This window comes from Andreprevotia sp. IGB-42, assembly GCF_009848685.1.
Lineage (GTDB): Bacteria > Pseudomonadota > Gammaproteobacteria > Burkholderiales > Chitinibacteraceae > Andreprevotia.
Genome location: NZ_WXTX01000016.1, coordinates 1 through 57,671, shown reverse-complemented (window position 1 = coordinate 57,671; position 57,671 = coordinate 1). Strand labels below are relative to the sequence as shown.

Sequence of the window (57,671 nt, the reverse complement as noted above, 5' to 3'; positions counted from 1 at the left end):
AGCATGTTCATGGCCACTAGAGAGCTTCTCTTCCTTTTGCGCTCAGCGCACCTCCCCGTTTCCTTACTGTCGGACGGCTGCGACCTTGCCTGTCGCCTTCCCGGCAGCACAATCAAACATATAAGCATCTACTAATAGGAGTTTTTCCATGCAGCGCAGCACCAAGATCGTCTCGACGCTCGGCCCATCTTCCAACGATGCCGCAACGCTGGAGCGGCTGATTTCCGCCGGCGTCAACATGGTTCGGCTGAACTTCTCGCACGGCACCGCGCAGGATCATCTGGATCGCGCCGGCCTCGTGCGCGAGATTGCCCGCAAGCACAACCGTGCGCTGGCGGTGCTGGTTGACCTGCAAGGCCCGAAAATCCGCGTTGGCAAGTTCGAGGAAGGCAAGATCGAACTGGTCAATGGCGAAGCATTCATTCTGGACGCCAGCTGTCCGATGGGTAACCAGGAGCGCGTGGGTCTGGATTACAAGGAACTGCCGAACGACGTGGAGCAGGGCACCGTGCTGTTGCTGGACGACGGTCGTATCGTGCTGGAAGTGACCGATGTGGTCGGCAGCGAAATCCACACCAAGGTGAAAGTGGGCGGCATCCTGTCCAACAACAAGGGCATCAACCGCCAGGGTGGCGGCCTGACCGCACCGGCGCTGACCGCCAAGGACATGGACGACATCAAGGTGGCAGCGCAACTGCAGGCTGACTACGTGGCGGTTTCGTTTCCCAAGTCGGGCGCCGACATGTACATGGCCAAGACCCTGCTGCGCGCGGCGGGCAGCAAGGCGCTGCTGATCGCCAAGATCGAACGCACCGAGGCCATCACCAACCTGGAAGAAATCCTTGATGCATCCGACGGCATCATGGTTGCCCGTGGCGACCTGGCTGTTGAAGTGGGCGAGGCCGCAGTGCCGGGCCTGCAAAAGAAAATGATCAAGCTGGCGCGCCAGAAGAGCAAGCTGACCATCACTGCCACGCAGATGATGGAATCGATGATCACCAGCCCGGTGCCGACCCGTGCCGAAGTATCGGACGTGGCCAACGCGGTGCTGGACGGTACCGATGCAGTGATGTTGTCGGCAGAAACTGCTTCGGGCAAATACCCGGTGGAAACCGTGGAAGCGATGGCGCGTATCTGCCTGGAAGCGGAAAAATCGCAAGATAACAAGATCAGCGACGAAGTACTGCGCCAGGGCAGCTTCACCCGCATCGACCAGAGCATTTCGATGGCGGCGCTGTTTGCATCCAGCCACCTGAACGTGAAAGCCATTGCCGCGATGACCCAGTCGGGCTCCTCGGCACTGTGGATGAGTCGCTTCATTTCCGGCGTGCCCATTTACGCGTTGACCCCGGAAGAGGCCACCTACAACCGTCTGGCGCTGTTCCGCGATGTCTACCCGGTGATGATTTCGCACGAAAATACCAACCGTGAAGATCTGCTCGTGCGTGCCGAAGTTGAAATGGTTCGCCGCGGCATCGTCCAGCATGGCGATCTGGTGGTGTTCACCTTTGGCGACGTGGTTGGCCTGGGCGGCGGCACCAACAGTATGAAGATCGTGAAAGTGGGTGATCGCAAGCCGCGCTAAGCTGTACGGTAGCAATGCAATGAAAAACGGCGCCACTGGCGCCGTTTTTTTGCTGGCTGTTCAATCACGCATCATCCGGTGCATGCCGATCCGCCGACTATTTCTTGTGCTCGATGATGCGCCCGCCGCACTGCACGAAGCACTGGTCGTATTGCGAATCGCAGCGATAGGTATTGGCCGAGTAATAGCAGCTGCCCTTGTTCTTCAGGCAGGTGGCCTTGTCGGCATCGGTCTTGGCCAGCAGCAGGCATTGTGTCTGCTTGCTGGTTTCGCGGATTTCGCAGCGGTCCTGCTCCTGGCGGGCTTTCTGCTCCTCGGTGCCGTAGCACTGCTCACGCACTCCCGTGCATACGGCCACGCAGGTCTTGCCCTGATCGGTGGCTGGCGGCAGGTATTCATACGATACACAGGCGCCCAGCAGGCTGGTCAACAGCAGGGCAAGCAGCAAACGCATACAACGCTCCATCATCAGAACCGGAAACGGCCAAACATCTGTTCAAGAAAGTCCGCCATGGATTTGAGCTCATGCACGGTGCCGGTGGCACGCTGCATCGCGTGATCCGATGCCTGCATCTTGCTGGTAATGCTCTCGGCACTTTGCGCCATGGCGGTGGTGGCATTCTGCTGCTCGCGCGTGGCGTGGGCAATTTCGCCCATCTTGGCGATCACCGCGTCCATGTTCTCGCGGATATGCGCAATCTTGCTGGCAGCGGTATCGGAGAGTGCCACGCCGCTTTGTACCGCGTCATGCGTTTTCTGCATGTTGGCAACGGCGGCGTCGGTTTCGGTGCGTACGCCGTCGATCATGCCGGTGATTTCCTGGGTGGCGCGGCCGGTGCGCTCGGCCAGCTTGCGCACCTCGTCCGCTACCACGGCAAAGCCGCGGCCCTGTTCACCGGCGCGCGCCGCTTCGATGGCTGCATTGAGCGCCAGCAAGTTGGTCTGATCGGCAATTTCCTTGATCACGCGGATGATGCCGCTGATTTCCTGCGAGCGCTGGTTCAGGCGGCCGAGCAGCGTAGAGAGCTCTTCCACCTCGTTGGCCGATTTGCCCACTTCGCTCGCCACATCGCGCACCGTGGATGCCGATTCGCCGGACAACTGTGCGGTAGCGCCCACCAGATCATTGGCATCGTGCGCGTTCTCGGCGATATGGCTGATGCTGACGGTGATTTCCTCGATGGTGGCCGCGTTGGATGCCGACAGATCGGATAGCTGCTGAGAATCGCGTGACAGCTCGGACAATACCCCGTTGATATCCGCCACGCCGTGCGTCAGCCGGCCGGTTTCCTGGCGGATTTCACGGAACATGTCGCGCAGTTGCGCTACGAAGCGGTTGAATGCCTCTGCGGTCTGCGCGATCTCGTCCTTGCCCGCTACATCGATGTGGCGTGTCAGATCACCGCCGCCCTGAGCGATTTCCTGCATGGCGTTCTTCACACGGGTGAGCCCGCTCAGCAACTGGTTCACGAGGGCACCGGCCAAGGGCACCACAATCAGCAATACCACCACCAATGCGCCAGCACACAACCAGATCAGCGTGGTCAGCGATGACAGCACCGCGCTCTTGTCAATGACGAGGCCAAGATAGAACGGCGTGCCTTCAATGCTTTGCAGGTAGAAATATTTCATGTCGCCATCGATGCGGATTTCCTGCAGCGCTTGCGAGCTGGCCATGGCACCGAGCTTGCCGGCTGCGAGATCTGGCGAAAGATCCGTGGTCGGCTTCATTGCCATATCCGGTTTGGCATGTGCCAGTACCGCACCTTCCTTGTTGGCGAGAAAGGCATAGCCATTCCCGGTCAGCTTGATGTTGAGGATGTCTTTTACCACCTGGGTCAGCTGGATATCCGTGCCAAGCACCCCCTTGAGCTGGCCATCAGCGAGCACCGGCGCCGCAAAAGACATGATCAGCTGTTTGGAAGATGCATCCACATACGGTGGCGTGAGGATGGGCTCGCCCGCACTGACAGCCTGCTGGTACCAGGGGCGCGAGGTGGGGTCGAAATCGGCCGGCAGGTCAACCGGATGGCTCGGGATCATCTGCTTGTCGACGGTGCCGAAGTAGGCCAGATCGAACTTGGCACTTTTTTCCACCTGCAACAGTGCGGCCTGCGGTTCGCTGGCCATAGCCAGTGCCTTGGCACCACCGGCCACAACCTCCTGCTTATCGAATATCCAGTTACGCAGCGCCACGTTGTAGCCGGTGGCCACGCCGCGGATTTCGCTGGTCAGCCCGTCCACTACCTGGCTGCGCATGCGGGTGTAAGCGGCAATGGTCAGGATGGAGGTGACTGCTGCCGTCAGCAGCACGATGAAAAAGATCAGTTTGGTACGCAGCGATTGCATGCGGGGCTCCGGAGCGGTGTTCTTTTATGGTTGTGCTTACAAAATAGAAGGCGAACACGCATTCTGCCTAGGCTGGATTGCCCCGCTTGACAGGTTTCATGACGAATGGGTGAGAATTTACACGCGGTTGACGCTGAGTACGCCGGTGACATCAGCCAGGCGCAGCTTGATGCGTGCCAGGTCATCCGCGCTGCGGATTTCCACGGTGAAGCGCATCTTGGCCAGCGTATCGCGCGATAGCGTATTCACGCCGGTGACGTTGATTTTCTCGCGCGACATCACGTCGGACAGATCGCGCAGCAGGCTGGGGCGGTCGTGCGCCTCGATCACCAGGTCGGTGGCGAACACGCTGCCCGCATGCTTGCCCCAATCCGCGCTGATCAAGCGCTCCGGCGATGCGCCGGCAAGGCGCTTGAGCGTGGCGCAGTCAGCGCGGTGGATGGAAATACCGCGCCCCTTGGTGACGAAACCCACCACCGCATCCGGCGGCACCGGCTTGCAGCATTTGGCCAGCAAGGTCATCAGCTTGTCGACGCCCTCGATCAGGATGCCTTCGCCCTGGCCGCTGGCGCGCGCGCGGCGGATCACATCTTCCGGGCTGACGGCAAATTCGGCAGCCGGTTTGGCATCCGCGGTCAATGCATCGGCCAGCTCGCGCAAGCTCACATCGCCGTGACCCAGGCCCGCATACAGTTCTTCGATGGTCTTGTAGTCGAGCCGGTGCGACACCGCCTCCTGGTTCACCTGGGTGGCGCCGTTGCGCGCGGCTTCCTTGTCGTACAGCGCGCGGCCGTTCTCGATGGCGACATCCAGGTTTTGCTGGCGTATCCACGCCCGCAGCTTCTGCTGCGCGCGGTTGCTCTTCACATAGCCCTGGTGCAGCCAGTCCAGGCTGGGGCCCCCTTCCTTGGCGGCAAGAATCTCCACGCGCTGGCCGTTTTCCAGCGCGGTGGACAGCGGCACGATCTGTCCGTTCACCTTGGCACCGCGGCAGCGGTGGCCCAGATCGGTATGCAGGTGGTAGGCAAAATCCACCGGGGTCGAACCCTTGGGCAGCGCAATCACGCGGCCGGCCGGGGTCAGTGCGTAGATGGTGTCGTCGAACAGTTCGGCCTTGAATGCATCCGCCAGCTGGGTTTCGGATGCCACATCGCTTTTCCAGTCCAGCAACTGGCGCAGCCAGGCAATCTTCTCTTCGTACTTGGCGTTGCCCTTGCCGCCTTCCTTGTAGCGCCAGTGCGCAGCCACGCCCAGCTCGGCATGTTCGTGCATCTCGAAGGTGCGGATCTGCACCTCGACTGCCTTGTCTTCCGGGCCGATCACCGCGGTGTGCAGGCTGCGGTAGTTGTTGCCCTTGGGGTGGGCAATGTAATCATCGAATTCGCCCGGTATCGGCTGCCACAGGTTGTGCACGATGCCCAGCACCGTGTAGCAGTCCTTCAGCTCCGGCACCAGCACGCGTACCGCGCGGATGTCATACAGCTCGGAAAAATCGAGCTTCTTTTTCTGCATCTTCCGCCAGATGCTGTAGATGTGCTTGGGCCGCCCCATCAGGTTGGCGCCCTCGATGCCGGCGGCTTCCACCTCGCGGCGCAGCGTGAACAGCACATCGTCGATGAAATGCTCGCGGTCGATACGGCGTTCGTCCAGCAGCCTGGCGATTTTCTTGTAGGTATCCGGGTGCAGGTGGCGGAAGCCCAGGTCTTCCAGCTCCCACTTGATCTGCCATACGCCCAGCCGGTTGGCCAGTGGCGCAAACAGATCCAGCGTTTCCCGGGCGATGGCGGTGCGGATGTCTTCCGGCGCGGCGGCCAGCACATGCATGGTTTGTGTGCGCCATGCCAGCTTGATCAATACCGCGCGGATGTCTTCCACCATGGCCAGCAGCATCTTGCGGATGGCTTCCACCTGCGCGGCCGCATCCTGCGTCTTGGCGGCCGGTGCCGCATGTGCGCCCAGGTTGGCCAGCACGCGTATCTTGCGTACCCGGTCCACGCCATCCACCAGCTTGGCCACTTCCTTGCCAAAGCGGGTTTCTACCTCGCTGGCGGCATCGGGCACAAAATCGGATACCGCAAACAGCAGGCTGGCGATGACGGTATCGGCATCCATGTTGAGATCGGCAACGATGGAAGCGGCAGCCACCGCGTGCTTGAACAACGGATCGCAAATATCCGCCTGCGTGCTGTCGCCGTAGATTTCAGCCGCCCAATCGAGCGCGCTGCGCAGGCGGTCGATCTGTTCCGGCGGGTAACGCTCGGCCAGTTGCGCAAGCCAGTGCTCGGGGTTTGCTGCTTCGGCGATCGATAATGCAAGCGGGCGTGTAACGGCGACCATAGTCAACTCTGGGAGATTGAAGGAATTTTGCCGTAATCTGTCTGTCTCTAGAAGCCGGGAAGACGCTTATATTTCCGGGCCTTTTCACTCCGGCTGCCTTCATGTCCAAACGTTTTCTACGTCGTTATCTGCCAGATCATGCTTCTTTGCAGAAGAACCGCTTCCTGGCGCGTTTTTCGCACTGGTTTTCCCACCCCAATCTGTGGCACCTCAACCGCCGCTCGGTGGCGGGTGGGGTGGCTGTCGGCATGATAGGCGGCATGATTCCCGGCCCGCTGCAGGTGATTACCGCCAGTTGCCTGTCCCTGGCGTGCCGCGTAAATCTGCCGGTGGCGGTGGTGGCCACGTTTTATACCAACCCACTCACCATAGGCCCTATTTATTGGGTGGCGTTCAAGCTGGGCAGTTTTGTCACCGGCCATACCGGTGCGGATGGTGTGGGGGCCATGCCGTCGTGGTCTGGCGCCACGCCCATGCAATGGGTCAGCCAGATGTGCCACTGGATGCTGTCGCTGGGCGTGCCGCTGCTCATCGGCCTGCCGCTGCTGGCGGGCATTCTGGCGGTGGTGGGCTATACACTGGTCAAGCTGGCTTGGCGGCTGCATGTGCTATGGCTGCTGCGGGTGCGGCGCCTGCGCCGGGCTACCCCGCACTGAGGCACCGCCGGTACCGTTCACAAGCTTGTCACCGATGATCTGAATACTGGCCACGGTTATGTAATCTGGTTGCCCCATGTCTGTTCACCGGTCTGCTTTGCGCCTTTCCGCCTGCCTTTCGGCGCTGCTGCTGTCGTCCGCTTTGCTGCAGGCGGCACATGCAGCGCCCCCCATTGCATCGCTGCGATTGATCGGCACGCGCACCATTGCCAATGACCTGTATGTGGATGGCACGCTGGTGGGCGGGTTGTCCGGCATCGATTACGACCGGGCCACCGATCGCTGGTTGCTGATCAGCGATGACCGCTCCGACCAGGCACCCGCGCGTTTCTACACCGCGCAACTGCGCTATGACCGTAGCGGGTTTACGCAAGTGGAGGTCCGCAAGGCCACCACGTTGTTGCAGGCAGATGATCAGCCCTATCCAGACCGCAACACCGGCGGCGTGGTGCCAGATCCGGAATCCTTGCGCATCGATCCGCAAACGCACGATATCTGGTGGACCAGCGAGGGCGATAGAACCCTGGCGCTGGATCCGTTCATTGCGCGCAGCGATCAGCAGGGCAAGCTGATCGAAACCTTGCCATTGCCCGCCATGCTCGGCACGCGCCGTGGCGCCGGGCAGGGCGCACGCAACAACCTGGCGCTGGAAGGGCTGAGTTTTTCCACCGATGCACAATCGTTGTGGGCGGCCATGGAAGGGCCGCTCTACGAGGATGGTGCGCCGCCTACACCGCAAACCGGCGCAATGGCGCGCTTCACCCGCATTGACCGCGCGGGCAAGGTGCTGGCGCAGTATGCCTATCCGCTAGACCCGATTCCGGCTGCGCCGGCACCCGGCAAGGCAGCAGACAATGGCGTATCCGAGGTGCTGGCATCCGGCAACGATACGGTGCTGGTGATCGAGCGTGCCGGCGTGCAGCTGGCTGATAACCGCTACGTCAACCATATCCGCCTGTACGAGGCGGATGCGGCATCAGCCAGCGATATCAGCGCGGTGACGGCCTTGCCCGGTGCGCGCTATCAGGCGATGCGCAAACGCTTGGTGCTGGATCTGAACACGCTGGGCCTGCCCCGGCTGGACAATATCGAGGGGCTGTCGTGGGGGCGCACGCTCGGCAACGGCAATCGCAGCCTGGTGATGGTGTCCGACAACAATTTCAATCCCGGGCAGATTACCCAGCTACTGGTGTTCGAAGTGCTGCCGCAGTGATATGGCAAATCACACCGGCTAACTGCGGCAGCCACCGCGCTGCGGTACGGTGGCTTTATGCATGCCAAATCAAGCGGCGATCTGGGCGCCTGTCTTTTTCACGGTTTACCAGGCTTTTTTGTTACTAATCAATGCCTTGTAGCTGATTTTTCAGCGTTGCCGTTTCACGGACATTGCTGTTTTTCTGCAATTCCCGGCCTGTTCAGCCCACCCTGCGCATGTGCGGGCCATACAATGGACCGCATCAATTGACCCACCCGAACTTGAGGTCAACATGGCGGGAGTGTGGAGACAATGCTGGCAAGGACTGTTGCTCATGCTGGCGGGTGCTGCGTGTGCAATCGCGCAGGCAGCAAAGGGACCGGCAGCGCCGCTGGTTATAGGTTATTACCCGTTCTGGACCATTTATCAGAACCAGAACTCGCTGGCAGAGATTCCGTTCGATCAGCTGACCCATCTCACCTATGCATATGCGCAACTGGATGCAGATGGCAACGTGCTGCCCGGCGATTACGTCGCTGATCTCAGCTTTGCCTACAACGGCCCGCAAGGGGCCGGGTCGGTGCGGGGCACCTTTGCCAAGCTGCGCGAGATCAAGGCGGCGCATCCGCAGCTGAAAACGCTGATTTCGATTGGTGGCTGGAGCTGGTCTGCCCACTATCCGGCGGTTGCTGCCGATCCGACGTTGCGCCAGCACTTTGTGCAGAGCGCGCTGGCTTTCATCGACCGGTTCGGCTTCGACGGGGTAGAGATCGATTGGCAATACCCGGTGATCGGTGGCGGCGATGTGGTGCCGCGTGCCGATGACCAGGTCAACAAGATCAAGCTGCTGCAGGCGCTGCGCGGCGCGCTGGATGCGCACGGGCAGCGTAGCGGCCGTCATTACCTGCTTTCCACCACGCTGGGCGTCAGCGGTACGCAGCTTGCACCACCGCTGACGCGTGATGAGGTGGCCGCCGTCGATTTCGCCATGGTCGACGCCTATGATTTCCAGGGCAACAACGCTCACCGCACCGCGCATAGCGCGCCCTTGTACGGGCGCAACGCGCAGGACGCCAGGAGCGTAGCGCAGGCACTGCAATTGTTGCAGCAGCGCGGCGTCCCCACCGGCAAGCTGGTGCTGGTGCTCGATCTGGAGGCCACCAGCTGGACCGGCGTACCCGCCACTGGCAATGGCCTGTATCAATCGGCCACCGGCATGCCGTTCGGCAGCTGGGACGATACCGATACCGGCCCCACCGGCACCTTTACCGCCAGCGAAGTGCTGTACATGAAAGCAGATCCGGCGTTCAACGAGTACTGGGATGCCCGCGCGCATGCCAGCTACCTGTATAGCGCCGGCCGCCGCCAGTTCGTCACCTTCGAGAGCCCGCGCGCCGCGCAGGACAAACTGGTTCATGCCGATCAGGCGGGCCTTGCCGGCATCGCACTGTGGCAACTGGGCAGCGATGCGCCCGGCGCACACAGTCTGCTGCGGCAGGTGTATCGCCACTACCATCCGTGGCGTGGCCGGCTGGATCTTGCCATGGCGTACTGGCGTGGCCGCCCGGTATGGGTGGATCCGTTGCTGGGCGTGCTAGCGACCTTGCTCACGCTGGGCGTGCTGTTGCTGTTGCGCTGGCACTACCTGCGCTACCGCGCGCGCCAGCGCGAGGCGCTGACGGTGCTGGATATACGCAGCCAGCTGTGGGCATTACTGCCGCTGTTGCACCAGCTGCAGCAGGAGTTTGCCACCGATCAAGCACAGGCACCGCAGCGGCCCGGCTACGCGGTATTGCCTGCCTTGCCGGGCATCGATGCACTGCGGGAGCAGGCGCGGCTAGTGGAAAGGCAACTGGCCCCGCTGGCACTGGCTGGCCGCGTGCCGATCGATGCGGATTGGGTGCTCGCCGATGAAGCCGCCGTATCCGCAACTACGCAGCAACCGCTGCCGCCCACATCATCGCTGGCGGAGCGCCTTGAGGCGCTCAACCGGCTGACGCAGGTACTGGGTGAGCAACGCAGCGTGGAAAAAATGCTGGAAACCGTGATGGGTTTTCTTGCCGCAGAAGCGCGGGTACGCAGCGTGGTGGTGTTGCAGGATGGCGAGACACAACAGCAGGCGGGTGATTGGCCACCCGGCGCGGATGCTCAGGCTGACTGGGCCGGCCGCGTCGCGGGAGGGGATGCGCTGCAGTTCAGCGTGGATCGATCGCTGGCATGGGCCAATGTGGACGATAGCGCGGATCAGCAACTGGCCATTGCCTTCCATGCGCCTGCCAGCGCAGAGGATGAAGCGCTGCTGCGGCACCTGCTGGCGCAGATTGCGCTGATACGCCAGCATCTGAACGAGCTGACCCGGCAGCCACACGTGCTGGCCGAGCTGTACGAGATTGCGTCGCGGCGCGAGCGCCTGCTGTTCATCCGCGCCGACAAGGGGTACAGCGGCATCTATTGCCAGGACGGTGCCATGCCGCTGTATGTAACGCTGCGCCTGCGCACCATCCGCCTGTACTTCCCCGGAGAAATGTTACTGCAGGTGCACCGCTCCTACCTGGTGAACCCCAGGCGCGTCAGCCGGGCCGAGCACAAGGGCAGGGGCCAATACGAGTTGCGCATTGGCAAGGAGGCGATCCCCGTGCGGCGCCAGTACATCGCGCGGCTGCGCGCGCTCTATCCGGCGTGGTTCGACGATTGAAGCTGGCAACCCGGCCGTATGGCGAGGCTACGCTGCGGCCGCTATTCATAGCACTGACTCGCAGCAGAATCCGCAACGGGAGCGGCGGCTGCGCTCAATACGTGCTGAGCTGCGCCAGCTCATCCTGCAAGCGGTGCAGCAGGTTCAGGCGTTCATTGGGGATCTTGCCGGCTTTCACCGCGCTGGTCATGGCGCAATCGGGCTCTTGCCGGTGGCGGCAATTGGCAAAGCGGCACTCGCCGATCAGTACCCGGAACTCCGGCATCAGGTAGGGCAGGTCTTCCGCTTTCACGTGCGCCAGGCCAAATGACTGCAGGCCCGGGGAGTCGATCAGTTCGGAGCGCTCGTCCAGCTTGTACAGCGTGGCATTGGTCGTGGTGTGCTTGCCGGAATCGAGCGCGACCGAGATTTCCTTCACACGCGCGTTGGCTTCCGGGATCAATGCATTGGTCAGCGTGGATTTGCCCATGCCCGATTGCCCCACCAGCACGCTGGTTTCGCCCTCCAGCGCGGTGCGCAGCGGCGTCACATCCTGCAATGCGGACACTTCGATCAGCGGGTAGCCCAGCGACAGGAAGTATTGCAGCCGCGCCCGCGCCTTGTCCGCACCCGGCAGCTCCGATTTGTTCAGGCAGATCACCGGCTTGATGTCGCCGGCTTCCGCCGCAATGATGGCGCGGCTGATCAGCTCGTCGGAAAAGCTCGGCTCGGTGGCCACCACGATCACCAGTTGCGTGATGTTGGCGGCGATCAGCTTCTGGCGCCACTGGTCGGAGCGGTACAGCAGCGTCTTGCGCGGCTCCACTGCCTCGATCACCGCCTGCTCGTGATTGATCACGGTGATTTTTACCCGGTCACCGCAGGCGTAGTCGGTTTTCTTGCCACGGGCACTGGCGGTGCGCCGCTCACCATTGGCGAGTTCCAAAATATAAGCTCTGCCGTAGCTGGCGACGATGCGGGCGATTTCAGTCAAGGGGTTTCCGTGTTCAGAGTGCGTCCAGGCGTGCGGCGCAGATGAAATCATTGCGGGACAGGCCGCCGGCCGAGTGGGTACTCCACACGACCTTGCAGCGGCTGTAGGTGACTTCCAGATCAGGGTGGTGATCCTGCCGGTTGGCGATATAGGCCACGGCATTCACGAAGGCGATGGTGTGGTAAAAGTCCTTGAAGCGGAAGGTTTTTTCCAGTTTTCCGCCCAGCACCAGCCATTCGTTCAGTTCGCTCGCCAGCATTTCGGCGGCAATTTCGTCCAGTTTGCCGGCATCGGCCTGGCAGGTTTCGGTGGCGAGTGACATGGCTGGGCTCCGTGGTGGGTTCACTGCTCGTTCTAGGCCAGCCGCTGCAATGCGGCAATGCGTAATGCTGCCGGCGGGTGGCTGTCGTAGAACATGCTGTGCAGCGGGTCCGGCGTGAGCGTGGCGGCATTGTCGCGGTACAGCTTCACCAGTGCCTGGATCAGATCACGCGCGGATGCTTGCTCGGCCGCATAGGCATCGGCTTCGTATTCGTGCTTGCGCGACATGATCGAGCCCAGCGGGCCGAAGATGAACGTGAATACCGGCATCACCAGGAAGAACAGCGTGAGCGCGTTGGCAGTACTTGTGGTCTGCACGCCCAGGCCCTGGTAAAACCAGCTCTCGCTCATCAACAGGCCCAGCACCCACAACAGGCCCAGCATCAGCACGAAGGTCCACACCAGCCGCTTGACGATGTGGCGGCGCTTGAAATGGCCCAGCTCGTGCGCGAGTACTGCTTCGATCTCATCGCCATCAAGCTGCTTGAGCAAGGTATCGAAAAACACGATGCGCTTGGTTTTGCCAAGACCGGTGAAGTAGGCATTGCCGTGGCTGGAGCGCTTGCTGCCGTCCATCATGAAGATGCCGCTGGCCGTGAAGCCGCAACGGGTCAGCAGGTTTTCGATACGGCTGCGCAGCCCATCGTCCGGCAGCGGTTCGAACTTGTTGAACAAGGGGGCGATCCAGGTCGGGAAGATCCACATCAGCAGCAGAGAGAAACCCACCCAGGTGCCCCACACGTACAGCCACCAGTTGTCTCCCATGCGGTTCATCAGCCACAGCACCGCGCTCAGCAGCGGCAGGCCGATCACCACGGCAAGGCCGGCGGTCTTGACGAGATCGCCCAGCCATAGTGCAGGTGTACTCTGGTTGAAGCCATACGCGGCTTCGATGCGGAAGGTGGAAATCCACGACAAGGGCAACGAGATGACCGTGTTGATCAGGCCCAGCAGCGCAATCATCGTTACCCCGGCCAGGATGGGCGATGCGGGAAACCAGCTGTTGGTCAGCGTAGTCAGCCATTCGATGCCGCCCCCCAGCGTGAATGCCAGCAGCACGATGGCCTCGAACAGCGTGCTGATCATGCCGAAGCGGGTTTTGGTGACCGTATAGCTGGCGGCGCGCTGGTGCGATTCCAGCGTGATGCGCCCGGCAAACTCGGCCGGCACCGCCGCGCTGTTGCGGCGCACGTGATTGATCTGGCGCATGGCCAGCCACAGTTGCAACAGCACGCTGACGATCAGCGCAAACACGAACAGGATGGAAAACGTATGGGCGGTCATGGCGGGTACAGTTGAAATCCAGTCGGTAATTATCGCACAGCCAGCGGCCAAGCCGGGCAGGCATCCCCGAATGGTAGAATGACGCATTCGGCATCACACACAGGAGCGCGCAATGGCGCAAGACCAGAACAACCTGATCTGGCTGGACATGGAAATGACCGGCCTGGATCCTCTCAACGACAAGATCATCGAGCTTGCCATCGTCATTACCGACAGCAACCTCGTGACCGTGGCGGAAAGCCCGGTGTGGGTGGTACACCAGAGCGACGCCGTGCTCGATGGCATGGACGACTGGAACAAGGGCACGCATGGCCGTTCCGGCCTGATCGACAAGGTGAAGGCATCCACGCTGTCCGAAGAACAGGTGCAGGCAGAGGCGCTGGCCTTCATCGCGCAATACAGCCCGCGCCAGGGTAGCCCCATGTGTGGCAATTCCATTGGTCAGGATCGCCGCTTCATGGCGCGCTGGATGCCGGTGCTGGAAGACTGGTTCCATTACCGCAACCTGGATGTCTCCACACTCAAGGAGTTGTGCAAGCGCTGGCAGCCGGCCATCTACAAGCTGTTCAAGAAGAAAGGCAGCCACACTGCGCTGGCGGATGTGTATGAATCCATCGACGAACTCAAGTTCTATCGCGAGCACTTCCTGAAAGTGCCGGCGAACGAGCTGCCCAGCGATTGATGCCCATCTTTGTGCAGGATTCCACTCCCTTGGATAAAACCGCCCCCATCAACCCGCAGCACAGCCTTGCGCTGGCCACGCGCCTGGGCCAACTGCTGCTGGACCTCGGCCAGACGGTTACCACGGCCGAATCCTGCACCGGCGGGCTGATTGCCGGAGCGATTACCGATATTGCCGGCAGCAGCAAGTGGTTCGAGCGCGGCTATATCACCTATGCCAACGATGCCAAGATTGCCATGCTGGATGTGCCGCCGGCAGTCATCGATGCGCTCGGTGCGGTCAGCGAGCCCGTGGTGGCGATGATGGTGCAGGGCGCCATGGCACAGGCCGGCGCGCAATGGGGTGTGGCGGTATCCGGCGTGGCCGGCCCGGGCGGCGGTTCGGCGGAGAAACCGGTGGGCACCGTGTGGCTGGCCTGGGGTACGCCGTCCGGCATAGAAACCGAATGCAAGCTGTTTGCCGGCGACCGCGTCGCGGTACGCGCGCAAACGGTGCGCCACGCGCTGCACCGCTTGATACAACTGATAGAGGAAGAGGGATGACCACTGTTGTTGTCGTCAAGAAGGGCGGCGAAATCACCATTGCCGCAGACAGCCAGTCGACGTTTGGCGATACCCGGCTGGCCGCACCCTTCGATGCCAAATGGAACAAGATATTCAAGGCGCATGGTGGCTATTTCTCGATCTGCGGCAGCGCTGCGCATGATCTGGTGCTGCAGGCCGCGCTGAAGAAAGCCAAGACGCCCGATTTCACCAGCCGCATGGCGATTTTCGAGAGCTTCCGCAAACTGCACCCCAAGCTCAAGGAAGATTACTTCCTCAAGCCCGATGAAGAAGACGAAGACGCCTACGAGTCGAGCCAGATGACGGTGTTGCTGGCCAACCCGCATGGCATTTTCGGCATCTACAGCCTGCGCGAGGTCTATGAGTTCGAGCGCTTCTGGGCCATCGGCAGTGGGCGTGATTATGCAATCGGCGCGATGCAGGCGGTGTACGGGCAGGATGATCTTTCATCCGCCGATATCGCAAGGATCGGCGTCGAAACCGGCTGCACGTTCGACGTGAGTTCCAGCCTGCCGATGACCAGCTACACGCTGAAGGTGGAATGACATGCTGCTGAGTGATCTGGATAACTGGCTGTTGCAGCAGGCGGCATTCCCCACGGCGGTCAATCACGCGCTGACCCTGCTGCTGCAACAGGATCTGGCCGGCCTGCCCACCGGGCGTTATCCGCTCGATGGCGACAAGCTGTTTTTCATGATCCAGGAGATGCACACCCGCCCGCAGCAGGATAACCGCCCCGAGGCACACCGCGAACACGCGGATATCCAGCTGCTGCTAAGCGGTGAAGAGCGCTATGGCGTTGCACTGGCAGGCGCGGACCGGCAGGTGGTGGAAGACCTGCGCGATACGCACGACATCGCGTTTTATGCCCAGCCGGCGCGCGAAGTGTTCATCGACCTGCAGCCGGGCATGTTCGTGTTTTTCCTGCCGGGCGAGCTGCACCGCCCATGCTGTGCCATTGCGGCGCCGCAGCCCGTACGCAAGGCGGTAGTGAAAATCCACCGCAGCCTGCTGGGCTTGTAACTGCCGCAGTCGACACCAATTACTGCTGTCATCCAAACCGCGTAAAACCTGCCTGGCGGGTGGCGGTGCCCTCGATCTGGCGGCCGGGCAATGGCCGATGAAGGAAAAACCATGCAAGACACGCTTGAGCGTTTCATTTTTGACGATGCCCCGGTCCGGGGCGAAATCGTGCAGCTCGATGCGACCTACAAGGAGGTACTGGCCCGGCACGACTACCCGCCAGTACTGCAAAAACGCATCGGCGAGCTGATGACCGCGGCAACGCTGCTGTCGGCCACGCTCAAGTTCGACGGCACGCTGATCATGCAACTGCATGGCGATGGCGCGGTCAAGCTGCTGGTGGTCGAGGTCACCAGCAAGATGACCATGCGCGCCATGGCACGCTGGGATGGCGATGTGCCCGAAGCGTCGCTGGGCGAGCTGCTGGGCAAGGGCAAGTTCATCATCACGCTGGACCCGACCGAGGGCGAGCCCTATCAGGGCATCGTCGGCTTTGAACCGGGCCAGAGCGTGGCCGAGATCATCGAGCACTACATGGCCAGCTCGGAGCAATTGGAAACCCGCCTGTGGCTGGCGTGCAATGCCGATACCAGCGCGGGTTTGCTGGTGCAGAAGCTGCCGGCCGGCCAGGGTGACCCGGATGCATGGGAGCGGGTGCAGAAACTCTCCGAAACCATTACCGACGAAGAGCTGCTGGGCCTGCCGCCGCAGGACATGCTGTACCGGTTGTTCCACCAGGAGCAGGTGCGCGTGTTCGAGCCCGCCAAGCCGTCATTTGCCTGCACCTGCTCGCGTGAGCGCGTGGGCGGCATGCTGGAAATGGTGGGCAAGGATGAGGTCGATGGCGTGATTGCCGAAAAGGGCCATGTCGATGTGACCTGCGAATTCTGCGGCAAGAAATACGAGTTCGATGCCGTCGATGTGGTGCAACTGTTTGGCGGCCACGGCACCGGCAAGGCACCGGGCGTGATCCACTGATTTACTGACCGCTATCCAAGCAAACCCGTATCGCGCCGCAAGCTGCGGCGTGGCACCATCCGTATCGGCTATGCTTTCTGCAATGGCGATGAAGCGGGGTGGGCGGGGATGAAGGTATTGAATGGATGGCGTCAGCTTGTTTGCACCGCGCTGCTGGCTGGCTGCAGCCAGGCCAGTTGGGCCAGCGAATTCCACGATCCCGATGATGGCGCATTCGACGTCAGCGATTTCCTGCTCAATCACAAGGGCGCATTGCCGGTTCCCACGGTGATTACCGAGCCTGCGGTGGGCTATGGCGGCGGGCTGATGCTGATGTATTTCGATCAGTCGATTGCCGAATCCGCTGCGGAGAGCATCAAGGAAAGTGGCCGCCCGCAACCACCCAACATCACCGGATTGGGCGGCATGATGACCGAGAACGGCACTTGGGGTGCTGGCGCCGTGCACTTCCATACCTGGGATGGCGACCGTTACCGCTACCTGGGGGCGGTGGGCAAGGGCAGCTTCAACCTCGATTTTTACGACCGCAAGAACCAGCCGCATTCCTATACGCTCGATGGCACCGCGCTGGTACAGCAACTGCTGGCCCGCATCGGAGACAGCCACTGGTACGCCGGTGCCCGCTACGTGTACTTCAGCGGTACCAGCCAGTTCAAGGGCAAGTATGCCGAGGCTGCGGGGCTGGAACCGCAGGACCGGCGCATCGGCAAGGGCGGTCTGGTGGTCGATTACGAATCACGCGACAATTTCTTCTTCCCCAAGAGCGGCAGCTATGCCGAGCTGCAGGCGCAGGCTGCGCGTGGCTGGCTGGGCAGCACGCAGGATTTTGAAACCTACGATGCCAAGGGCTATCACTGGATGCCGCTGAGCAAGGCGTGGGTGCTGGGCGCGCGGGTGCAAGGCCAGGCGGCACGGGGCGATGTGCCGTTCTATGCATTGCCCTATGTGGACCTGCGCGGGGTATCGCGTGGCCGGTATCAGGATGAAACCACGCTGGTGGGCGAGCTGGAGGCACGCTGGGATATTTCATCGCGCTGGTCGTTGCTGGCCTTCGGCGGGGCGGGCAAGGCCTGGGGCAAATGGAATGATTATGGCGAGGCCGCCAATGTGTACAGCTATGGTGCCGGTTTCCGTTACCTGATCGCGCGCAAGCTGGGCCTTGCCGTGGGCATGGATATCGCGCGCGGGCCGGATGAAGGTGCGTTCTACTTCCAGGTGGGCAGCGCCTGGCGCTGATCAGTCGTCCGGGTTGCCATGCAGGTTGGCCTGGCGCAGCGCATAGTGGCGCAGGTACTGGCTGACGCCTTCGCGCGCCTCCGGGTGTGCACGCAGGTGGGCAGTGCGGTGGGCGGTGTCGGAAATCAGCGCATCGTCGATCAGCCGGTGGCCCACGGCGGCAATCAGCTTCTTGGTGGAAGTGACTGCGTGCTGGCCATTGCGCTGCAGCCGCTTGCACCAGCGCTCCACGATCAGGTCCAGTTCGTCGGCGGCGGTGGCCACTTCATGCACCAGGCCCAAGCGCTGCGCGGCTTCTGCGCTGATCTCCTCCGCGGTCAGGAAGTAGCGCCGCGCGGCGCTGGCGCCTATCTTGGCAAGAACGAAGGGGCCGATTACCGCGGGCACCAGGCCCAGTTCGACTTCGGGCAGCCTGAAACAGCTGGTGGAGAGCGCCACCACCATATCGCAGCAGGCAACGAGGCCAACGCCGGTGCCCAGCGTAGCGCCGTTGACGCGGGCGATGGTGGGAACGGGAAAACGATCGAGCAATTGCAATAGCCGCGCCAGCCGCAGCGCTTCTTCGAAGTTCTGGTGCTGATCACCATCGAGCGTGCGTTGCATCCACTGGTGATCCGCACCGGCAGAAAACGCGGTGCCACTGGCCGTCAGCACCAGCACCCGCAGCGTGGGGTTCTGCGCCAGTGCGGCCAGCGTGGCGGTCAGCTCGGCCATCATCACTTCATCAATGGCATTGGCGCGCCCGGGGCGCTCCAGCGTTACAGTGGCAATACCGGTGGGGTCGATATCGATGCGCAGGGTATCGCTCATGGCGGGCTCAGTCAGGGTGGTGGCGGCCGACTCACCTTATGTAGTCCATTAGTGGCGTAGTTGCCAGTATAAGGAGTGTGTTACAGTCCGCGCCGGTTGAAGGAGCCGCATTGCCCGGCTCCAGATTGCACCCAAGAGTACCCGTGAAACGCATTTTCTGCCTCTTCCTGTTTGCCGTTGCCTCTGCTGGCGTGTTGGCGCAGCCAGTCAAACTGGCCGGCCCCGATGGCGCATCGCTCTCTGGTGAATACCTGCGCCCGCCCAAGGGCAGCAGCAATGCGCCCGCCATGCTGCTGCTGCATGGCTGCGGTGGCCTGCGGACCAAATCCGGCGCCATCAGCGCGCGCCCGGCACGCATGGGCGCGCTGCTGCAGGAACTGGGCTACGGCGTGCTGATGCTGGACAGCTTTACCGGCCGTGGCGTGCGCGAGATCTGCACGGTGCCCATTCCCCAGCGCAAGATCGATACCACGCTGCGCGCCGACGATGCCCAGTTTGCCATCAGTTGGCTGCGTGCCCGGCGCGAGATCGATGGCAACCGGGTGGGCGTGCTGGGCTGGTCCAACGGAGCCAGCACCGTGTTGCGCCTGATCGGCCGTACTACCCCCAATATCAAGGTGGCAGTGGCTTTCTACCCGAGCTGCAAGCGCGCGCTGGCCAATGATCAATACGATCCGGAAATCCCCACGCTGGTGCTGATCGGCGAAGCCGATGACTGGACTGCCGCAGACGATTGCAAGCAGCTAGATGAACGCCTGCCAGGCGATACCTTCCACGTCGTTACCTACCCCGGCGTGTATCACGATTTCGATACCCCCAATACCAGTCTGAAAGTGCGCAAGGATGTGCCCGATGGCGTGAAGCCGGGCGCCGGCGTGACCAGCGCACCTGATCCCAAGGCGACCGAAGACGCCTATCGACGCACTTTCAAGTGGTTGTCGCTATGGCTGGACCCGACGCGCAATCCGTCGATCTGGCGCGATGGCTATTCGCAGCAGGGCCGCAAACCGGCCCCTTGAGCGCGACGAATCCGGCCCACATAGGGATAGCATGCATGCCGTCCGTTGGCGCCTTGTCTTAAACTTCCAGCTTGTTTTCACCCAGCCCTGAACCGAGGAGCCTGCCATGTCCAGTTTGTCCGTTTTCGATTCCCGCCTTGCCGATGTGGCTGGTGTCAGCGTTGTACCGTCAACCCAACTGGTGGGCGGCGAGGGTGAAGGTCTGCAGGTACTGGTGGTTGAAAACCCACTCGGCCGCGCCGCGCTGACTTTGCAAGGTGCCCATGTATTGTCGTTCACCCCTGCAGGTGGTCGTGATCTGCTGTGGGTGTCGCCACTGGCCACCTATGTGCCTGGCAAGGCTGTGCGCGGCGGTATTCCGCTGTGCATGCCGTGGTTCGGTGCCCATCCGGAAGGCTTTCCCTCGCACGGCTTTGCCCGCACCGCGCTGTGGACGCTGGACAGTGCAGCGGCGCTGGCCGATGGCCGCACCAGTGTGACCCTGGTACTGACCGACAGCGAAGCCACGCTGAAGGTATGGCCGCACCCGTTCCGGTTTGTGTTTACCGTGATTGTGGGCAAGGCACTGGATGTCGAACTGGTGGCTGAACACAAGGGCAATGTGTCCGTGAAGTTTGCCGCTGCGCTGCACAGCTATTTCAGTGTGCCCGATGTGGCGCAGATCGAAGTGGGCGGGCTTGATGGCTGCACCCGCATCAACACCGTTGGCGGTGCCAACGAGCGCACCGTGCAGCACGGCCCGGTGAAGATCGTGGATACGCACGATTCGGTATACCTCGATGTACCGGCCGAGCAGACCATCAGCAGCAGTGCCGGCGTCACCCGTGTATACAGCGCGGATACCAGAACCGCGGTGGTATGGAACCCCGGCGACCATTCCAGGGATATCGGTGATGTGCGTGAGCACTTCTCGGGCTTTGTGTGTGTCGAGCGCGGCGATGTGTTCGATAATGCGCGCGAGCTGGCTCCGGGCCAGCAGTACCGTGCCACCATGACCATCTCTGGCTGATTGCGGCCGATGTTTGCCCGTTTGGTTTGACTGCCATGCCCGGTTCGCCGGGCATGTTTGTTTGCGGCGCGCTAGAATCGCGCCTTCCCTCTGCCATTACCGTATAAGCGAGCCGCGATGAAATACCGCGACCTGCGCGACTTCTGCGCGCAACTCGAAACCCAGGGCGAGCTGAAAAGGGTGCTCACGCCCGTATCGCCAGTGCTGGAAATGACCGAAATCTGTGACCGCACCTTGCGCGCGCAAGGGCCGGCCATCTGGTTCGAGAACGTGCCCGGCTACACGATGCCGGTACTGGGCAACCTGTTCGGCACACCGCGCCGCGTGGCACTGGGTATGGGGGCGCAGGAAGTGAGCGCACTGCGCGAGATCGGCAAGACACTGGCCTACCTGAAAGAACCGGAACCGCCCAAGGGCCTGCGTGATGCCTGGGACAAACTGCCGCTGCTCAGGCAGGTGTTGTCGATGGCGCCAAAGGAGGTCCGCAAGGGGGCAGTGCAGCAGAACGTGATCGAAGGGCAGGATGTCGATCTGGCCACCATACCGGTGCAGCATTGCTGGCCGGGCGACGTGGCACCGCTGATCACCTGGGGGCTGGTAGTTACACGCGGCCCCAACAAGAAGCGCCAGAACCTGGGCATCTATCGCCAGCAAGTGATCGGCAAGAACCGGGTGATCATGCGCTGGCTGGCACACCGTGGCGGCGCGCTGGATTTCCGCGAACATGCAAAACAGCACCCGGGCACGCCATTTCCCCTTGCCGTGGTGCTGGGGTGTGACCCTGCCACCATCCTGGGCGCGGTCACCCCCGTGCCCGATACGCTATCCGAATACCAGTTTGCCGGGCTGTTGCGCGGCAGCAAGACTGAGCTCACGCAATGCGTGGGCAGCGATCTGCAGGTGCCCGCCACTGCGGAAATCGTGCTGGAAGGCGCAATCAAGCCGTGCGAGCCGGGCTTTGCCGGTGTATCGGAACACGGCGTGCCGGTGAAGGAAATCAACGGCTACCTGCACGCGCTGGAAGGCCCGTATGGCGACCATACCGGCTACTACAACGAGCAGGACTGGTTTCCTGTATTCGAGATCGACCGCATCACGCACCGTGATGATCCGGTGTACCACAGCACCTACACCGGGAAGCCGCCGGACGAGCCGGCCATGCTGGGCGTGGCACTGAACGAGGTGTTCGTGCCCATCCTGCAGAAGCAGTTTCCGGAAATCGTCGATTTCTACCTGCCGGCCGAGGGCTGCAGCTACCGCATGGCCATCGTGTCGATCAAGAAGCAGTACCCGGGGCATGCCAAGCGGGTGCTGTTCGGCGTGTGGTCGTTCCTACGGCAGTTCATGTACACCAAGTACATCGTGGTAGTGGACGACGATGTGGATACGCGCAGCTGGCAGGAAGTGATCTGGGCGATCACCACGCGCATGGACCCGGTGCGCGATACCGTGCTGGTAGAGAACACGCCCATCGATTACCTCGATTTTGCCTCGCCGGTCTCCGGCCTGGGCGGCAAGATGGGGCTGGATGCCACCAACAAGTGGCCAGGAGAAACCAACCGGGAATGGGGCCGGGTGATCGAGCGCGATCCGGCAGTTGCCACGCGCGTGGACGCAATCTGGAGCGAGCTGGGCTTGTAGTGGCCATGCCGCCAGCGCCCGCTGGTGGCGTACACTGTCGTATCGACTTCCGTGCGGGCATTCATGCCACCTGCCATCTCTCCAGAGCTTGCAGCAGCCTACCGCGCCACACGCTACACGGTGGCTGCACTGGGGTTGGTGCTGCGCATCGGCCAGCGGCATCCAGACCTGGATGCATTGCTGACCCGGCGTCAGTTCGATGGCTGGGCGTTTGTCGCTGCCGCCAATCCGTATTCGGGCGCGCTATGCGAGCAAGAGAACCGCGCCCGCCATCAGAATCTGCTGGAGGCGCTGGCAACAGGGCAACACGTATTCTTTGAAGGCATGGGTGAGCCAGTTGGTAGCGACTGGCAGCCTGAATTGTCCGTGCTGATTCTGGGCATCAGCCGGGATGATGCGCTGGCATTGGCGCGCTATTTCGAGCAGAACGCGCTGGTGTATGGCCGGGTGGGCGACATGGCCGAACTGGTATGGGCGATCGGGTAACGCCGCATTCGCTCTACCTTGACCATGCAAACGCGGGCAGCGTGTATTTTTCTGGCGTAGTGGGCTGCCGCTGCGGTTACGGCTCGCGGTAAACTCGCACCCTTCCCGCAATCTGCTTTCCCTCCCCGAACATGGCCAAAAAGATCGACCCCGCTGCGTTGCCGCAACACACTCCCATGATGGTGCAGTACCTGGCCATCAAGGCGGATCACCCGGACAAGCTGGTGTTCTACCGCATGGGCGACTTTTACGAGCTGTTCTACGACGATGCGGTGAAGGCGGCCAAGCTGCTGGACATCACGCTGACCACGCGCGGCCAGAGCGCTGGCCAGCCCATCCGCATGTGCGGCATTCCTTACCATGCGTGTGAGGGCTATCTTGCCAAGCTGGTGAAGCTGGGTGAATCGGTGGCGATAGCCGAGCAGGTGGGCGACGTAGCCACCAGCAAGGGGCCGGTGGAGCGCAAGGTGGTGAAGGTCGTGACGCCGGGCACGCTCACCGATGCGGCGCTGCTGGACGACAAGCAGGAAAACCGCCTGCTGGCGCTGGTGCCGTTCAAGGGCCGGCTGGGTATGGCGTGGCTGTCGCTGGCGTCTGGCGATTTTGCGCTGATGGATACCGATGTCGAAAAGCTGGGCTCCGAGCTGGAGCGGCTGCGCCCGGCCGAAGTGCTGGTGGCGGACGATACCGATCTGGTCATGCTGAACCGCCTGACCATACCGGTTCGCAAGCTTGCGCCCTGGCAGTTCGATCCGCAAACGGCAGAGCGCAATCTGGCCCGGCATTTCTCCACGCATGATCTGGCCGGCTTTGGCGTGACAGAGCCCATGCTGGCGGTGGGCGGTGCCGGCGCGTTGCTGGAATACGTGCGGACCACGCAGGGTGGCGCGCTACCGGCGCTTGCGGGCCTGCGTGTTGAACATGCCACACAGTACATCGAGCTGGACGCGGCCACGCGCCGCAACCTGGAAATCACCGAAACCATCCGAGGCGAAGCAGCGCCCACGTTGTTCTCGCTGCTGGACAACTGCGCCACCGGCATGGGCTCGCGCCTGCTGGGGCACTGGTTGCACCACCCACTACGCAAGCACTCGCGCATCCTCGAGCGCCAGCAGGCGATTGCCGCCTTGCTCGATAGCGGTGCGCATGCCGATCTGCACGCGATACTCGATAGCGTGGCGGATGTGGAGCGCATTGCCGGCCGTATCGCGCTGGCATCGGCCCGGCCGCGTGATCTGTCCAGCCTGCGTGATTCGCTGGCGCAATTGCCGGCGCTGATCGCTGCGTTGCCGGAAGCACCATTCTTTACCGGCATCGCGCATGCGCTGGCGCCGGATGCTGCGATACACCAGTTGCTGACGAATGCCATTTTGCCGGAGCCATCGGTGCTGCTGCGTGAAGGCGGCGTGATTGCCGATGGTTATTCCGGCGATCTGGATGAGCTGCGCGGCATACAGAACGATTGCGGCGCCTACCTTGCGCAAATGGAAGCGCGTGAGCGCGAGCGCACCGGCATTTCCACCTTGCGCGTGGAATACAATCGCGTGGCCGGGTTCTATATCGAAATCACCAATTCCTTCCTGGGCCAGGTGCCGGACGATTACCGCCGCCGCCAGACCATGAAGAACGCCGAACGCTATATCACGCCGGAGCTGAAAACCTTCGAAGACAAGGCGCTATCGGCACAGGACCGCGCGCTGGCGCTGGAAAAACAGCTGTTCGAAGGCGTGCTGGCGCAATTGCAGGCGCATCTGGCTGCATTGCGGCTGGCGGGGCAGGCGCTGGCCACGGTCGATGTACTGGCCACGCTGGCGGGCCATGCAGCGCTGCGCGGCTATGTGGCGCCGGAGTTCGTCGATGAAACCAGGATCGATATCGAAGCGGGCCGCCACCCGGTGGTGGAGGCGCAGATCGATGATTTCATTCCCAATGGCGTCTGCTTTGGCCTGGCGCGCAAGCTGCTGCTGATTACCGGCCCGAACATGGGCGGTAAATCCACCTATATGCGCCAGGTGGCGTTGATCGTGCTGCTGGCGCATATAGGCAGCTTCGTGCCGGCCACGCGCGCGGTGATCGGCAAGGTGGACCGCATTTTCACCCGTATCGGCGCATCGGATGATCTGGCCGGCGGGCGTTCCACCTTCATGGTGGAAATGACCGAAACGGCCAATATTCTCAACAATGCCGGCGAGCACTCGCTGGTGCTGATGGATGAAGTGGGCCGCGGCACCTCTACCTTTGATGGCCTGGCGCTGGCCTGGTCGATTGCCAAGCAACTGATCGAGAAAAACCGCGCCTATACGCTGTTTGCCACCCACTATTTCGAGCTGACCCGGCTGGCGCTCGATTACCAGGTGGTGGCTAACGTGCATCTGGATGCAGTCGAGCACAAGGATCGCATTGTGTTCCTGCACGCGGTGCAGGAAGGTCCGGCCTCGCAAAGCTACGGGATTGCGGTGGCGCAACTGGCAGGGGTGCCGCGCGATGCCATCCGCCTGGCCAAGAAAAAACTGGTGGAACTGGAGCAGGGCAGCGCGACGAACGGCATGCAGGCCGATCTCTTCGCCGCGCCGCCTGTCAGTGAAATGAGCGAGCCAGAAACGCACCCGGTGCTGGAAGCCTTGCAGGCATTGGATCCGGACAGCATGACGCCGCGCGCAGCGCTGGATGCGCTTTACGCTTTGCATGCGCAATTGCTTAAAAATTAGTCAAAACATGTAACTTAATGTAAATCCTGGAAAAATCACCTTTTGCGTACAGGCGGGTTTGCTACGATAGGTATTCAAATCTTGTGATATGACAAAGGAAAGGCTGTGAATAGCGTCGGCGAGGCAGTAGACGATCTCGAAACCGGGGATAGTCTGGATGACGGTATCGCACGTTTTTTGGGTGTGAGCGATCCGGATGAGGGTATCAAGCTGGGAGATATCCGCCAGAAAGCGGCCAGCGAGTTGAAGCGTTATGGCGAGGATCTGCAAGGCCAGTTGTCGGCCAGGGGCATTACGGTGCCACCGGCGTTCCAGCTGCGCAGCATCGAGGGTGGCAACGTGGGCGTAGCCGGGGATCACCCGGAAAAGGCGCAGATCGAAGGATTGATCAACGCGGATACACGCCTGTTGAAGTGGTTCAAGGAAGTGGAAGTGCTGCACGAGATCCTGCGCCGCACGGAATTGAGTGGCAGCGAAGAGAACCTGGCAGACCAGCATTTCAATCTGGGCCTGACCAGCCTCGGGGCAATCGGCTTCTTTACTGGAAACTGAACCGCATGCCGCTTTGCGCAACAAGAGCCGCCATTGGGCGGCTCTGCTGTTTTAAGCGGTATAATTGATCGTTTTTCCCGTGGATTATCGCCATGAAGCAAACCCGCGCCCGTCGCCCGCAACCGGCGATCCGTGAACAACGCGCCAATACGCAGGACAAGGCCAAGCAGGCCGTGTCGCCCCGGAGCGGTTCCGGCCAGCCGCGTGGTACTGCCGGCCTCAAGAATACCGAAGGTGCGCCAGCAGGCGCGCCGCGCGGCAGAAAGCCGCAAACCGATGCAAGCAAACCCGCCAGCCTGCGCACCGGTGATGTGCGCCGTGCCCGCCAGCTTGCCCGCACCCCCAAGGACAAGGACGAATGGCATAGCCGCCCGGAGGGCGCAGCGACCCCGCGCGCCAAGCCGGTCGGCGTACGCGCAACCGCGCCGCGTGCCGAAGGCGAGGGCGCCGAGGGTGATATCTTCAAGCCGGTGCGCCGCAAGCCGGCACCGGTGCACAAGGCCAAGCGCATGCGCCAGCGGGCGGATTCGCAGAAGGAAGTGGCCATCCAGAAGCAACTGCGGGCCAAGCGCCTGACCAGTGACCAGGTCGGCGACGAGCGCTTGCAGAAGGCGCTGGCGTTTTCCGGCATCGGTTCGCGCCGCGAAATGGAAGAGTGGATTTCCGCCGGCCGTGTTTCCATCAATGGCAAGGTGGCCGAGCTGGGTGCCAAGGTGGCGCATGGCGACGAAGTGCGTGTCGATGGCAAGCGCATTCCGCTCAAATGGCAGGACCGCCTGCCGCGCGTGCTGATCTACCACAAGGAAGAAGGCGAGCTGGTTACCCGTGACGATCCGGAAGGACGCACCACGGTGTTCGACCGCTTGCCGCGCATGGCATCGAGCAAGTGGGTGGCCATCGGCCGCCTTGACTACAACACCAGCGGCTTGCTGATCTTCACCACCTCGGGTGACCTTGCCAACCGCATGACGCACCCCAGTTTTGAAGTAGAGCGTGAATATGCGGTGCGTGTGCATGGCGAGCTGACTGCAGAGCAGATGCTGGAACTGAAAAAAGGCATCGTGCTGGACGATGGCCCGGCCAAATTCCAGAGCATCGTGTCTGCTGGCGGCGAAGGCCAGAACCACTGGTATCACGTCATCCTCAAGGAAGGCCGCAATCGCGAAGTGCGCCGCATGTTCGAGCATTACGAGCTGGTGGTCAGCCGGCTGATGCGCGTGCGCTTCGGCATGCTGAACCTGCCGTCGCGGCTGAAACGCGGCCAGTTCTACGAACTGTCGGAAACCGAAGTGTTGGGCGTGATGAAGTGGGCGGGGTTGCGCCTGAACGGCCAGGCCAGAAGTGAGCGTTGATTCCGGGTTGTTGCCAGCATGAACAAGGCATTTACCAAAGAAAGTGATGGCGATGACGACGAGCTGCCGCCAGAAATGGCGGTGCCGGTCGGCAGCAAGAACTACATGACACCGGGTGGCTGGCGCCGCCTGGGGCGTGAGCTCTACGACCTGGTACACAAGGAGCGCCCGCACGTCACCAATGTGGTGAACTGGGCGGCCAGCAATGGCGACCGCTCGGAAAACGCCGATTACCAGTACGGCAAGCGGCGGCTGCGCGAAATCGACCGGCGCATCCGTTTTTTGCAGAAACGGCTGGAAAACGCTGAGGTGGTCGACCCGGAAACCCGCGAAGCCACCGACCAGATTTTCTTCAGCGCCACGGTAAGCTATTTGCGCGAAGATGGCCGGGAGGAAACCATTGCCATCGTCGGCATCGACGAAACCGACATGAAGCGCAATTACGTGAGCTGGACCTCGCCGGTGGCAAGGGCGCTGCTGAAAGCGCGCGAAGGGGATGTGGTGCCGCTGCGCACGCCACATGGCGTGGAAGACCTGGAAATCATCGCAGTCAGCTACGTTGCACTGCAAACGGAAACGCCGGATTGATCCGGCGTTTTTCATGCCCACCCACCAGTCACTGCAGGCTGGCCGGCATTGCTAATTTGTTAATTTTGCAGGCAATTGTCGGGTGCTTTATGCTGCTCGCCTTATGACGCCCACTCTGCCGCCGCCTTCCAGCCTGTTCCGCCGCGTATTGCGCAATATGGCGATCCGCATTGCGCTCGCTGCAGTGGTGCTGTCCGCAATCAGCTACTACTACAGCTATTTGCGTTTGCAGGAAGAAGCGCTGGCCAGCCTGGGCAAATACATCAGCGCGCGCAGCCAGTTGGAAAGCGACCTGTTCCTGCAGGCGGAAACCAATACCAAGCTGATCCGCAACGAATTCGTGCGCCGTTATGCACAGTTGCAGGAGCAGGACCCCACGGCCGCATTCGCTGCGCTGATGCGCCAGGACAGCCGCGATGGCATGTGGCGGGTGAAGGTGGAAAAGGATGATTTCGAATACCACGCCACCGTGGCCATCCTGCCCAAGGTCAAGCTCACACCCGATTTCAAGCGGCAGGTGCTGCTCGGCTATGACCTGCTCAGCCAGTACGGCCCGGCGTTCCGCAACCGCTATTACGATACCTTTGTCGACCTGAACGTATCGGATGGCAGCCTGATGTTCCTGCCCGAGCTCAATTACGCCCGCAATGGCTCGGTGGTGGATTTTGCCGAAGACCTGGCATCCGAGCTGGGCGCCACGCCGGCGCGCAACCCCGAGCGCAAGACCTTCTGGACCGGCATCTATTACGACAAGCAGGCGCTGCGCTGGATGGTGTCGGTGGTGACGCCCATCGATTATCTGGGCCGCTATGTGGGTGGTGCCGGGCAGGATGTCTTGCTCGATCAGCTGATCGAGCGCACCAACAATGTGAGCATCCCGGGCACTTATAACTTCATGGTGACCCGTGGCGGCGACCTGATCGCGCATCAGGATCGCATGAAGCACGTGCTGGAGAACAAGGGCCATTACAACCTCAACAAGGAAGCCGATCCGCTGCTGACCGAGTTCTACCAGGCGGCAGTACAGGCCGGTGCCAAGGAAAGCTTTGTCGAATCGGCCGACGGCAAATACTGGCTGGGCGTGGCGCCGATTGCCGGTGCGGACTGGCTGTTCGTGGTGGTGTACCCGAAGAAACTGCTGCAGCAGAAGGCGGCGCTGGCCGCCAGCATGGTGATGTTGCTGGGCCTCGTTGCATTGGCGGTGGAGCTGGGCTTGCTGGCGTGGGTGCTGCGCGTGGATGTGGCACGGCCGCTCAACCGCTTGAAATACGCGATCCGCGGCCTGGCAGAAGGGCGCCGCACCGATGAGCTCGATATCACGCGCAATGACGAGATCGGCGAGCTGGCCCGCAGTTTCGACAGCATGGCCAGCACCGTCGAGCATCACCGCCTGAACCTGGAACACCAGGTGACCGAGCGCACCGAGGAGCTGGCCAGCCGCAACGATGCGCTGGAAGTGGCCAACCTGCAGCTGCGTGCGCTGAACGAAGAAAAGAACGAACTGCTGACCATCGCCGCGCATGACCTGAAAAACCCGGTGGCCAGTATTGGCGGCATGGCCAGCCTGCTGGCGCACAAGCTCGATCAGTGGCCAAGCGAGCGGGTGAAAGACCGCCTGCTGGGCATCAACGAGCATGCAGAGCGCATCCAGCGCATCATCGGCAACCTGCTGGACATCAATACGCTGGAAGCCGGGCAGTTTCGCCTGCGCCCGGAAGCGGTGGCGCTGGACGAACTGATGCAGGAACTGCAGAAGGCGTGGGAAAGCCGTCTGGATGAAAAACGCCAGAGCGTGCTGTATAACCCGACCGGCATCGCGCTGCAGGCAGACCGCCAGGCGCTGTGGCAGGTGCTGGACAACCTGATTTCCAACGCCAGCAAGTATGCGCCCCACCAGACGCTGATCCGCGTGGATCCACAGCGCGATGGCGAGCAGATCATGCTGCGTGTGATCGATTACGGCCCCGGCATTGCCCCGCACGAGATGAGCAAGCTGTTCCGCAAGTTCTCGCGGCTGTCAGCGGTGCCTACGGGCGGCGAGCACGCCACCGGGCTGGGGTTGTCCATCGTCAAGCGCCTGATCGAGGAAATGGGCGGCAGCATCCGCTGCGAAAGCCTGTTGGGCCACGGCGCCACGTTCATTGTCACCTTGCCGCTGCAGCAGCCGGCGCAGCACCTGGCGGAAGCCAGCGACGGGCACGGGATTACGCTAGCGCAAATCGGCCGCCAATAAAGGTAGAATCCCGTTCTGATTTCTTGCTGAACGGAACCACCCCATGCGCCAATACCTCGATCTGCTGCAACACGTGCTCGCACATGGGGTCAGGAAGGAAGACCGCACCGGCACCGGCACCGTATCGGTGTTTGGCCACCAGATGCGCTTCAATCTGGCGGAAGGATTTCCGCTGGTTACCACCAAGAAGGTGCACCTCAAATCCATCATCAACGAGTTGCTGTGGTTTCTGCGTGGCGAAACCAACAACAACTGGCTGAAAGAGCGCGGCGTTTCCATCTGGAACGAATGGGCGGATGAAGCGGGCGAACTGGGGCCCATCTATGGCTACCAGTGGCGCAGCTGGCCAACGGCGGATGGCCGCCACATCGATCAGATTGCCCAGGTGGTGCAGCAACTGAAAACCAACCCGGATTCGCGCCGCATCATCGTATCGGCGTGGAACGTGGGCGAGATCGAAAACATGGCGCTGCCGCCATGCCATGCGTTCTTCCAGTTTTACGTGGCACCGGCACAGCCGGGCGATGCCGACCAGCGCGGCAAGCTGTCGTGCCAGCTGTACCAGCGCAGTGCCGATCTGTTCCTGGGCGTGCCGTTCAATATTGCATCGTACGCATTGCTGGTGCTGATGATGGCGCAGGTGTGCGATCTGCAGCCGGGCGATTTTGTCTGGACCGGTGGCGATTGCCACATCTATGCCAATCACTTCGAACAGGTGAAAGAGCAGCTTTCACGCGCGCCCAAAGCCTTGCCGCAAATGAAGATCAACCCGGCCAGGACAGACATCTTCGATTTCGAGTATGAAGATTTCGAGCTGGTCGGCTATGAATCGTGGCCAGCCATCAAGGGTGCGGTAGCCGTTTAGCAATCAGCCCCGTCTGGCGCAATGCGCCGGCTTCCTCGTCCACCCGGAGCGCCTGATGTCACGTCCACATATCGCACTGATTTCCGCCATTGCCAGCAATGGCGTGATCGGTATCGACAACAAGATGCCCTGGCATGTGCCGGAGGACCTGAAACGCTTCAAGGCGCTGACCATGGGCGCGCCGATGCTGATGGGCCGCAAGACGTTCGAATCGTTGCCGGGCCTGCTGCCGGGCCGTCGCCACCTGGTGATCAGCCGCAATGCCGGTTGGCAGGCGCCGGGTGCCGAAGTGTTTGCCAGCATCGATGCCGCGCTGGCTGCATGCGAAGGTGCTCAAACCGCGTTCGTGATTGGCGGTGGCGAAATCTACCGGCAGACACTGCCCATGGCCGATACGCTTTACCTGACCGAAGTGGCGCTGGCACCGGTGGGCGATGCCACGTTCCCGGATATCGGTGACGGTTGGCATGAAAGCGCGCGTGAAGCGCATACCAGTACAAACGGCACCGGTTACTCCTTCGTCACTTATCAGCGGGTAGTTTGAGGCTGGCTGCACGCGGCAGCGCAGGCTCCTGATCAGTCGATAACGATATCGAGGTCGTCGCGCTCCGCAGCGGCCTCGTTGAATACGGTGAGCAGCGTTTCGAAATGGTCGCCCAGTGCAGCGCGCGCGTCATCGGCGTGGTGCCAGATCACTTGCACCGGGCCGGTCAGATCACCAGTCAGTACATCGTACAATGCATCGAGGTTGCGGCCGAAATGTGCCGGGAAGGGCAGTTGCGCAGCCAGTTGATCGTAGACGTCATCCAGGCTGTGTATCTGCTTGAGGGCAGCCTTGCGGGTTTTCAGTGGCATTGCGGCACCTCGGTGAAGGTCTTGTAGTGATCGGTGGTGATGTAGCGCTTGCCGCGCACATCGAAAACCAGCCGCTTGGCGCCCCGTTTGCCGCCACGATAATCCAGATCGGCTTCCTTGTAGCTGCCAGCCGGCAATGCCCGCTCGTAATTGCCGAAGCGGTCGCCGCCAATCGAGTGCTGCGGCAACACTGCCCACAGATCCTTGCCCGGCTGCCAGCCCGCCGCCTGTGCTTCGCGCTTGGTGATGAACTGCGCTGCAGGCAGCTTGCCATCGTTATTCAGGCTGATCAGCACGCGGGTGAGCTCATCGGCATTGATGCGCTGCACTCTGGCAATGGTTGCCGCCACGTCCTGGCAACGCTCCTGTGCAAGCGCGTTGGTTGCAAGCAGCGTCAGTACAACTGCAAACAGCGTCAGTACAACTGCAAACAGCGTTTTGCGCATCGTGCATTCCTGAACAAGTTTGCAGCGATTATTGCCGCCGCCCGGTGCCGGAGCAAGCGCTACGCGGATTCCGCCATCAGCAGCACCAGTTTCAGTTGCTCGTGGTCCACCAGCCTGAAGGTCACCTGCTGGAAGGCAAGGTGCCCTTGCTGCGGGTGTGCAAAGCCACGCAGCCCGCCCTGGCGCTCCAGTACGTCGTGCAGTTTCCAGAAATGCGCGAACTCCGGACTGGCCTGGCTGAGCGCTTCCACCTGCTGCAGCAAGGCCGGGTCGTCCAGGCTGCTGCGGCTATCGGCGCGGAATTCGGCCGCCAGCCGCCGTGCACGGGTTTCCCAGTCTTCTACCAGCGTGCGCGCTGCCGGGTCCAGAAACACGAAACGCAGCAGGTTGGGTGCGTGCGCCGCATTCATCCATGGTCCGAACAGCACAGCTGCCGGTGCGTTCCAGGCAATCACATCCCAGTAACGGTCAAGGATGTAGGCGGGCGCGGCAAAATCTTCGACGATCTGCGCCAGCAAGGCGGGTGGCATGCTGTGCTCCGGCGCGGCGGGCTGATTGTCGTGACGGCCGGCCAGCTCGAACAGGTAGGCACGCTGGGTTTTGTCCATGCGCAGTGCCGCTGCCAGCCGGTCCAGCACATCGCTCGATACGCTGATTTCCCGCCCCTGTTCGATCCATGCGTACCAGGTGGGGCTGATCTGCGCCAGCTGCGCCACTTCTTCCCGCCGCAAGCCGCGGGTGCGGCGGCGCAGGCCGGGCGGAAAGCCGAATGCGGCCGGTTCGCACTTCTGGCGCAGCGCCGACAGGAAGTCACCCAGTTCCTTGCGCCTTATGGACATCGCCGATTCCTTATCCTGTTACCTGTTACTGTTTATACCAGTATATGTACTGGTCTTGTTAGCCTGCCGTGCAGGCCGTAAATTCAGGCTCAATGCTGCGCCCCTTCTGCAATGACAGGTGTTTTGCCTGTGCTGGCGCGGTATCATTCGGCATAGCTTGGAAGACGACCATGACCGCACAAACCCTGTACGACAAACTCTGGCATTCGCATGTAGTCCGCGAAGAAGCCGATGGCACCTGTCTTTTGTATATCGACCGCCATCTGGTGCACGAAGTGACCAGCCCGCAGGCGTTCGAAGGCCTGCGCATTGCCGGCCGCAAACCGTGGCGCAACCACTCCATCGTGGCCACCGCAGATCACAACACGCCTACCGATCATTGGGACAAGGGTATCCAGGACCCGATTTCGCGCCAGCAGGTGGAAACGCTGGATGCCAATATCAAGGAATTCGGTTCGCTTGCGTATTTTCCGTTCAAGGATCTGCGCCAGGGCATCGTGCACGTGGTCGGCCCGGAAAACGGCGCCACCTTGCCCGGCATGACCGTGGTCTGTGGTGACAGCCATACCTCCACGCACGGTGCGTTTGCCGCGCTGGCGCATGGTATCGGCACCTCCGAAGTGGAACACGTGATGGCCACGCAAACGCTGGTGGCCAAGAAATCGAAGGCGATGCTGATCCGCGTGGATGGCGAGCTGGGCCGCGGCGTTACCGCCAAGGACGTGGCACTGGCCATCATCGGCCGCATCGGCACCGCTGGTGGCACCGGTTACGCCATCGAGTTCGGTGGCGATGCAATCCGCAGCCTCAGCATCGAAGGGCGCATGACCTTGTGCAATATGGCGATCGAAGGCGGCGCGCGCGCCGGCATGGTTGCTGTTGACGACAAGACCATCGCCTACCTGCAGGATCGCCCGTTCTCGCCCAAGGCAGATCAATGGGATGCCGCAGTGGCGTACTGGAAAACGCTGGTGTCCGACGAAGGCGCGGTGTTCGACCAGACCGTGGTCCTGCAGGCTGCCGACATCGCCCCGCAAGTGACTTGGGGCACCAGCCCGGAGCAGGTGCTGGCCGTCAGCGGCAAGGTGCCGGATCCGGCTGCAGAAAGCGACCCGGTGAAGAAGGGCAGCTACGAGCGTGCATTGCAGTACATGGGCCTTGCCGCCAATACCCCGCTGACCGATATCCCGGTCGACAAGGTATTCATCGGTTCGTGCACCAATAGCCGCATTGAAGACCTGCGTGCCGCAGCCGGCATCGCCAAGGGCAAGAAGAAGGCAGACAACGTGAAACTGGTGCTGGTCGTGCCCGGTTCCGGTCTGGTGAAAAAACAGGCCGAGGCAGAAGGCCTCGACAAGGTGTTCATCGAGGCAGGCTTCGAATGGCGCGAGCCGGGCTGTTCGATGTGCCTTGCGATGAACGCGGATCGGCTGGAGCCGGGCGAGCGTTGCGCATCCACATCCAACCGCAATTTCGAAGGCCGCCAGGGCCAGGGTGGGCGCACGCATCTGGTCAGCCCGGAAATGGCTGCCGCTGCAGCGATTGCCGGCCATTTTGTCGATGTGCGTACTTTCACCTAACTCACCGTTTACAAGGAGCGTTTGCTGATGAAGTCGATCTTTTTTGCCCTGTTGATCTCCTGTACGTTTGCGGTTTCCGGCTGCAATACGATGAAGGGATTCGGCAAGGATGTGCAGAAAGTGGGCGGCAAGATCGAAAATGCAGCAACGAAATAAGCCATGAAAGCATTCACATTACTCAACGGCCTCGTTTGCCCGCTGGACCGGGCCAACGTCGATACCGATGCCATCATCCCCAAGCAGTTCCTCAAATCGATCAAGCGCTCGGGCTTCGGACCCAACCTGTTCGATGAATGGCGCTATCTGGATCACGGCGAGCCGGGCATGGACAACAGCAAGCGGGCCATCAACCCCGAGTTCGTGCTGAACTTCCCGCGCTATGCCGGCGCGCAGGTGTTGCTGGCGCGGGACAACTTCGGCTGCGGTTCCAGCCGCGAACACGCACCGTGGGCGATCGAGGATTACGGCTTCCGTTCAGTGATCGCGCCGAGCTTTGCCGACATCTTCTTCAACAACTGCTTCAAGAACGGCTTGCTGCCCATCGTGCTGGCTGCGGATATCGTGGAGCAGCTGTTCAGGGAAGCAGAAGCCACCGAGGGCTACAAGCTGGTGGTCGATCTGGAAGCGCAGACCGTGACTACGCCAGCTGGCGCATCCTTCGGTTTCGACATTACCGCCCACCGCAAGCATTGTCTGCTCAACGGACTGGATGAAATCGGCCTGACACTGCAACATGCTGATGTAATCCGCAGCTTTGAAGCGCAGCGCAAAGCACAGCAACCCTGGTTGTTTGTCTGAAACGATATAGCCTGACCAGCCGCCCGCAATGCCGGGCGGCTTTGGCTCTTCCGGGGCCGGAAAATGTCTGACCAGTCCATGCCGGGCCGCCAACCTTGCAATATAATAATTCGCTATAGTTCAACGATTTACTGACTCACTAGGAAAGAAAAAAATCATGATCCTGCACAAGTTCAAAAATCAGGCAGATCTCGATCGCGCTGCCGCCGACCTGATCATCTCGGTAGTGCGCGCCAAGCCGAACGGTGTGCTCGGCATGGCAACCGGTGGTACGCCGGTCGGTCTTTACAACGAGATCGTCAAGACCTACAAGCAGGGTCTGGTCAGCTTCCAGGAAGCAAAAACCTTCAACCTGGACGAATACGTCGGCCTGCCGATCACGCATCCGGAAAGCTACCGCGCGTTCATGCAGCGCAACCTGTTCGATCACATCGACATCAAACCGGAAAACACCCACGTGCCCAACGGCAATGCGCCGGATGTGGATGCTGAATGCCGCCGCTACGATGAAATGATGTATCAGCAAGGCCCGGTGGACCTGCAATTGCTGGGCATCGGCCACAACGGCCATATCGGCTTCAACGAGCCGGATAACCAGCTGTCGCGCTTTACCTACCAGGTAACGCTGAAGCAGGAAACCCGCGAAGCCAACAAGCGTTTCTTCAACAGCATCGATGATGTGCCGACGCACGCCGTCACCATGGGCATGGGTTCCATCATGCAGGCCAAGATGATTCTGCTGGTGGTGAAGGGCGCCGAGAAGGCCGAGATCCTTGACCGCACGCTCAATGGCCCGATCACTACCCAGGTGCCTGCCTCGCTGCTGCAGACGCACCCGCGCGTGATCGTGATGACCGACTGTGACGTGCAGTACAAGGTATCGCACTGATCCACGGTGCACGTTTCACCCAGGCGGGGCTTGCCCCGCTTTTTGTTGAATCCGACTGAGTAACGACTATGAGCAAGAAGATCCTGGTTCTTCCGGGCGACGGCATCGGCCCGGAAATCGTGGCGCAGGCCAAGAAAGTATTGAATGTGCTGCAGGCCGATGGCCTTGATGTGACGCTGGACGAAGCGCCGCTGGGCGGTGCCGCGTATGACCAGTACGGCTCACCGTACCCGGAATTCACGCAAAAGCTGGCACGCGAAGCCGATGCCATCCTGCTGGGCGCCGTGGGCGGCCCGCAGTACGATCAGCTGGATCGCCCGCTGCGCCCGGAGCGTGGCCTGCTGGCCATCCGCAAGGATCTGAACCTGTTTGCCAACCTGCGCCCGGCCATCCTGTACCCGGAACTGGCCAATGCCTCCACGCTGAAGCCGGAAGTGGTCAGCGGCCTGGATATCCTGATCGTGCGTGAACTGACTGGCGACATCTACTTCGGCCAGCCGCGTGGTATCCGCATCAACGAGCATGGCGAGCGCGAAGGCTTCAACACCATGGTGTATGCCGAATCGGAAATCCGCCGCATTGCACACGTGGCGTTCCAGGCGGCGCAGAAGCGCAACAAGAAGCTGTGTTCGGTCGACAAGGCCAACGTGCTGGAAGCCACCGAATTCTGGAAGGAAATCGTGATCGATGTGGCGAAGGAATATCCGGACGTCACGCTGAGCCACATGTATGTGGATAACGCTGCCATGCAACTGGTGCGCAACCCCAAGCAGTTCGACGTAGTCGTCACCGGCAACATCTTCGGCGACATCCTGTCCGACCAGGCTTCGATGCTGACCGGCTCTATCGGCATGCTGCCTTCGGCATCGCTGGATCAAAACAACAAGGGCTTGTACGAACCCAGTCATGGTTCGGCACCGGATATCGCCGGCAAGAACGTTGCCAACCCGTTGGCCACCATCCTGTCGCTGGCCATGATGCTGCGCTACAGTTTCAACGACGAAGCCGCTGCCCAGCGCGTGGAAAACGCCGTGAAGGCCGTGCTGGCCAAGGGCCTGCGCACTGCAGACATCTACGAGGCCGGTACCGAGAAGGTATCTTGCTCGGCCATGGGTGATGCGGTGGTTGCGGCGCTCTGACTGGTGCTTGCATCAGTCGCTTGAAATAGCCGGCAGCAAAGAAAACGGAGGCCGTGGCCTCCGTTTTTCATTGCATGCGGGCCGGGGAATCAGCTCACGCCAGCGCCGCTGCCGCTGACCAGAACCGGCCGGATATAGCCCGGCTGCTTGTTGCCCACGCTGGCGCCGCCATACATCATGCCCTGCATATTGTTGGTGAAGAAGAAATAGGGGAAAGGGGTTTCCGGCGCGCTTGCTGCATCCAGCCGTGCGGCAAGTTCGGCGGGCAGCGTGAAATCGAGCGCACGCAGGTTGCCTTCGAGCTGATCGGGCTGGCTGGCGCCGATGATCACGCTGCCCACGCCCGGCCGGTTGGCCACCCAGTTCAGCGCTACCGCGGCCATGGGCTGATCGATTTCGCGGGCTACACGTTCCAGCTCTGCCACGATGGCCCAGTTACGCTCGTTGAACTTCTGGAACACCGGATTAGGGCTGTCACGCATCGCCTCCAGCCGGCCAGCGCCGCTGCCATCAGAGCGGTACTTGCCGGACAGCAAACCGCTTGCCAGCGGGCTCCACGCGGTAATGCCCATGCCCAGCTCGGTCGCCAGCGGCGTGAACTCGTGCTCCAGATTGCGTTCGGCCAATGAATATTGCAGCTGCAGCGCTGTTACCGGTTCCCAGCCGCGCCATTCGGCCAGCGTTTGCGCACGGGCGGCGTACCAGGCCGGCACGTCGGAGAGGCCGATATGGCGGATCTTGCCGGCACGCACCAGATCATCCAGCGTACGCATCACTTCCTCTACTGGGGTGAGCATGTCCCATGCGTGCAAATAATAGAGGTCGAGGTAATCGGTGCCCAAGCGCCGCAGCGAGTCATCGACCGCACGCAGGATGTTCTTGCGGCCATTGCCCCCGGCATTGGGATTGGCCGCAGGCCCCAGATTGAAGGTGAACTTGCTGGCCAGTACTACCTGATCGCGCGCCTGCCGCGCGGCTATGAATTCGCCCAGCCATTGTTCGCTGGTGCCACCGGTGTACACATCGGCGGTATCGATGAAATTGCCGCCGGCATCCAGGTAGGCATCGAACAGCCGCTGCGCTGCCGCCTTGTCCGCGCCCCAGCCCCATTCGGTACCGAAGGTCATGGCGCCCAGCGATAGGCGGCTGACGCGCAGACCGCTGCGGCCCAGCGTGTAATAGTGTTGATTCGACATGATGATTTCTCCGCTCGTCGGGTTGCCGGGCTGCTGATCAGTGACCGGCTCGCCACCGCTTGCAACGTCGCGCGGTGGACACAGCTGCAGAATAATTGCTGCGGATTGTTAGAAAAACCCGGATATTGTTTTCAAAGTATTAAGCAGGGCTTTGTAATGAAGCTGGATCAACTCGATGGCCTGCTGGCGTTCGTCACCGTGGCGCAAAAGCGCAGTTTCACTGCCGCCGCAGCGCTGCTGCAGGTGAGCCCGCCCGCGGTCAGCCAGGCCGTCAAGGCGCTGGAAGAGCGGCTGGGCGTGCGACTACTGCAGCGCACCACGCGCAGTGTCAGCCTGACCGAAGCAGGTGAGCGCTACCTGGGGCGCGTGGCACCGGCCGTGGCGGATCTGGCGCAGGCGGCCAGTGATCTGGAGGGCTACCGGGCGCAGCCGGGCGGCTTGCTGCGCCTGACCTTGCCGCGCATTGCCGCGCCGCTGGTGCAGGCGCGCCTGGGCGGCTTTATCGAGGCCTATCCGCAAATCAGCCTGGAGCTACGCTTTGATGATCAATTTGTCGATATCGTGGCTGAAGGATTCGATGCCGGCATCCGCCTGGGCGAATCGGTACAGAACGACATGGTGGGCGTACCGCTGACCCGAGAAGAACGCGTGGTCATCGTGGCATCCCCGGCGTATCTGGCGCGGCACCCTGCGCCACGGGCGATAGAAGACCTGCGCGAGCACGCGTGCATTTGCTACCGCTTTGCCAGCGGCACCGTTTACCGTTGGGAGCTGCAGCGCGATGGCAAGCCGGTCGAGATCGAGGTCAACGGCCCGCTGACGGTGAACGATGGCAATTTCATGGCATTTGCCGCTGCTGGCGGCGCAGGCCTTGCCTATACCTTCGAGCGCTTTGTGGCATCGGCCCTCGCCAGCGGCGAACTCGTCAGCGTGTTGCCGGAAGCATGCCCGGTGTGGTTCGGTTTTTATCTTTACTACGCCAGCCGCAGGCAGATGCCGCCCAAGCTGCGCTGCCTGATCGACTACTGGAAGGCGGAAATGTCCGTTGATGCGGAATCCGCAGCACTTTCCCGGTAGACGCGCCGATTTGTCCTTACGATAAATCATCAGGGCTGGCCTGCTGGTGATCAAATGAAACCGTTGTTGCTGTTGCTGCTGTTTTTTGCGGGCATGGCCCGCGCTTCCCCCGTGGTGCTCACGCTGCAGGACTATCCACCCTTCATGGGCGAGCAATTGCCGGGCAAGGGCTTGCTGACCGCCGCGGTGGTGGCCGTGTTCGAGCGGGCGGGTTACGAAGCCCGGCTGGAAGCAGTACCCAACAACCGCGCGATCGAAGCACCGCGTCGCGGCCTTGCCGATGGCAGTTTCGGCTGGGCCAGGACACCGGAGCGCGAGAAAGACCTGTACTACACCGCGCCGGTGATGTCATTGCGCATGGTGTTTTGCCAGAAGAAGGGCCGTGAATACGCATGGCGCACCTTGCCCGATCTGGCGCCGTACAAGATCGGGCTGACGCTGGGCAATTATTATTCGGATTCTTTCGACCTGCTGGTGCAATCCGGCAAGCTCAAGACCGATGCGGCGCCCAGCGACGAAGCCAACCTGCGCAAGCTGCTGAGCGGGCGGATCGACCTGTTCCCCATCGATGCCGAAGTGGGGCCGTACCTGATGCGGCGCACGCTCAGCATTGCAGAGCAGGCGCAATTGAGCTGCCCGGATCGCGCGTACTGGAGTGCACCGTTGCATGTGGTGATATCGCGCAAGCGTGCTGATGCCCCGGCCATCGTGGCTGCCTTCGACAAGGCACTGGGCGACATGCAGCGTAGTGGCGAGCTGACGCGGCTGATTGATACCACGCGCCGCCAAGTACTGGGTGGCACATCGGCAAGCCCGAAAGTGGAGTAAGCCTGAAGGGCAGATGAACGGACGAGGGGATCGACGGGCTGCGGATGCGCCACCAGGCTGGCCGTAGTGCCAGACGGGCGGCCGTCAAGGGAAACAGCATACGGCGACGACAGGGTAAGGGCGGTACAATACCGCCCTTTGCTTTTTCAGGAATACCGCCATGTCCATGCCGCTGCTCAAACTGGCCGTTGTTGGCTGCAACTCGGCCGCCGGCCTGCTCGAAACCCTGTCCGAACTCAAGCTGCCGCTGGCCGCGTTCTATCCGCTGGACCGTGACGACGAAGGTGAGCTGGTCAGTTTCGGCGGCGACGACTGGCCGGTGCTGGAACTGGCTGACTTCGACTGGAAAACGGCCGACGTGGCCATTTTCCTGGCGCATACCGATGCGATTGCCGATGCGCTGGCAGCAGGTTGCAAGGTGGTGGATGCCAGTGGCGGCGAGCCACAACGCGGCGCAGTACCCGTACCCCCCGTTACCGATGTGCTGTTGGCACGCCTGCTGGGCGCATTCAAGGCCGCCGGAGACGTGCAGTTTGCCGTGGGTACCGGGCTGTTGGCAGTATCGCAGGAAGGCCAGGCCGGCATCGACAAGCTGTCCGAGCAGACGCGCGCGATTTTTGCCCAGCAGGCAGTGGAAGTGGGCACCACCTATGCCAAGCGTATCGCGTTCAACGTGGTGCCCGTTGCGCAGGAAAAAGCCGCCGCCAGTGCCACTAAACTGGCCAAGAAACTGGGTGTGCCCTTGTCGCTGCAACTGGCGCATGTGCCGGTGTTCTATGGCCATAGCCTGAGCATCACCGCGCGTTTTGGCGCGCCAGTCACGGCAGATGCGCTGACGACCGCATTCACGGACACCGGCGGCATCTACCTGCTGCCGAGCGGTACGGCTTCCTCGCAGGATGCCATCGGCGGTGATCAGGTGTGGGTGAGCAACTTGGCGGTGAGTGACGACGGCCTGAGCGCCAGCGCCTGGGCGGTGGTCGACAACAGCAAGCTGACCGCATTGCTGACGCTGGCTGCGTTGCAAGCCGCGCTGGAGGCACGCTGATGCTGCCGCCGATTTCGCAACGCATTGCCATCGAGATTGCCGCACGCGCCGCGCAGGTCGAAGCCGCCATTGCACTGCTGGATGAAGGCGCCACCGTGCCCTTCATTGCCCGTTACCGCAAGGAAGTGACCGGCGGGCTGGACGATACGCAGTTGCGCAACCTGGAAGAGCGGCTGCGTTACCTGCGCGAGCTGGAAGAGCGCCGCGTGGCGGTGATCAGCAATATCGACGAACAAGGCAAGCTGACGCCCGAGTTGCGCGCCGCGCTGCAGGATGCAGACAACAAGCAACGGCTGGAAGACCTGTACCTGCCCTACAAGCAAAAGCGCCGCACCCGCGCACAGATCGCCCGCGAAGCCGGCCTGCAACTGCTGGCCGATGCATTGCTGGCCGACGCCACGCTGAACCCGGAAACCACCGCTGCCGGCTACATCACTGCGGACATTGCCGATACCAAGGCAGCCCTCGATGGCGCGCGCGCCATCCTGATGGAGCAGTTTGGCGAAGACGCCGAGCTGCTGGGCAGCCTGCGTGATTACCTCGCGAAGCATGCCGTGGTGAAAACCGGCGTGATCGAAGGCAAGCGCGAAGAGGGCGCCAAGTTTTCCGACTACTTCGAATACGATGAACCGCTGCATGCGATGCCGTCGCACCGCATCCTGGCAGTGCTGCGTGGCCGCAGCGAAGGCGTGCTCAGTATGGCATTGCTGCTGCCGGACGAGCTCGATGCCACCAGCAAGCCTGCCGGCCCCAATGTGTGCGAAATGCGCATTGCCAAGCGCTACGGCATCGATAACCAGGGTCGTGCTGCCGACAAATGGCTGGCTGATACCGTGCGCCTGACCTGGCGCGCCAAGATTTTCCTCAGCCTGGAAACCGAGCTGGTAAGCGGCCTGCGTGAAAAGGCCGAGCTCGATGCCATCAAGGTCTTCGCCAGCAACCTCAAGGATCTGCTGCTGGCTGCACCGGCTGGCCCACGTGCCACGCTGGGGCTGGACCCGGGCCTGCGTACCGGCGTCAAGGTGGCGGTGGTCGATGCCACCGGCAAGCTGGTGGATACCGCCACCATCTACCCGCATGCGCCGCGCGATGACTGGCACGGCGCCATTGCTGTGCTGGCGGCGCTGTGCGCAAAGCACAAGGTGGAACTGATCGCCATCGGCAACGGTACCGCCAGCCGCGAAACCGACAAGCTGGCCGCCGAGCTGATGCAGAAGTACAGCGAACTCAAGTTGACCAAACTGGTGGTATCCGAAGCGGGCGCATCGGTGTATTCGGCTTCCGAGCTGGCCGCGCGTGAATTCCCCGAGCTGGATGTAAGCCTGCGTGGTGCGGTATCGATTGCCCGTCGCCTGCAGGACCCGCTGGCCGAACTGGTGAAGATCGACCCCAAATCGATCGGCGTGGGCCAGTACCAGCATGATGTGAACCAGAGCGAGCTGGCCCGCTCGCTCGATGCGGTGGTGGAAGACTGTGTGAACGCAGTGGGCGTGGATGTGAATACCGCATCAGCCGCGCTGCTGGCACGCGTATCCGGCCTGACGTCGACGCTGGCCAACAACATCGTGCAGTACCGAGACAACAATGGCGCATTCGCCAGCCGCGCCGCGCTGCTGAAGGTGCCACGCCTGGGCGACAAGACGTTCGAGCTTGCCGCCGGCTTCTTGCGCGTGATGACGGGCAGCAACCCGCTGGATGCATCCAGCGTGCACCCGGAAGCCTACCCGGTGGTGGAGAAGATCATTGCCAAGGTGCGCAAGGATGTGAAAGCGCTGATTGGCGACGTGGCCTTCCTGAAAACACTGAACGCAGCCGAGTTCACCGACGACCGCTTTGGCGTGCCGACGGTTAAAGACATCCTGAGCGAACTGGAAAAGCCGGGCCGCGACCCGCGCCCGGAATTCAAGACCGCCAGCTTTGCCGATGGCGTGGAAGACCTGAAAGACCTGCAGCTGGACATGGTACTGGAAGGCGTGGTGACCAACGTCACCAACTTCGGCGCTTTTGTGGATATCGGCGTGCATCAGGATGGCCTGGTGCATATCTCGGCGCTGTCCAACCGCTTTGTCAAAGACCCGCGCGAGGTCGTCAAGGCCGGCGATGTGGTGAAGGTGAAAGTGCTGGAAGTGGATATCAAGCGCAAGCGCATTGCGCTGACCATGCGCCTGACCGACAGCGCACGCGATCACGGCGCCGCCAGTGACGGCGCGCACGTGCCGGCCAGCCGCAAGCAGCAGGCGGCAGTGCAGCGCCAGCCAGAACCGCAGGGCGCGATGGCCAACGCGCTGGCTGGGCTCAAGCTCAAGCGCTGACCACTGTCATCAGTGCATCAGTCACCCTGTTGACCACATCGGCAACAGGGTGACTCGCCCGGAAGCGGGCATGCCACTACAATGTGCGGATGAATCTGACAAAATCAGAAATTGGCTTGGTTTTCATGGGCTTGCTTATGGCCTGTGCCGTGGCCCATCCTGCCTGGGCTGCCAAAGCCACCAGCAAGCGCGCAAACGCTGTTGCGAAAAAGCCCATAGCGGCTGCCAAAGCCACTGCAGCCAGCGAGCCCGCCACGGTCGCGCAGGCGGAAGACCTGGGCAGCAGCACCTTCGATGCCGAGCACCCGCCGGCAACACTGCGCGTATTGGTGGCGGAAGGGGCATCCACGTATTTCCTGCAGGATGGCCGCCCGCATGGCGTGGAATACGCGATGCTGCTGGCGCTGGAAAAATATCTGAACCAGCAGAAAGCCAAGGGGGCAGCAGCCGTCAAGCTGCAGTTCATCCCGGTCGATGCCGGTGAGCTGATTCCCTTGCTCAAGCGAGGTGATGGCGACCTGGCTGCCGGCCTGATACCGGTGACGGATGCCGCCCGCAGTCTGGTCGATTTCAGCCAGCCCTATCTGCAGGACCGCTGGTGTGCGGTGCAGGCACGCGGCATGCCACAGCGCGATGACCTGCTCGATACCCTGGCCTTGCCACCCGGCAGCTTTGGCAAATACCTGCTGGAAGAAAACGGCAAGACCGCGCTGGATGCGCCGTATGGCAGCACCAGCGAGAAATTGCTGAGCGCATTGAATGCAGCGGATGTCGAGGCCAAGCCTACGCTGGCCAGCCGCTACGTGGTCGATCTGTGGGCCAAGCGCTTGGGCAAGCTGCAGGTGGGGCCGTGCGTGGAGCAGACCGTGGCGGTGGCATGGGCGGTATCGCAAGGCCAGCCGGTGCTGCGGGATGCAATAGACCGCTTCATCAGCAAGCAGGGCGGCAAAATCGCCACTACCGCCGCACAGCTCACGCAACGCTATCTGTCGCCGGATGCCAGTGCGCCGCTGCTGGCGCCGGTCGATCCGCTCGACAAGCTGGCGTTCTTTGCGCCGGTATTCCAGCTGGTTGCCAAGGCCAACAATCTCGACTGGCTGTTGCTGGCGGCGATCGGCCAGCGCGAAACCAAGCTTAGCCCCATCATCCGCAAGAATGGCGGGCCCACCGGCGTGATGCAGGTGAACCCGCAAACCGCGCGCAATATGGGCGTGAGTGACCCGCACGGCAACGAAGGTAACATCACCGCAGCAGGCCGCTATCTTGCCCACCTGCGCGAGATGTACGAAAGCCCGGCCATCAGCGATAGCGACCAGCTGTTCTTCATGCTGGCGGCCTACAACGCCGGCGAGGGGCGCGTACAGCAGTTGCGCAAGCAGGCGGCAAAAGAAGGGCTGGACCCGAACCGCTGGGAAAACAACGTGGCCCAGGTGGCGCGCAAGAGCGTGGGGCCCAGGCTGATCGATTACGTGAGCACGGTCAGCCGCTATTACTTTGCGTACCAGAAGAAAGCCGGAAAAACCGCTGCATCGGCAGCAGATGCGCGCAAGCAATAAACACTGCTGACAGACAAAAGCCTGCTGCAATGTTGCTGCTTGGGTGCGGCCGGCGAGGTGCGGCCGGCGAAATAGTGGCAGGGCGTATCCGCACCAAAGCTGCCAGATGGGTTTTGTTGTCAGCTTCAAGCGAAGGCAGCGTGGCAAGTTGAGCCGGTCAGTTGCTGATTGATGAACGGCAATAATCGACTGTCCCGACAGCCAACGCCTTCCGACAAAGAAAAAGACCAGCCAAGTGGCTGGTCTTTTGCATGCAGCAAACCATCGCAGGATGCCGGCCCGCAGGCCGGCAAGCTGCTTATGGGTACTGATCCAGCGTGGTGACGAAGGTGTTGCTGTCCGCCGTGGCGCCGATGTTGTTGATGATGTGGGTGATTTCACCCACGCCACCGAGCGATACGCTGGTGAGGTGATGGAACTTCACGCCGCTGCGGTTGGGGGCTTCGATGCCGTTGGTGAGCTTGATGGCATTGTTGGTGTTGAAGAAGCAGTACACCCCCACGCCCCAGGCTTCGTGCGTCTGCACGCCATCGGCCACCTTGTACGATGCATAGCCGTTGCTGCTGCCATTCATCCAGTCGCTTTGCGCGGCCACTTCGTACGGCGCTTCGCTCTGGTAGAAATACACGCGGCCACCATTGCCGTTCCAGATGGTCTGGTATTTCTGGTAATGCTCGACTGCCAGGCCATACACGGTGACATCGTTGCCGTTGACGATCACGCCATAATCCGACGTATTGGTGTTCCAGCCGATGCCGTCACCGTGGTCACCACGCCATACCCAGAAGTTGTCCCCGATCACGTTGTTGCTGTTGATTTCGAGGTTGACCGAAGCACGGCCGACACCGGCACCACCGACACGGAAGAAGATGTCGTGCAGCGAGGTCGGGTTGGCCGCATGGTTGGCGGTGCTTGCGCCCTTGGGCCCCACTTCCATCAATACCGGCGAATTGACCGGGCCGGCGTCGATCAGCAAGCCGGCGATCTTCACGCCGTCCACGTCAGCCACTTCGATGGCCTTGCTGCCGTTGTCGGTCACCAGCGTGGCAATGCCCAGGCCCAGCACCACTGTGTTGGTACGTGCCACCTTCAGCGGCTGGTTCAGGTGATAGACACCGGGGGTCAGCAGCAGGTTCTTGCCGGAGGCCAGCGCTGCATTGATGGTGGCGGCGTTGTCGACGCCTTCCTTGGCAATGTAGAACTGGTCGATCGGCAGCGTTTCACCCTGCGGTGTCTTGTTGAACCACGTGGTGCCCTGGCTATTGTGGCTCAATGCCGGCACGAACACGCTGTACTTGCCAGCAGTATCGATGGTCAGGAACGGCTTCTCGCGCACGACCGGGGTCTGATCGACCACGGTATATGGCGGGGTTGGCCACGATGCGGCTGGCGCACCGTTCACGCCGACGAACACCATATTCCATACGCCACCCACCCACTTGCCATATTGCGAGTTGCGGGACAGCCATTGCTGTTGCGAGCCGGAGCTGATTTCGCCATCGATCACGCTATCGGAAATGAAGCCGCCGCTGGACCAGCCGCAATACGGCGAGCACAACGTCATGTTGCCCTTGATGTGCATGCGGCGGAAAGGCGATGCCTGCGATACCGCATAGCGGTTGAGTGCGCCAGCAGCAGTCGGGATCACCGCGAGGTTTTCCGCCGAGCGCCAGAAGTTCTGCGTGGCGTTCTCGTCAGGCAGCCAGTAGGCTTCAACACGCACTGCACCGATCAGTGTCACGTCATCGGGCGATTTACCCAGGCCCAGCACCTGCGTGTAGAAACCCAGGTTGGCATCCACGTTGTACGAGCCCGGCTTGAACATGAACGCATAGCGCGCATTGCCGAACTGGTTGGTGACCTGCGCATCGAAGGTAGCGTTGAGCTTGTCCTGGATGACGTTGGGTGGTGTGCTCGGATCGAAGATGTACACGTTCGGGCCGAAGTCGGGTGCGGCACCCGGTAGCGGCGTGGGCGTCGGTACCTTGGTCGGTGTCGGGGTGACGGTCGGCGTGGCCGTCGGTACGGAGGTTGGCTGCAGCGTGGGTGTCGGCGTTACGCTGGGCCTGGGGGTCACGGTAGGTGTTACCGTGGGATTGGTCGTTGGCTTCACCGTCGGGGTCACCGTGGGTTTGGGTGTGGCAGTCGGGGCCTGGGTGACGCTGCTGCCTATGGTCAGCTGCTGCCAGGCGGTATCGGTGGCGCCGCTACCCTGCGCGATGGTGAAGAAATACCTGACCACATCGCCGGATTTGAGCCCGCTGACAGTATAGGTATTGTTGTTGCCGCTGACTGTCATGCGCACGTTCTGCTGATTCACGCCATTCACCGTGTAATGCAGATCCGCCCATGCCGCGTTGTTCACGTAGAAAGCAACCGAGCTGGCGCTGGCCTGCGCGCCATATGCGCCACTCGCCGGTGTAGGGGCCACGGTAGGTGTTGCGGTCGGTACGGCAGTCGGCACTGCGGTGGGCGCCTTGGTTGGCACCGGCGTAGGGGCCTTGGTCGGCACTTGGGTCGGGATAGCAGTTGGCGCTGCCGTCGGGGTAGGTACCGGCGTGGGCACCGTGGTGCCGCAGCTGCCAAGGTCTTTCCATACATCCCACTGGCCGGACAGGCTGGGGTTGTCGCCGCGGGTCCACCATTTGGCTTCGTAGCTGTGGCCGTTGTAGCTGACGCGGTTGCCGGCCACATACACCGTATCGGCAGACCACGGTGCTTCGCAGCTGGCCGCATAGGCACTGAACGGCACAGCGCTCAGTACGGCGACTGCCGCGTAATTGAACAGGGTTGGTTTCATGGTTTTTCTATCCACCTTGCTTGCGTTTCTGGGTTGATCCCGGTTCATCGCCCGAGGTTGGCCGTTGCCGGAATGCGCATATGAAAGCGCTTTCAAAAATTCAAGTCAATCGATTTCTATGCACCCTAAGGTGAATGCTGTACGAATTTGGTGCATGCCATGTGTGAAACAGCCTGATGGCAGTTACAACGGCTGATGCGGTACGTTGTGGCAGGCCCGTCAGCCTAGCTGTCGCGCTCCCGTGAAAAAGAAAGCGCTTTCATTTTTGCTGACAAAAAAGCGATGCCTGAAACAGGCACCGCTTGCTGCGCAGGCCGCAGCCAGCGCATTGCAGTCAGGTCCGCGCTCGCATCAGGTCAGGTGCGAGAACAACCAGTACAGCGAGCCGGACAGCAGGATGGCCGAAGGCAGCGTCAGCACCCAAGCCATCAGCAGGCTGCGGATGGTGGACCATTGCAAGCCTGACTTGTTGGCTGCCATGGTACCGGCCACGCCTGACGACAGCACGTGGGTGGTGGAAACCGGCAGGCCATACATGTCCGCCGCGCCGATAGTCAGCATCGCCACCACTTCGGCGGATGCGCCTTGTGCATAAGTCAGGTGGGTCTTGCCGATTTTCTCGCCCACGGTCACCACGATGCGCTTCCAGCCCACCATGGTGCCCAGGCCCAGTGCAATCGCGACTGCAATCTTCACCCACAGCGGAATGAAGCGGGTGGCACTGTCGATCTGTTTCTTGAATTCCTTCAGGTTGGTCTTGGCATCCGCATCCAGATGGCCGACGTCGTTTTTCTCGATCAGGCGGATGGCTTCGGAAGTGAGGTACATGTCATTGCGCACGTTGCCCACCGCAGCGGCCGGCACCTGTGCCAGCGTGCCATTGGCCTTCACCTGCGTGCCGATCTCGCCGGTCACCTGTGCCAGTGCCGGCAGCAGGTCGGTGCCGGCTTCCTTGGTACGCACATAGTCGGATAGCGTCTTGCGGGCATCAGCAGGCGCGGCGGCCGGAGCGATCTTGACGAGCTCCTGGCGGGTTACCTGGGCAACCGCAACAAACTGCGCCACCTGGTCTGCCGGCATGGCGCGGTTCAGCGCATAGGCCATCGGCAATGTACCGACCAGGATCAGCATGATCAGGCCCATGCCTTTCTGGCCGTCATTGGAGCCATGTGCAAACGATACGCCGCTGCAGGTCAGGATCAGCAGGCCGCGGATCCACCACGGCGGCGGTGCCTTGCCCTTGGGTTCGCTGTACAGCTTGGGATTCTTGACGATGGCACGCAGCAACAGAAGCAGCAGTGCGGCACAACCGAAGCCTACCAGCGGCGACAGCAGCAGCGAATAGCCCACCTTGGTGGCCTGCGCCCAATCCACACCGCTGGTGCCGTCACGGCCATGCATCAGCGCATTGGCGATACCCACACCGATGATGGAGCCGATCAGCGTGTGTGAAGACGATGCCGGCAAGCCCAGCCACCAGGTACCCAGGTTCCAGACAATGGCGGCAATCAGCAATGCGAACACCATCGCAAAGCCCGAGCCAGAGCCCACTTGCAGGATCAGCTCGACCGGCAGCAGCGAAATGATGCCGAAGGCCACAGCGCCGCTCGACAGCAACACGCCGAGAAAGTTGAAACAGCCGGACAGGATTACTGCGGCATTGGGCGGCAGCGAATGCGTGTAGATGACGGTGGCGACTGCATTGGCGGTATCGTGAAAACCGTTGACGAACTCGAAACCCAGCGCGATCAGCAAAGCCAGCCCCAGCAGGCCGAATGGCAGCCAGGTGGTCATCACCGTACCGGCATCGTGCATATCGCTGATCAGGCTGTAGGCGGTGAAGATCAGCCCGGCAAGCATCAGGCCGAAGAACAGCAGCGCGGTCAGTCGTCCCGGCTTGTGGTCGAGATGCGGCCGGGATTCCGGTGCGGCAGGGGCATGGGGGGCAGCAGAAGCAGGTAGCGCTGCTGCTTGTGAGGAAATTGTCATGAGGAAACTCCGGCAGGGGATGCCAGCATCATCGACTTGCCGGGTTACAACTTTTCTACCTGCACATGACAAAAACAAGTAAGCCGGCCGCGCCACCGGGCAGCCGGCTTACCGGATGATGCGTGGGTCAGGGCGTGCTTCAATATACTTCCGGAACCACCATATTGTCTGGCACTGGCTGACGTACGTAATCGTCGTGGCGCTGACGCTCCGGCAGCACGATGGCGGAGTGTTCGGTTTCCACGTACGGCATCTGGCTCAGCAGGTGATGGATACAATTGAGGCGGGCTTTTTTCTTGTCCACCGCCTGCACTACCCACCATGGTGCTTCCTCGATATGCGTGCGCTCCAGCATGGTTTCCTTGGCCTTGGTGTATTCCTCCCAGCGGCGGCGTGATTCAAGATCCATCGGGCTCAGCTTCCATTGCTTGAGCGGATCATGGATGCGGCCGAGGAAGCGCAGGTGTTGCTCCTCGTCGGAGATGGAGAACCAGTACTTGATTACCTGGATGCCGGAGCGGACCAGCATCTTTTCAAATTCCGGTACGGTACGGAAAAACTCTTCGTACTGGTCGTCGGTACAGAAACCCATCACCCTTTCCACGCCGGCACGGTTGTACCAGCTGCGGTCGAAAAGCACGATTTCGCCTGCTGCCGGCAGGTGCGACACATAACGCTGGAAGTACCACTGCGTGCGCTCGCGATCATTCGGTGCGGGTAGCGCGGCTACGCGGCACACACGCGGGTTCAGCCGCTGGGTGATGCGCTTGATCACGCCACCTTTGCCGGCCGCATCGCGCCCTTCAAAAATGATCACAACCTTGTGGCCGGTCTGCTGTACCCAGCTCTGCAGCTTGACGAGCTCGCCCTGCAGGCGGAACAGCTCGTGGAAATAGCGGCGGCGCTGTACTTGCTCCTCGTCGAGCCCGTCTGTCACTTCATGTCCGAACAGGGTGTCGATAGCGCTGTCTTCCAGCTCGAGTTCCAGCTCTTCGTCGTAGTGATCAGCCAGATCGCGGTGAATGCGCCGGACCAGTTCTTCGTTATTCGAGTTCATTGCATATCCTCAGGGGCAGACTATCGCTGGGTATGCTAGGCGTGGATCGTGGCAATCTCGTGAACACACGCAGATGAACGTGGGCAATGGCAGCTGCTGTCGTTGATTATTTCCTGCAGCCAGGGTGGAAATGACGATGCCCTGCATGGTGCAGGGCATCCGGTCGATCAGCGCAAAGCCAGGGGCTTTAGCTGACCATGGCTGGCAGACGGTTATACGATGCCAGGTGCTTGTTCGGCAGTGCCTGCAATGTCCATCGATATGCCCCCTTCAGCGAATCGCTGCCTTGCGACCACTTGCGGTTGCATGTTTCGCACTGGTAGTGACGGTAGGAGATACCGGCTTCCTGATGCTCCGGCCCCTGCAGTTTCAAGTGGCCGGGCACACGTGCTGCACCGGGCGTTTTCAGCAGTGCCGCGCAATCGGCGCACAAGCTGGTTCTGGCCAACAACACAGCCATTGCACGGGCGGCCCGCATAGTCAGTCGGGATTGGGTTTTGCTGGTTTGCATGGTGCGCTCTCCTTGTTTCATCCGCTTGCCGCCGGGCAAACGCCATGGATCAATATGCTGTCAGGATAAGCGGGGCGTGAATTTTGCCGTACCAGTGAAAAACGCGAGCCGGCGTAGGACGAATACTGATAAATGCGTTTGTCAGCCTAGTCTGACCCGATGAGGGTGCTGCTGATGACAGCGCAATGACACCGCGATCAGTACAGTCAATCTCAAGGCAGTGGTCTGACCGCTGCCCTGCACAAACTGCACAACTGATTGCAAAGGAGAATGACCATGAAACGCTTCATCGCGCTTGCCATGCTGCTGATCGCTTCCTCGCTGGCCGCCTGCAACACCGTCAAGGGTGCTGGCCAGGATATCCAGAAGGGCGGAGAAAAACTCGAAGACGCGGCAGACAAGTCGAAGTAAACCTCGCGCCTTCTACCGCCTTCCCCTAGACAGCACCGAAAGGTGCTGTTTTTTTGCGGTGGCGCGCCTTGAGCGGCAGCAGTACGGAAGTATGGAAGCCATTGCCCGGTTCGCTCTGGATATCCAGCCGGCCACCAGTGGCCATCACGCGTTGCCGGATACCGCGCAGCCCGTGTGATTCTCCGGTCAGCGTGGACAGGTCAACGCCGACACCGTTGTCTTCGATATCCAGCTTGATGTGCTCATCGTCGATCAGCAAGCTGACGCTGACCTCCGCTGCCCGGGCGTACTTGGTGGAATTGTTCAGCGATTCCTGCACGATGCGGTAACAGATCAGGTTCAGTACTTCGCCCGCGTCCACGCTGTCTTCCGGCAATACCAGGTTCAGTGTCCACTGGTTGCGCTGCGCCGCTTCCTCGATCAGCGAGCGCAAGGACGGAATCAGCCCGAAAGTGGTCAGCAGGGTAGGGTGCAGATCCTGCACCACGCGCCGCTTGAACTGGATGCCCTGATCCAGGTTGCGCAGCATGCGCTGCAGTTTTTCGGTGATGGCGGGCTGCACCTCCTTGAGCTGGCGCTGTATCCAGGAGATATCCATTTTGGTGGCGGTCAGGATGGAGCCCAGTTCGTCATGCAGCTCGCGCGCCAGCGTGGCGCGGTCGCTTTCCACGCTGGCCTGGTATTCGAGCGACAGGTTTTCCAGTTGTTCCGTGCGCTCCTGCACCAGCGCATCCAGTTCTTCCTGGCGCTCGGACAGCCGGTTGGCATTGCGGTTGCCCGATTCGATCTCGCCCGACATCCACAGCAGTACCCAGATGCTGACCGCCAGTACCATCATCCAGCCCAGAAAAATGGCCACGCGCAGGATGGTGATCATGGTGAGGCGCTGACTGCGCAATTGCGCCAGTTCGATCGTTTCGATATTGATGAGTGACTGGATATCGCGGATCAGTTGCTGCGATTGCTGGAAATCGGCCTCTGCACCGACAGTCTCGCGTGCACGGGCGAAATCCCCGCGACGTGCAAAGCCCAGCGACAGGTCAAGCTCGGTGAGCTTCCGGTTGGTTTGCGTCGAGAGCATCTGCACCTGCGTGGCACGCCCTTCAGGCGCATCGGGCAATGCCGCTTGCGCGCGATATTTGTCTTCCAGCGTGCCCAACTGGTTGCGCGCATGTCCTACAGCCTGATCATAAACCCGCAGGTAGCGATCATTGGCATTGATCAGGAAACCGCGCTCCGCCGATTCGGCAATAACCAGCGACAGATTCAATTCGTGCAGTGCGATAATGCGTTCGCGTGCAGCGAGGATCTTGACGTTTTCTTTCAGTGCAAGCTGCAGCCAGCTGTCTGCCAGCGTGGCGGCGACAATGATGGCGACCACGCACAAGGCCAGACGGACCTGGCCTTTGCGACCGATTGACTGGAGTGTTTCGAGCAGTTTCCGAACCACGGCTGCTGCTTTCAGCATTGAGATGCTCCTGCCCAAGACTTTAGTGACATCACAGTGTAAAGGACTGGCCTCATTTCTTCTGGCAGTGATGCCTTGTTGATGTGTGAGATTATTCCTACATAACCTTCAGCAGTGGCGGGATAGGCCATGGCCTGAGGTGCCGTTAGAGTAGTGCCAAGGCGCAAATACGCTGCCCCATGTGTAGGACACATAACACCGGCACGCCTGGTGTGAACCAAATGCAAGTCAGGCTGCAAAGCCGGCCCTTGCACCATGATGCAGACGCTTATCTTTTTACTCGTTGGAATCATGCAATGAAGAAACGCATTTTGCTAGTGGACGACCATAGTATCGTTCGCTCCGGTTTGCGCTCCCTGATAGAACTGGAAGACGACCTTGCGGTAACCGGTGAGGCGGCGACCGGTATGGAAGCGCTGGAACTCGTTCGCAAGCAGGATTTTGATGTGGTCATCCTGGATATCTCCATGCCCGGCAAAAACGGCGTGGATACACTGCGTGACCTGCAGCGCATCCGGCCCGAGCTGGCCGTGCTGATCCTGAGCGGCTATTCGGAAGAACAATACGCGCTCAATCTGATCCGCTCGGGCTGCCGCGGTTACCTGTCCAAGGATTCCGGCCCGGACGAGATCGTCAAGGCGATCCGTACCATTTGCAATGGGCGCCGCTACCTGTCGGTAGAGCTGGCCGATCTGCTGGCGCGCGAGCTGACCAAGCCCAGCGACAAACGCATGCATGAAATGCTGTCCGAACGTGAATTCCAGGTGTTTTACAAGCTGGCCAGCGGCAAATCGCCCACGCAGATTGCCAACGAGCTGTTCCTGAGCGTGAAGACCATCAGTACCTACCGTGCCCGGGTGCTGGAAAAAATGAACCTGAGAACCAACGCGGATCTGACCTACTACGCAATCAAGAACGAATTGATCAACTGAGCTGTTCCGGGGTTTTGTTCGATTACAGCAGTTCCCGATCACAGGTTGATCGTCAATCCGGGATTCCGTCCACGGTAGCGACCCAAGAAGACAATTGTGGATACTCAAAAAGACACACATACAGATACAAACGCCCGGTCGCAGGTAGACCTTCTGCTGGTAGAAGATTCACCCTTGATCCGCGAAGCGCTGATCGAAGCATTCAGTGCCTCCGGCATCGTCGCCTTGCGCAGCGCCGCCGCAACCGCGCAGCAGGCGATAGTGGCATTGCAAACCCGGCACTTTGATCTGGCGGTCATCGATCTGGAGCTGGAGGAAGGCACCGGCTTCGAAGTATTGGCCCATATCGCCAATACCCAGAGCGATAATCCGCCATTCCGCGTCGTACTGACCAACCATGCTTTTCCGCTGTACGAAAAGCGTGCGCGCCAGCTGGGCATCGAGCATTTCTTCGATAAATCCATGCACTTTGACGATGCGGTGAACGCCATCGAAAAAGAAGCGCAGCGCCTGCTCAATATCGCATCGGGTTGAGACACGCATTGCAGGTTGCTTGAAGCCGCATGCTGCGCCTGGCACGCCATCTGCTGCTGGCCGGCTGCACGGCTGTCCGGGGTTGGGGGTGTTGTTCCGGACTGCCGGCAATGACCCGGTATTAATGCATCTGCCCGTCTTTTCCTCCTGCATTGGGCCGATCCGCGTTTCGGCCGCCGCAATGACGCGGAACGACGCGTACGTCGGCGTCGCGATGACAATGCCAGTAGCTGTCGGAGCTGGCTTGCTGCAATACAGGCACAAACACAATCGTGAAATGCTGCATACGTACAGTGCAGCAAATCTGCTATTTTTCTGCTTCAGCCCAAATCTGGATGTTCAATGCAACGCAGCGTGATTGCACTCGTCTTGGTGGTTCTGGTTGGCGTCGGCGGTTATGCGGCCAGAAGCCTTGTCGATGATGATGGCGATGGCCCGCCGCTGGCCGCAGAGCCGACAACCTTGCCGGCTACCTCTGCCGTGACAGGTGTATCAAGCCCGCCCAAGCCGGCCAATGCCTCGGGGGCAGAACCTGCCATGGATGTACGCTCCAATGTCGACCCCAACCTGCGTAAATGCGTGGACGAAAAGAACCGTGTGGTTTATCAGGATGTACCCTGCGGCGCGAACAGTCGCGAAGTGCCGCTGGATCTGGATGCAGGGCATCTGCCAACGGAAGGCATAGAAAAACCCGTGCGCAAGAGGTGATCGCTCAGAGCCGCCTGGGAAAGCGCCTGGCAGGGGCGTGAAACTTGGGGAACACCGCTCCTTGCCCGCTGCATCAGCTGCACAGCGAAACACTCGCGCATATCGAACCGCCGCGTTTACGTGGCCACGTTCCATTCGATTGCACGCTGCCGCAGGTAGCCAGATGCGCCGCCATCCGCGACCGGCAATGTGCACGATTGCCGTGACTTTATCGCAGAGGGTCTGCGGCCATCTGTTTCCTCAGCCCAAGCGGGCGCATATCAGTCCAGGCCGTTTTGATGAAAGCCAGGCAGGCGGTTTTTGAATCCGGATCACCTTGTGCCAGCCAGCCTGCTGGCATGGCCTGATTTTCAGGCCAAATCGAGTATTGCTCTTCAGCATTGATCACTACGTAATAAAGCATGCTCTCTTGTATATTTTCGTCAGTCATCGTTGTTTCCTTTTCGTTGGTCATCGAAAAGCCGCATCGGCATGCGGCGTTTGGTCATGATTACTGCTTCAACTGTCGTATTCGGCGGTTTCCGTCATCGCGTTGATTTCTGGCGTATTGATGAATTCAAACAACGCGTTGGCAATGTCCGATTCATGGTTTTTCAGTATCGCAAGATGCTTGCCCTCGAACTGGTCGACGACTGATCCGACAAAGCAGCTATTGGCCCAGCTGTTCATGCAGCCTATTTCATCGCTTTCGATAATTCTGGCCATAAACGGCTCACGCCCCCCTCCGGCGGGCTCCCCGAACTTGCGTCCATCTGCATGGTGGTCGATCCAGTATTTGCGTGTAGCCAGCGCATGATATTTCTCGGCGAGGTAGCGTTGCCGCAATATGGCGTGCCAGATGGCATGCTCGGTGGGGTCGTGCAAATCCATCCGCCGGACCGCGAAAGCCACGCATTCTTCCAGTGGCATGCCATCGAAAGTATGTGAGCTCACAGCGTCGCCCACTCTCGAATAGGTGTCGCAGATCGCCTTGAAAAACTCACCCTTGAAATAGGCTTCATCAAAGGGCTGGAAGGTGTAGTCCGCGGGCACCATGGCGGTATCGATAAAGCACAGCCTCGATTCCGCAACGCCCAGCCGCTGCAGCACTTGTGCCATTTCGAAAGCGATCAGGCCGCCTACGCAATACCCGGCCAACAGGATGCGCCCCGTGCTGTGCCGCAAGACTTGCGGTGCATATTTCTCTGCCATGGCAACAAAGCAACCGAGCGGGTCCGCTTCATTGTCGATGCCGTCGTGATGCAATACAAAGACGTTTGCCTGCCCGGCAGGCAAGCTCAGAGCAATACCGTTGAACACTTCCGCGCTGCCACCGGCACCGGGAACCAGCACGATATCGTGTGCAGCAACATGAGGTGAATCAAGCCTGGCCAGGTTGTCCTCCACCAGCACCCAGTTTCGCTCCGATGGGGCGGGGCTCGCCGGTACTTCATCATCTTTGATGCCCAGTTTGCTGGCAAAAGCAGCGATGGTTGGTGCTTCAAACACGGCGCGTACATTCAGATCGCACTGGAAATGCGCCCGCACTTGCACCGTCAGCACGGTGGCAGAGAGGGAG

53 protein-coding genes are annotated in these 57,671 nt (G+C 61.2%); 35 read left to right on the top strand and 18 right to left on the bottom strand.

Going from position 1 to position 57,671, the window contains the following annotated elements; genetic code table 11:
- Positions 1-148 precede the first annotated feature (148 nt).
- Positions 149-1,585, top strand: coding sequence for a pyruvate kinase (gene pyk / locus IGB42_RS19475; RefSeq protein WP_159674857.1), 1,437 nt, complete (start codon positions 149-151; stop codon positions 1,583-1,585).
- A 97-nt stretch (positions 1,586-1,682) separates the two neighbouring features.
- On the opposite strand, the gene IGB42_RS19470 is transcribed toward pyk, so the two are convergent.
- From IGB42_RS19470 to IGB42_RS19460, 3 genes are all read right to left on the bottom strand, one after another.
- Positions 1,683-2,039 (bottom strand): hypothetical protein, encoded by a 357-nt coding sequence (locus tag IGB42_RS19470; protein ID WP_159674855.1) that lies wholly within the window; start codon positions 2,037-2,039, stop codon positions 1,683-1,685.
- A 14-nt stretch (positions 2,040-2,053) separates the two neighbouring features.
- A complete protein-coding gene (locus IGB42_RS19465) occupies positions 2,054-3,934 on the bottom strand; it encodes a methyl-accepting chemotaxis protein (protein WP_159674853.1) in 1,881 nt (626 codons plus the stop codon).
- Between the two features lie 117 nt (positions 3,935-4,051).
- Positions 4,052-6,271 carry a bifunctional (p)ppGpp synthetase/guanosine-3',5'-bis(diphosphate) 3'-pyrophosphohydrolase gene (locus IGB42_RS19460; protein ID WP_159674851.1) on the bottom strand — a complete coding sequence of 740 codons (2,220 nt, stop codon included), beginning with the start codon at positions 6,269-6,271 and terminating at the stop codon, positions 4,052-4,054.
- A gap of 101 nt (positions 6,272-6,372) precedes the next feature.
- Between IGB42_RS19460 and IGB42_RS19455 the strand changes: the two genes are divergently transcribed.
- From IGB42_RS19455 to IGB42_RS19445, 3 genes are all read left to right on the top strand, one after another.
- Positions 6,373-6,927 carry a DUF2062 domain-containing protein gene (locus IGB42_RS19455; RefSeq protein ID WP_159674849.1) on the top strand — a complete coding sequence of 185 codons (555 nt, stop codon included), beginning with the start codon at positions 6,373-6,375 and terminating at the stop codon, positions 6,925-6,927.
- A 76-nt stretch (positions 6,928-7,003) separates the two neighbouring features.
- Positions 7,004-8,140 carry an esterase-like activity of phytase family protein gene (locus tag IGB42_RS19450; protein WP_159674847.1) on the top strand — a complete coding sequence of 379 codons (1,137 nt, stop codon included), beginning with the start codon at positions 7,004-7,006 and terminating at the stop codon, positions 8,138-8,140.
- Positions 8,141-8,456: 316 nt separating this feature from the next.
- On the top strand, positions 8,457-10,817 hold the full coding sequence (locus IGB42_RS19445; RefSeq protein ID WP_159674845.1) for a glycosyl hydrolase family 18 protein: 2,361 nt from the start codon (positions 8,457-8,459) through the stop codon (positions 10,815-10,817).
- A 94-nt stretch (positions 10,818-10,911) separates the two neighbouring features.
- Here the strand turns inward: IGB42_RS19445 and rsgA are convergent, their stop codons facing one another.
- From rsgA to IGB42_RS19430, 3 genes are read right to left on the bottom strand one after another with little or no spacing between them, the layout of a single operon-like run.
- A complete protein-coding gene (gene rsgA / locus IGB42_RS19440) occupies positions 10,912-11,790 on the bottom strand; it encodes a ribosome small subunit-dependent GTPase A (protein WP_159674843.1) in 879 nt (292 codons plus the stop codon).
- A gap of 13 nt (positions 11,791-11,803) precedes the next feature.
- Positions 11,804-12,112 carry a 4a-hydroxytetrahydrobiopterin dehydratase gene (locus IGB42_RS19435; RefSeq protein ID WP_159674841.1) on the bottom strand — a complete coding sequence of 103 codons (309 nt, stop codon included), beginning with the start codon at positions 12,110-12,112 and terminating at the stop codon, positions 11,804-11,806.
- A gap of 32 nt (positions 12,113-12,144) precedes the next feature.
- Positions 12,145-13,395: a M48 family metallopeptidase gene (locus IGB42_RS19430; protein WP_159674839.1), complete on the bottom strand. Its 1,251-nt coding sequence runs from the start codon at positions 13,393-13,395 to the stop codon at positions 12,145-12,147.
- Positions 13,396-13,507: 112 nt separating this feature from the next.
- On the opposite strand from IGB42_RS19430, the gene orn reads away from it, so the two are divergent.
- From orn to IGB42_RS19400, 6 genes are all read left to right on the top strand, one after another.
- On the top strand, positions 13,508-14,077 hold the full coding sequence (orn, locus tag IGB42_RS19425) for an oligoribonuclease (RefSeq protein ID WP_159674837.1): 570 nt from the start codon (positions 13,508-13,510) through the stop codon (positions 14,075-14,077).
- A 29-nt stretch (positions 14,078-14,106) separates the two neighbouring features.
- Complete coding sequence (locus IGB42_RS19420) at positions 14,107-14,619, top strand: CinA family protein (protein WP_236822652.1); 513 nt, start codon at positions 14,107-14,109, stop codon at positions 14,617-14,619.
- The gene (locus IGB42_RS19415; protein WP_159674833.1) at positions 14,616-15,185 is read left to right on the top strand and encodes an MFS transporter; all 570 of its coding nucleotides are present in this window, start codon (positions 14,616-14,618) and stop codon (positions 15,183-15,185) included. Before IGB42_RS19420 ends, IGB42_RS19415 begins: the two co-directional genes overlap by 4 nt.
- Before the next feature lies 1 nt (position 15,186).
- Positions 15,187-15,663 carry a YhcH/YjgK/YiaL family protein gene (locus IGB42_RS19410; protein ID WP_159674831.1) on the top strand — a complete coding sequence of 159 codons (477 nt, stop codon included), beginning with the start codon at positions 15,187-15,189 and terminating at the stop codon, positions 15,661-15,663.
- A 111-nt stretch (positions 15,664-15,774) separates the two neighbouring features.
- Positions 15,775-16,641, top strand: a complete 867-nt coding sequence (hslO, locus tag IGB42_RS19405; protein ID WP_159674829.1) for an Hsp33 family molecular chaperone HslO — start codon at positions 15,775-15,777, stop codon at positions 16,639-16,641.
- Between the two features lie 108 nt (positions 16,642-16,749).
- Positions 16,750-17,877: a BamA/TamA family outer membrane protein gene (locus IGB42_RS19400; protein WP_159674827.1), complete on the top strand. Its 1,128-nt coding sequence runs from the start codon at positions 16,750-16,752 to the stop codon at positions 17,875-17,877.
- On the opposite strand, the gene IGB42_RS19395 is transcribed toward IGB42_RS19400, so the two are convergent.
- The gene (locus IGB42_RS19395; RefSeq protein WP_159674825.1) at positions 17,878-18,687 is read right to left on the bottom strand and encodes an enoyl-CoA hydratase-related protein; all 810 of its coding nucleotides are present in this window, start codon (positions 18,685-18,687) and stop codon (positions 17,878-17,880) included.
- Between the two features lie 143 nt (positions 18,688-18,830).
- Between IGB42_RS19395 and IGB42_RS19390 the strand changes: the two genes are divergently transcribed.
- The 11 genes from IGB42_RS19390 to IGB42_RS19340 all read left to right on the top strand — a co-directional run bounded on the left by IGB42_RS19390 (position 18,831) and on the right by IGB42_RS19340 (position 31,684).
- Entirely contained in the window at positions 18,831-19,706 is an 876-nt protein-coding gene (locus tag IGB42_RS19390) for a dienelactone hydrolase family protein (protein WP_159674823.1), read from the top strand.
- A 106-nt stretch (positions 19,707-19,812) separates the two neighbouring features.
- Positions 19,813-20,715 (top strand): D-hexose-6-phosphate mutarotase, encoded by a 903-nt coding sequence (locus IGB42_RS19385; protein WP_159674821.1) that lies wholly within the window; start codon positions 19,813-19,815, stop codon positions 20,713-20,715.
- Between the two features lie 117 nt (positions 20,716-20,832).
- On the top strand, positions 20,833-22,356 hold the full coding sequence (ubiD, locus tag IGB42_RS19380; protein WP_159674819.1) for a 4-hydroxy-3-polyprenylbenzoate decarboxylase: 1,524 nt from the start codon (positions 20,833-20,835) through the stop codon (positions 22,354-22,356).
- A 63-nt stretch (positions 22,357-22,419) separates the two neighbouring features.
- Positions 22,420-22,842 carry a DUF3293 domain-containing protein gene (locus IGB42_RS19375; RefSeq protein ID WP_159674817.1) on the top strand — a complete coding sequence of 141 codons (423 nt, stop codon included), beginning with the start codon at positions 22,420-22,422 and terminating at the stop codon, positions 22,840-22,842.
- A 131-nt stretch (positions 22,843-22,973) separates the two neighbouring features.
- Positions 22,974-25,550, top strand: a complete 2,577-nt coding sequence (mutS, locus tag IGB42_RS19370; RefSeq protein ID WP_236822651.1) for a DNA mismatch repair protein MutS — start codon at positions 22,974-22,976, stop codon at positions 25,548-25,550.
- A 105-nt stretch (positions 25,551-25,655) separates the two neighbouring features.
- On the top strand, positions 25,656-26,102 hold the full coding sequence (locus IGB42_RS19365; protein ID WP_159674815.1) for a hypothetical protein: 447 nt from the start codon (positions 25,656-25,658) through the stop codon (positions 26,100-26,102).
- Positions 26,103-26,194: 92 nt separating this feature from the next.
- A complete protein-coding gene (gene rluB / locus IGB42_RS19360) occupies positions 26,195-27,454 on the top strand; it encodes a 23S rRNA pseudouridine(2605) synthase RluB (RefSeq protein WP_159674813.1) in 1,260 nt (419 codons plus the stop codon).
- Between the two features lie 18 nt (positions 27,455-27,472).
- Positions 27,473-28,042, top strand: a complete 570-nt coding sequence (gene greB, locus IGB42_RS19355) for a transcription elongation factor GreB (protein WP_159674811.1) — start codon at positions 27,473-27,475, stop codon at positions 28,040-28,042.
- 103 nt (positions 28,043-28,145) lie between these two features.
- Positions 28,146-30,275: a sensor histidine kinase gene (locus tag IGB42_RS19350; RefSeq protein WP_159674809.1), complete on the top strand. Its 2,130-nt coding sequence runs from the start codon at positions 28,146-28,148 to the stop codon at positions 30,273-30,275.
- 43 nt (positions 30,276-30,318) lie between these two features.
- Positions 30,319-31,140: a thymidylate synthase gene (locus IGB42_RS19345; RefSeq protein ID WP_159674807.1), complete on the top strand. Its 822-nt coding sequence runs from the start codon at positions 30,319-30,321 to the stop codon at positions 31,138-31,140.
- A gap of 55 nt (positions 31,141-31,195) precedes the next feature.
- Positions 31,196-31,684: a dihydrofolate reductase gene (locus IGB42_RS19340; RefSeq protein WP_159674805.1), complete on the top strand. Its 489-nt coding sequence runs from the start codon at positions 31,196-31,198 to the stop codon at positions 31,682-31,684.
- A 32-nt stretch (positions 31,685-31,716) separates the two neighbouring features.
- On the opposite strand, the gene IGB42_RS19335 is transcribed toward IGB42_RS19340, so the two are convergent.
- From IGB42_RS19335 to IGB42_RS19325, 3 genes are read right to left on the bottom strand one after another with little or no spacing between them, the layout of a single operon-like run.
- Positions 31,717-31,995: a barstar family protein gene (locus IGB42_RS19335; protein ID WP_159674803.1), complete on the bottom strand. Its 279-nt coding sequence runs from the start codon at positions 31,993-31,995 to the stop codon at positions 31,717-31,719.
- The gene (locus tag IGB42_RS19330) at positions 31,986-32,441 is read right to left on the bottom strand and encodes a ribonuclease domain-containing protein (protein WP_159674801.1); all 456 of its coding nucleotides are present in this window, start codon (positions 32,439-32,441) and stop codon (positions 31,986-31,988) included. The genes IGB42_RS19335 and IGB42_RS19330 overlap by 10 nt, the downstream gene beginning before the upstream one ends.
- 59 nt (positions 32,442-32,500) lie before the next feature.
- Positions 32,501-33,280 carry a helix-turn-helix transcriptional regulator gene (locus IGB42_RS19325; protein WP_159674799.1) on the bottom strand — a complete coding sequence of 260 codons (780 nt, stop codon included), beginning with the start codon at positions 33,278-33,280 and terminating at the stop codon, positions 32,501-32,503.
- A 170-nt stretch (positions 33,281-33,450) separates the two neighbouring features.
- Here IGB42_RS19325 and leuC point away from each other — a divergent pair, with 170 nt between their 5' ends.
- The 5 genes from leuC (at position 33,451) to leuB (ending at position 37,686) form a co-directional block, all read left to right on the top strand.
- On the top strand, positions 33,451-34,860 hold the full coding sequence (leuC, locus tag IGB42_RS19320; protein ID WP_159674797.1) for a 3-isopropylmalate dehydratase large subunit: 1,410 nt from the start codon (positions 33,451-33,453) through the stop codon (positions 34,858-34,860).
- Between the two features lie 27 nt (positions 34,861-34,887).
- Positions 34,888-35,016, top strand: a complete 129-nt coding sequence (locus IGB42_RS19315) for an entericidin A/B family lipoprotein (protein WP_159674795.1) — start codon at positions 34,888-34,890, stop codon at positions 35,014-35,016.
- A gap of 3 nt (positions 35,017-35,019) precedes the next feature.
- Positions 35,020-35,658 carry a 3-isopropylmalate dehydratase small subunit gene (gene leuD / locus IGB42_RS19310; protein ID WP_159674793.1) on the top strand — a complete coding sequence of 213 codons (639 nt, stop codon included), beginning with the start codon at positions 35,020-35,022 and terminating at the stop codon, positions 35,656-35,658.
- A 157-nt stretch (positions 35,659-35,815) separates the two neighbouring features.
- Positions 35,816-36,547 (top strand): glucosamine-6-phosphate deaminase, encoded by a 732-nt coding sequence (gene nagB, locus IGB42_RS19305; RefSeq protein WP_159674791.1) that lies wholly within the window; start codon positions 35,816-35,818, stop codon positions 36,545-36,547.
- A gap of 68 nt (positions 36,548-36,615) precedes the next feature.
- The gene (gene leuB / locus IGB42_RS19300; protein WP_159674789.1) at positions 36,616-37,686 is read left to right on the top strand and encodes a 3-isopropylmalate dehydrogenase; all 1,071 of its coding nucleotides are present in this window, start codon (positions 36,616-36,618) and stop codon (positions 37,684-37,686) included.
- Between the two features lie 89 nt (positions 37,687-37,775).
- Here leuB and IGB42_RS19295 read toward each other — a convergent pair whose 3' ends face one another.
- Positions 37,776-38,882, bottom strand: coding sequence for an aldo/keto reductase (locus IGB42_RS19295; RefSeq protein WP_159674787.1), 1,107 nt, complete (start codon positions 38,880-38,882; stop codon positions 37,776-37,778).
- Positions 38,883-39,038: 156 nt separating this feature from the next.
- Here IGB42_RS19295 and IGB42_RS19290 point away from each other — a divergent pair, with 156 nt between their 5' ends.
- The 5 genes from IGB42_RS19290 (at position 39,039) to IGB42_RS19270 (ending at position 45,703) form a co-directional block, all read left to right on the top strand.
- Positions 39,039-39,959, top strand: a complete 921-nt coding sequence (locus IGB42_RS19290; protein WP_159674785.1) for a LysR family transcriptional regulator — start codon at positions 39,039-39,041, stop codon at positions 39,957-39,959.
- Between the two features lie 54 nt (positions 39,960-40,013).
- Positions 40,014-40,787: an ABC transporter substrate-binding protein gene (locus IGB42_RS19285; RefSeq protein ID WP_159674783.1), complete on the top strand. Its 774-nt coding sequence runs from the start codon at positions 40,014-40,016 to the stop codon at positions 40,785-40,787.
- A 160-nt stretch (positions 40,788-40,947) separates the two neighbouring features.
- Entirely contained in the window at positions 40,948-41,835 is an 888-nt protein-coding gene (locus IGB42_RS19280) for an Asd/ArgC dimerization domain-containing protein (protein ID WP_159674767.1), read from the top strand.
- Entirely contained in the window at positions 41,835-44,147 is a 2,313-nt protein-coding gene (locus IGB42_RS19275) for a Tex family protein (protein ID WP_159674765.1), read from the top strand. The genes IGB42_RS19280 and IGB42_RS19275 overlap by 1 nt, the downstream gene beginning before the upstream one ends.
- Before the next feature lie 149 nt (positions 44,148-44,296).
- A complete protein-coding gene (locus tag IGB42_RS19270) occupies positions 44,297-45,703 on the top strand; it encodes a transglycosylase SLT domain-containing protein (protein ID WP_159674763.1) in 1,407 nt (468 codons plus the stop codon).
- Between the two features lie 298 nt (positions 45,704-46,001).
- On the opposite strand, the gene IGB42_RS22585 is transcribed toward IGB42_RS19270, so the two are convergent.
- The 4 genes from IGB42_RS22585 to IGB42_RS19250 all read right to left on the bottom strand — a co-directional run bounded on the left by IGB42_RS22585 (position 46,002) and on the right by IGB42_RS19250 (position 51,997).
- Complete coding sequence (locus IGB42_RS22585) at positions 46,002-48,503, bottom strand: carbohydrate-binding protein (RefSeq protein ID WP_159674761.1); 2,502 nt, start codon at positions 48,501-48,503, stop codon at positions 46,002-46,004.
- A 351-nt stretch (positions 48,504-48,854) separates the two neighbouring features.
- Complete coding sequence (locus tag IGB42_RS19260; protein ID WP_159674759.1) at positions 48,855-50,492, bottom strand: inorganic phosphate transporter; 1,638 nt, start codon at positions 50,490-50,492, stop codon at positions 48,855-48,857.
- 139 nt (positions 50,493-50,631) lie between these two features.
- On the bottom strand, positions 50,632-51,549 hold the full coding sequence (ppk2, locus tag IGB42_RS19255) for a polyphosphate kinase 2 (protein WP_159674757.1): 918 nt from the start codon (positions 51,547-51,549) through the stop codon (positions 50,632-50,634).
- A gap of 187 nt (positions 51,550-51,736) precedes the next feature.
- Positions 51,737-51,997: a hypothetical protein gene (locus tag IGB42_RS19250; protein ID WP_159674755.1), complete on the bottom strand. Its 261-nt coding sequence runs from the start codon at positions 51,995-51,997 to the stop codon at positions 51,737-51,739.
- 339 nt (positions 51,998-52,336) lie between these two features.
- On the opposite strand from IGB42_RS19250, the gene IGB42_RS19245 reads away from it, so the two are divergent.
- Positions 52,337-52,471, top strand: coding sequence for an entericidin A/B family lipoprotein (locus IGB42_RS19245; RefSeq protein ID WP_159674753.1), 135 nt, complete (start codon positions 52,337-52,339; stop codon positions 52,469-52,471).
- A gap of 25 nt (positions 52,472-52,496) precedes the next feature.
- Here the strand turns inward: IGB42_RS19245 and IGB42_RS19240 are convergent, their stop codons facing one another.
- A complete protein-coding gene (locus IGB42_RS19240; protein WP_159674751.1) occupies positions 52,497-53,939 on the bottom strand; it encodes a histidine kinase in 1,443 nt (480 codons plus the stop codon).
- 296 nt (positions 53,940-54,235) lie between these two features.
- Here IGB42_RS19240 and IGB42_RS19235 point away from each other — a divergent pair, with 296 nt between their 5' ends.
- The 3 genes from IGB42_RS19235 to IGB42_RS19225 all read left to right on the top strand — a co-directional run bounded on the left by IGB42_RS19235 (position 54,236) and on the right by IGB42_RS19225 (position 56,113).
- Complete coding sequence (locus IGB42_RS19235) at positions 54,236-54,871, top strand: response regulator transcription factor (protein ID WP_159674749.1); 636 nt, start codon at positions 54,236-54,238, stop codon at positions 54,869-54,871.
- Positions 54,872-54,967: 96 nt separating this feature from the next.
- Complete coding sequence (locus tag IGB42_RS19230) at positions 54,968-55,405, top strand: response regulator (protein WP_255461538.1); 438 nt, start codon at positions 54,968-54,970, stop codon at positions 55,403-55,405.
- Positions 55,406-55,747: 342 nt separating this feature from the next.
- The gene (locus IGB42_RS19225) at positions 55,748-56,113 is read left to right on the top strand and encodes a hypothetical protein (RefSeq protein WP_159674745.1); all 366 of its coding nucleotides are present in this window, start codon (positions 55,748-55,750) and stop codon (positions 56,111-56,113) included.
- Positions 56,114-56,321: 208 nt separating this feature from the next.
- Here the strand turns inward: IGB42_RS19225 and IGB42_RS19220 are convergent, their stop codons facing one another.
- Positions 56,322-56,543, bottom strand: coding sequence for an MbtH family NRPS accessory protein (locus IGB42_RS19220; protein ID WP_159674743.1), 222 nt, complete (start codon positions 56,541-56,543; stop codon positions 56,322-56,324).
- A 68-nt stretch (positions 56,544-56,611) separates the two neighbouring features.
- Positions 56,612-57,671 (bottom strand): thioesterase domain-containing protein (locus IGB42_RS19215; protein ID WP_159674741.1); only part of this gene is annotated, 1,060 nt, incomplete at its 5' end.

Coding starts and splice junctions, on each gene's coding strand:
- IGB42_RS19430 (WP_159674839.1), bottom strand. CDS start 13,395: ATGACCGCCCATACGTTTTCCATCCTGTTCGTGTTTGCGCTGATCGTC.
- IGB42_RS19335 (WP_159674803.1), bottom strand. CDS start 31,995: ATGCCACTGAAAACCCGCAAGGCTGCCCTCAAGCAGATACACAGCCTG.
- IGB42_RS19225 (WP_159674745.1), top strand. CDS start 55,748: ATGCAACGCAGCGTGATTGCACTCGTCTTGGTGGTTCTGGTTGGCGTC.
- IGB42_RS19235 (WP_159674749.1), top strand. CDS start 54,236: ATGAAGAAACGCATTTTGCTAGTGGACGACCATAGTATCGTTCGCTCC.
- IGB42_RS19290 (WP_159674785.1), top strand. CDS start 39,039: ATGAAGCTGGATCAACTCGATGGCCTGCTGGCGTTCGTCACCGTGGCG.
- IGB42_RS19470 (WP_159674855.1), bottom strand. CDS start 2,039: ATGCGTTTGCTGCTTGCCCTGCTGTTGACCAGCCTGCTGGGCGCCTGT.
- IGB42_RS19435 (WP_159674841.1), bottom strand. CDS start 12,112: ATGTCACTCGCCACCGAAACCTGCCAGGCCGATGCCGGCAAACTGGAC.
- IGB42_RS19375 (WP_159674817.1), top strand. CDS start 22,420: ATGCCACCTGCCATCTCTCCAGAGCTTGCAGCAGCCTACCGCGCCACA.
- IGB42_RS19385 (WP_159674821.1), top strand. CDS start 19,813: ATGTCCAGTTTGTCCGTTTTCGATTCCCGCCTTGCCGATGTGGCTGGT.
- IGB42_RS19400 (WP_159674827.1), top strand. CDS start 16,750: ATGAAGGTATTGAATGGATGGCGTCAGCTTGTTTGCACCGCGCTGCTG.
- leuD (WP_159674793.1), top strand. CDS start 35,020: ATGAAAGCATTCACATTACTCAACGGCCTCGTTTGCCCGCTGGACCGG.
- IGB42_RS22585 (WP_159674761.1), bottom strand. CDS start 48,503: ATGAAACCAACCCTGTTCAATTACGCGGCAGTCGCCGTACTGAGCGCT.
- IGB42_RS19330 (WP_159674801.1), bottom strand. CDS start 32,441: ATGCGCAAAACGCTGTTTGCAGTTGTACTGACGCTGTTTGCAGTTGTA.
- IGB42_RS19415 (WP_159674833.1), top strand. CDS start 14,616: ATGACCACTGTTGTTGTCGTCAAGAAGGGCGGCGAAATCACCATTGCC.
- IGB42_RS19395 (WP_159674825.1), bottom strand. CDS start 18,687: ATGAGCGATACCCTGCGCATCGATATCGACCCCACCGGTATTGCCACT.
- greB (WP_159674811.1), top strand. CDS start 27,473: ATGAACAAGGCATTTACCAAAGAAAGTGATGGCGATGACGACGAGCTG.
- IGB42_RS19460 (WP_159674851.1), bottom strand. CDS start 6,271: ATGGTCGCCGTTACACGCCCGCTTGCATTATCGATCGCCGAAGCAGCA.
- pyk (WP_159674857.1), top strand. CDS start 149: ATGCAGCGCAGCACCAAGATCGTCTCGACGCTCGGCCCATCTTCCAAC.
- rluB (WP_159674813.1), top strand. CDS start 26,195: ATGAAGCAAACCCGCGCCCGTCGCCCGCAACCGGCGATCCGTGAACAA.
- orn (WP_159674837.1), top strand. CDS start 13,508: ATGGCGCAAGACCAGAACAACCTGATCTGGCTGGACATGGAAATGACC.
- IGB42_RS19325 (WP_159674799.1), bottom strand. CDS start 33,280: ATGTCCATAAGGCGCAAGGAACTGGGTGACTTCCTGTCGGCGCTGCGC.
- IGB42_RS19350 (WP_159674809.1), top strand. CDS start 28,146: ATGACGCCCACTCTGCCGCCGCCTTCCAGCCTGTTCCGCCGCGTATTG.
- IGB42_RS19295 (WP_159674787.1), bottom strand. CDS start 38,882: ATGTCGAATCAACACTATTACACGCTGGGCCGCAGCGGTCTGCGCGTC.
- IGB42_RS19410 (WP_159674831.1), top strand. CDS start 15,187: ATGCTGCTGAGTGATCTGGATAACTGGCTGTTGCAGCAGGCGGCATTC.
- IGB42_RS19245 (WP_159674753.1), top strand. CDS start 52,337: ATGAAACGCTTCATCGCGCTTGCCATGCTGCTGATCGCTTCCTCGCTG.
- IGB42_RS19275 (WP_159674765.1), top strand. CDS start 41,835: ATGCTGCCGCCGATTTCGCAACGCATTGCCATCGAGATTGCCGCACGC.
- hslO (WP_159674829.1), top strand. CDS start 15,775: ATGCAAGACACGCTTGAGCGTTTCATTTTTGACGATGCCCCGGTCCGG.
- IGB42_RS19450 (WP_159674847.1), top strand. CDS start 7,004: ATGTCTGTTCACCGGTCTGCTTTGCGCCTTTCCGCCTGCCTTTCGGCG.
- IGB42_RS19220 (WP_159674743.1), bottom strand. CDS start 56,543: ATGACTGACGAAAATATACAAGAGAGCATGCTTTATTACGTAGTGATC.
- IGB42_RS19280 (WP_159674767.1), top strand. CDS start 40,948: ATGTCCATGCCGCTGCTCAAACTGGCCGTTGTTGGCTGCAACTCGGCC.
- IGB42_RS19260 (WP_159674759.1), bottom strand. CDS start 50,492: ATGACAATTTCCTCACAAGCAGCAGCGCTACCTGCTTCTGCTGCCCCC.
- IGB42_RS19345 (WP_159674807.1), top strand. CDS start 30,319: ATGCGCCAATACCTCGATCTGCTGCAACACGTGCTCGCACATGGGGTC.
- IGB42_RS19455 (WP_159674849.1), top strand. CDS start 6,373: ATGTCCAAACGTTTTCTACGTCGTTATCTGCCAGATCATGCTTCTTTG.
- IGB42_RS19315 (WP_159674795.1), top strand. CDS start 34,888: ATGAAGTCGATCTTTTTTGCCCTGTTGATCTCCTGTACGTTTGCGGTT.
- ppk2 (WP_159674757.1), bottom strand. CDS start 51,549: ATGAACTCGAATAACGAAGAACTGGTCCGGCGCATTCACCGCGATCTG.
- IGB42_RS19240 (WP_159674751.1), bottom strand. CDS start 53,939: ATGCTGAAAGCAGCAGCCGTGGTTCGGAAACTGCTCGAAACACTCCAG.
- mutS (WP_236822651.1), top strand. CDS start 22,974: ATGGCCAAAAAGATCGACCCCGCTGCGTTGCCGCAACACACTCCCATG.
- IGB42_RS19285 (WP_159674783.1), top strand. CDS start 40,014: ATGAAACCGTTGTTGCTGTTGCTGCTGTTTTTTGCGGGCATGGCCCGC.
- ubiD (WP_159674819.1), top strand. CDS start 20,833: ATGAAATACCGCGACCTGCGCGACTTCTGCGCGCAACTCGAAACCCAG.
- IGB42_RS19465 (WP_159674853.1), bottom strand. CDS start 3,934: ATGCAATCGCTGCGTACCAAACTGATCTTTTTCATCGTGCTGCTGACG.
- leuB (WP_159674789.1), top strand. CDS start 36,616: ATGAGCAAGAAGATCCTGGTTCTTCCGGGCGACGGCATCGGCCCGGAA.
- IGB42_RS19340 (WP_159674805.1), top strand. CDS start 31,196: ATGTCACGTCCACATATCGCACTGATTTCCGCCATTGCCAGCAATGGC.
- IGB42_RS19445 (WP_159674845.1), top strand. CDS start 8,457: ATGCTGGCGGGTGCTGCGTGTGCAATCGCGCAGGCAGCAAAGGGACCG.
- leuC (WP_159674797.1), top strand. CDS start 33,451: ATGACCGCACAAACCCTGTACGACAAACTCTGGCATTCGCATGTAGTC.
- nagB (WP_159674791.1), top strand. CDS start 35,816: ATGATCCTGCACAAGTTCAAAAATCAGGCAGATCTCGATCGCGCTGCC.